The 41,401-nt window shown below is 74.8% G+C and carries 43 protein-coding genes and 2 pseudogenes; 15 read left to right on the forward strand and 30 right to left on the reverse strand.

Going from position 1 to position 41,401, the window contains the following annotated elements; all coding sequences use genetic code 11:
• On the forward strand, positions 1-943 hold a 943-nt coding region (locus E4P43_RS15055), incomplete at its 5' end, for a GAF domain-containing SpoIIE family protein phosphatase (protein ID WP_135146282.1).
• Here the strand turns inward: E4P43_RS15055 and E4P43_RS15060 are convergent.
• A complete protein-coding gene (locus E4P43_RS15060) occupies positions 940-1,653 on the reverse strand; it encodes a dienelactone hydrolase family protein (RefSeq protein ID WP_135146283.1) in 714 nt (237 codons plus the stop codon). The two genes, E4P43_RS15055 and E4P43_RS15060, sit on opposite strands and share 4 nt — an antisense overlap.
• 73 nt (positions 1,654-1,726) lie before the next feature.
• On the reverse strand, positions 1,727-2,167 hold the full coding sequence (locus tag E4P43_RS15065) for a flavodoxin family protein (protein ID WP_135146284.1): 441 nt from the start codon (positions 2,165-2,167) through the stop codon (positions 1,727-1,729).
• A gap of 18 nt (positions 2,168-2,185) precedes the next feature.
• Here E4P43_RS15065 and E4P43_RS15070 point away from each other — a divergent pair, with 18 nt between their 5' ends.
• A complete protein-coding gene (locus tag E4P43_RS15070) occupies positions 2,186-2,455 on the forward strand; it encodes a YciI-like protein (RefSeq protein WP_135146285.1) in 270 nt (89 codons plus the stop codon).
• A 54-nt stretch (positions 2,456-2,509) separates the two neighbouring features.
• On the opposite strand, the gene mug is transcribed toward E4P43_RS15070, so the two are convergent.
• From mug to E4P43_RS15085, 3 genes are read right to left on the reverse strand one after another with little or no spacing between them, the layout of a single operon-like run.
• Positions 2,510-2,953 carry a G/U mismatch-specific DNA glycosylase gene (mug, locus tag E4P43_RS15075; protein WP_245159152.1) on the reverse strand — a complete coding sequence of 148 codons (444 nt, stop codon included), beginning with the start codon at positions 2,951-2,953 and terminating at the stop codon, positions 2,510-2,512.
• 4 nt (positions 2,954-2,957) lie between these two features.
• Positions 2,958-3,608, reverse strand: a complete 651-nt coding sequence (locus E4P43_RS15080) for a histidine phosphatase family protein (protein WP_135146286.1) — start codon at positions 3,606-3,608, stop codon at positions 2,958-2,960.
• Positions 3,599-4,666, reverse strand: a complete 1,068-nt coding sequence (locus E4P43_RS15085) for a phosphotransferase family protein (RefSeq protein ID WP_135146287.1) — start codon at positions 4,664-4,666, stop codon at positions 3,599-3,601. Before E4P43_RS15085 ends, E4P43_RS15080 begins: the two co-directional genes overlap by 10 nt.
• A 284-nt stretch (positions 4,667-4,950) precedes the next feature.
• Here E4P43_RS15085 and E4P43_RS15090 point away from each other — a divergent pair, with 284 nt between their 5' ends.
• Positions 4,951-5,451 (forward strand): STAS domain-containing protein, encoded by a 501-nt coding sequence (locus tag E4P43_RS15090; protein ID WP_135146288.1) that lies wholly within the window; start codon positions 4,951-4,953, stop codon positions 5,449-5,451.
• Here E4P43_RS15090 and E4P43_RS15095 read toward each other — a convergent pair.
• From E4P43_RS15095 to E4P43_RS15105, 3 genes are all read right to left on the reverse strand, one after another.
• Positions 5,437-5,670, reverse strand: a complete 234-nt coding sequence (locus E4P43_RS15095; RefSeq protein WP_135146289.1) for a ketohydroxyglutarate aldolase — start codon at positions 5,668-5,670, stop codon at positions 5,437-5,439. The genes E4P43_RS15090 and E4P43_RS15095 overlap by 15 nt on opposite strands.
• 25 nt (positions 5,671-5,695) lie before the next feature.
• Complete coding sequence (locus tag E4P43_RS15100; RefSeq protein WP_245159153.1) at positions 5,696-7,036, reverse strand: S8 family serine peptidase; 1,341 nt, start codon at positions 7,034-7,036, stop codon at positions 5,696-5,698.
• A gap of 114 nt (positions 7,037-7,150) precedes the next feature.
• Positions 7,151-7,546, reverse strand: a complete 396-nt coding sequence (locus E4P43_RS15105; protein ID WP_245159158.1) for a VOC family protein — start codon at positions 7,544-7,546, stop codon at positions 7,151-7,153.
• 249 nt (positions 7,547-7,795) lie between these two features.
• Here E4P43_RS15105 and E4P43_RS20000 point away from each other — a divergent pair, with 249 nt between their 5' ends.
• Positions 7,796-7,939, forward strand: coding sequence for a hypothetical protein (locus E4P43_RS20000; RefSeq protein WP_167759203.1), 144 nt, complete (start codon positions 7,796-7,798; stop codon positions 7,937-7,939).
• Between the two features lie 71 nt (positions 7,940-8,010).
• A complete protein-coding gene (locus E4P43_RS15110; RefSeq protein WP_135146291.1) occupies positions 8,011-9,660 on the forward strand; it encodes a Na+/H+ antiporter in 1,650 nt (549 codons plus the stop codon).
• A gap of 4 nt (positions 9,661-9,664) precedes the next feature.
• Here the strand turns inward: E4P43_RS15110 and E4P43_RS15115 are convergent, their stop codons facing one another.
• Complete coding sequence (locus E4P43_RS15115; protein ID WP_135146292.1) at positions 9,665-10,516, reverse strand: formate/nitrite transporter family protein; 852 nt, start codon at positions 10,514-10,516, stop codon at positions 9,665-9,667.
• A 223-nt stretch (positions 10,517-10,739) separates the two neighbouring features.
• Between E4P43_RS15115 and E4P43_RS15120 the strand changes: the two genes are divergently transcribed.
• Together E4P43_RS15120 and E4P43_RS15125 are read left to right on the forward strand one after the other, a co-directional pair.
• Complete coding sequence (locus E4P43_RS15120; protein WP_135146293.1) at positions 10,740-11,948, forward strand: alcohol dehydrogenase catalytic domain-containing protein; 1,209 nt, start codon at positions 10,740-10,742, stop codon at positions 11,946-11,948.
• Positions 11,945-12,643, forward strand: a complete 699-nt coding sequence (locus E4P43_RS15125; RefSeq protein WP_245159154.1) for a DsbA family protein — start codon at positions 11,945-11,947, stop codon at positions 12,641-12,643. Before E4P43_RS15120 ends, E4P43_RS15125 begins: the two co-directional genes overlap by 4 nt.
• Before the next feature lie 30 nt (positions 12,644-12,673).
• Here the strand turns inward: E4P43_RS15125 and E4P43_RS15130 are convergent, their stop codons facing one another.
• From E4P43_RS15130 to E4P43_RS15160, 7 genes are all read right to left on the reverse strand, one after another.
• Positions 12,674-13,783, reverse strand: a complete 1,110-nt coding sequence (locus E4P43_RS15130) for a major royal jelly family protein (protein WP_245159155.1) — start codon at positions 13,781-13,783, stop codon at positions 12,674-12,676.
• Complete coding sequence (locus E4P43_RS15135) at positions 13,780-15,357, reverse strand: alpha/beta hydrolase fold domain-containing protein (RefSeq protein ID WP_135146294.1); 1,578 nt, start codon at positions 15,355-15,357, stop codon at positions 13,780-13,782. The genes E4P43_RS15130 and E4P43_RS15135 overlap by 4 nt, the downstream gene beginning before the upstream one ends.
• 109 nt (positions 15,358-15,466) lie before the next feature.
• Positions 15,467-16,336, reverse strand: coding sequence for an NAD(P)-dependent oxidoreductase (locus E4P43_RS15140; RefSeq protein WP_135146295.1), 870 nt, complete (start codon positions 16,334-16,336; stop codon positions 15,467-15,469).
• Between the two features lie 73 nt (positions 16,337-16,409).
• Positions 16,410-18,128 (reverse strand): protein kinase, encoded by a 1,719-nt coding sequence (locus E4P43_RS15145; RefSeq protein WP_245159156.1) that lies wholly within the window; start codon positions 18,126-18,128, stop codon positions 16,410-16,412.
• Positions 18,129-18,250: 122 nt separating this feature from the next.
• Positions 18,251-20,344: a xanthine dehydrogenase family protein molybdopterin-binding subunit gene (locus tag E4P43_RS15150; protein ID WP_135146296.1), complete on the reverse strand. Its 2,094-nt coding sequence runs from the start codon at positions 20,342-20,344 to the stop codon at positions 18,251-18,253.
• A gap of 1 nt (position 20,345) precedes the next feature.
• Positions 20,346-21,371: a xanthine dehydrogenase family protein subunit M gene (locus tag E4P43_RS15155; protein WP_135146297.1), complete on the reverse strand. Its 1,026-nt coding sequence runs from the start codon at positions 21,369-21,371 to the stop codon at positions 20,346-20,348.
• Positions 21,368-21,880 carry a 2Fe-2S iron-sulfur cluster-binding protein gene (locus E4P43_RS15160; RefSeq protein WP_135146298.1) on the reverse strand — a complete coding sequence of 171 codons (513 nt, stop codon included), beginning with the start codon at positions 21,878-21,880 and terminating at the stop codon, positions 21,368-21,370. Before E4P43_RS15160 ends, E4P43_RS15155 begins: the two co-directional genes overlap by 4 nt.
• A gap of 95 nt (positions 21,881-21,975) precedes the next feature.
• Between E4P43_RS15160 and E4P43_RS20005 the strand changes: the two genes are divergently transcribed.
• Complete coding sequence (locus E4P43_RS20005; protein ID WP_167759204.1) at positions 21,976-22,122, forward strand: hypothetical protein; 147 nt, start codon at positions 21,976-21,978, stop codon at positions 22,120-22,122.
• Between the two features lie 26 nt (positions 22,123-22,148).
• Here E4P43_RS20005 and E4P43_RS15165 read toward each other — a convergent pair whose 3' ends face one another.
• The 6 genes from E4P43_RS15165 to E4P43_RS15190 all read right to left on the reverse strand — a co-directional run bounded on the left by E4P43_RS15165 (position 22,149) and on the right by E4P43_RS15190 (position 29,849).
• On the reverse strand, positions 22,149-22,664 hold the full coding sequence (locus E4P43_RS15165; RefSeq protein WP_135146299.1) for a hypothetical protein: 516 nt from the start codon (positions 22,662-22,664) through the stop codon (positions 22,149-22,151).
• 21 nt (positions 22,665-22,685) lie between these two features.
• Positions 22,686-25,781, reverse strand: a complete 3,096-nt coding sequence (locus E4P43_RS15170) for an efflux RND transporter permease subunit (protein WP_135146300.1) — start codon at positions 25,779-25,781, stop codon at positions 22,686-22,688.
• A gap of 111 nt (positions 25,782-25,892) precedes the next feature.
• Entirely contained in the window at positions 25,893-26,756 is an 864-nt protein-coding gene (locus tag E4P43_RS15175; RefSeq protein WP_135146301.1) for a dioxygenase, read from the reverse strand.
• A gap of 75 nt (positions 26,757-26,831) precedes the next feature.
• Positions 26,832-27,803, reverse strand: coding sequence for a zinc-binding dehydrogenase (locus tag E4P43_RS15180; RefSeq protein ID WP_135146302.1), 972 nt, complete (start codon positions 27,801-27,803; stop codon positions 26,832-26,834).
• A gap of 10 nt (positions 27,804-27,813) precedes the next feature.
• Positions 27,814-28,638, reverse strand: a complete 825-nt coding sequence (locus E4P43_RS15185; protein WP_135146303.1) for a citryl-CoA lyase — start codon at positions 28,636-28,638, stop codon at positions 27,814-27,816.
• Positions 28,635-29,849 (reverse strand): CaiB/BaiF CoA-transferase family protein, encoded by a 1,215-nt coding sequence (locus E4P43_RS15190; protein ID WP_135146304.1) that lies wholly within the window; start codon positions 29,847-29,849, stop codon positions 28,635-28,637. Before E4P43_RS15190 ends, E4P43_RS15185 begins: the two co-directional genes overlap by 4 nt.
• 232 nt (positions 29,850-30,081) lie before the next feature.
• On the opposite strand from E4P43_RS15190, the gene E4P43_RS15195 reads away from it, so the two are divergent.
• From E4P43_RS15195 to pdxY, 3 genes are all read left to right on the forward strand, one after another.
• Positions 30,082-31,572 carry an amidohydrolase family protein gene (locus tag E4P43_RS15195; protein ID WP_135146305.1) on the forward strand — a complete coding sequence of 497 codons (1,491 nt, stop codon included), beginning with the start codon at positions 30,082-30,084 and terminating at the stop codon, positions 31,570-31,572.
• Between the two features lie 27 nt (positions 31,573-31,599).
• A complete protein-coding gene (locus E4P43_RS15200) occupies positions 31,600-32,427 on the forward strand; it encodes an IclR family transcriptional regulator C-terminal domain-containing protein (protein ID WP_135146306.1) in 828 nt (275 codons plus the stop codon).
• Positions 32,428-32,491: 64 nt separating this feature from the next.
• On the forward strand, positions 32,492-33,343 hold the full coding sequence (gene pdxY / locus E4P43_RS15205) for a pyridoxal kinase PdxY (protein WP_135146307.1): 852 nt from the start codon (positions 32,492-32,494) through the stop codon (positions 33,341-33,343).
• A gap of 12 nt (positions 33,344-33,355) precedes the next feature.
• Here the strand turns inward: pdxY and E4P43_RS15210 are convergent, their stop codons facing one another.
• The 3 genes from E4P43_RS15210 to E4P43_RS15220 all read right to left on the reverse strand — a co-directional run bounded on the left by E4P43_RS15210 (position 33,356) and on the right by E4P43_RS15220 (position 35,875).
• On the reverse strand, positions 33,356-33,541 hold the full coding sequence (locus E4P43_RS15210) for a hypothetical protein (protein ID WP_135146308.1): 186 nt from the start codon (positions 33,539-33,541) through the stop codon (positions 33,356-33,358).
• 64 nt (positions 33,542-33,605) lie between these two features.
• Positions 33,606-34,427 (reverse strand): hypothetical protein, encoded by an 822-nt coding sequence (locus E4P43_RS15215; protein ID WP_135146309.1) that lies wholly within the window; start codon positions 34,425-34,427, stop codon positions 33,606-33,608.
• A 23-nt stretch (positions 34,428-34,450) separates the two neighbouring features.
• Positions 34,451-35,875, reverse strand: a complete 1,425-nt coding sequence (locus tag E4P43_RS15220) for an NADP-dependent succinic semialdehyde dehydrogenase (RefSeq protein WP_135146310.1) — start codon at positions 35,873-35,875, stop codon at positions 34,451-34,453.
• A gap of 270 nt (positions 35,876-36,145) precedes the next feature.
• Between E4P43_RS15220 and E4P43_RS20950 the strand changes: the two are divergent.
• Positions 36,146-36,280, forward strand: a pseudogene (locus tag E4P43_RS20950) (sensor histidine kinase); the annotation flags it as partial.
• Between the two features lie 77 nt (positions 36,281-36,357).
• Entirely contained in the window at positions 36,358-37,035 is a 678-nt protein-coding gene (locus E4P43_RS15225) for an anti-sigma factor RsbA family regulatory protein (RefSeq protein WP_245159157.1), read from the forward strand.
• 6 nt (positions 37,036-37,041) lie between these two features.
• Here E4P43_RS15225 and E4P43_RS15230 read toward each other — a convergent pair whose 3' ends face one another.
• A complete protein-coding gene (locus E4P43_RS15230) occupies positions 37,042-37,383 on the reverse strand; it encodes a zf-TFIIB domain-containing protein (RefSeq protein ID WP_135146311.1) in 342 nt (113 codons plus the stop codon).
• A gap of 209 nt (positions 37,384-37,592) precedes the next feature.
• On the opposite strand from E4P43_RS15230, the gene E4P43_RS15235 reads away from it, so the two are divergent.
• Together E4P43_RS15235 and E4P43_RS15240 are read left to right on the forward strand one after the other, a co-directional pair.
• Positions 37,593-38,408 (forward strand): CoA transferase subunit A, encoded by an 816-nt coding sequence (locus E4P43_RS15235; RefSeq protein WP_135146312.1) that lies wholly within the window; start codon positions 37,593-37,595, stop codon positions 38,406-38,408.
• On the forward strand, positions 38,405-39,073 hold the full coding sequence (locus E4P43_RS15240; protein ID WP_135146313.1) for a CoA transferase subunit B: 669 nt from the start codon (positions 38,405-38,407) through the stop codon (positions 39,071-39,073). Before E4P43_RS15235 ends, E4P43_RS15240 begins: the two co-directional genes overlap by 4 nt.
• Before the next feature lie 32 nt (positions 39,074-39,105).
• Here E4P43_RS15240 and E4P43_RS15245 read toward each other — a convergent pair whose 3' ends face one another.
• The 4 genes and pseudogenes from E4P43_RS15245 to E4P43_RS20010 all read right to left on the reverse strand — a co-directional run.
• A complete protein-coding gene (locus E4P43_RS15245; RefSeq protein WP_135146314.1) occupies positions 39,106-39,942 on the reverse strand; it encodes an alpha/beta hydrolase in 837 nt (278 codons plus the stop codon).
• Positions 39,943-40,025: 83 nt separating this feature from the next.
• Complete coding sequence (gene pcaC / locus E4P43_RS15250; RefSeq protein ID WP_135146315.1) at positions 40,026-40,430, reverse strand: 4-carboxymuconolactone decarboxylase; 405 nt, start codon at positions 40,428-40,430, stop codon at positions 40,026-40,028.
• Positions 40,427-41,206: a 3-oxoadipate enol-lactonase gene (gene pcaD, locus E4P43_RS15255; protein ID WP_135146316.1), complete on the reverse strand. Its 780-nt coding sequence runs from the start codon at positions 41,204-41,206 to the stop codon at positions 40,427-40,429. Before pcaD ends, pcaC begins: the two co-directional genes overlap by 4 nt.
• A pseudogene (locus E4P43_RS20010) lies at positions 41,203-41,401 on the reverse strand (3-carboxy-cis,cis-muconate cycloisomerase); the annotation flags it as partial. The pseudogene E4P43_RS20010 and the gene pcaD, both read right to left, overlap by 4 nt.

Genomic DNA, 41,401 nt, shown 5'->3' on the forward strand with positions numbered 1-41,401 from the left:
CGCCGGCGGCACCGCCGGGCCGCCGCCCGCGGACGGGCTGGCCGCGTGGGCGGTGCTGCCGATGCGCACCGGCGAGCGCGTCCTCGGCTCGCTCGCCGTCGGCTGGCACCGGCCGCACCCCCTCGAGGACGACGACGTCCGGGTCCTGGAGGCCTTCGCCGCCCAGTGCGCCCAGGCCCTGGACCGGGTGGCCCGGCTGGAGCAGGAGCGCGAGCAGGCGGCGGCGACCCGCAGCCTCGCCGAGGCGCTGCAGCGCTCGATGCTCACCGAGCCCCCGCGGCCGCCGGGGCTGCGCATCGCCGTCCGGTACCGGCCCGCCGCGCGCGAGGCGGAGGTGGGTGGCGACTGGTACGACGCCTTCACCGCGCCGTCGGGCGCGACCACCATCGTGATCGGCGACGTCACCGGGCACGACCGGACCGCGGCCGCGGTGATGGGCCAGCTGCGCAACATGCTCCGGGGCGTGGCGCACGCGGTGGCCGGGGACCCGGCCGAGCTGCTCACCAGCCTCGACCGCGCCGTCGTCGACCTCGGGGTGAGCACGCTGGCCACCGCCGTGCTGGCGCACGTCGGGCCCGCCGCCGGCGGAGGCCGGGAGCTGCGCTGGGCGAACGCCGGGCACCCGCCGCCGCTGCTCGTCGGCCCCGACGGGGCGGTCGAGCTGCTCGAGCGGCCGCGCAACCTGCTGCTGGGCGTGGCCCCGGGCACCGCCCGGCACGCGCACGCCCGCACGCTGGCGCCCGGGTCGTCCGTCGTGCTGTACACCGACGGGCTGGTGGAGCGCCGGGACGCCGCGCTGGACGACGGCTTCCGGCGGCTGCTCGACGCGGCGCGCGACCTGCACGCGCTGACCGCCGAGGAGGCCTGCGACGCCCTGCTCGCCCGCCTGGCGCCGGACTACACCGACGACGTCGCACTGCTGGTGCTGCGGGTGGAGGGCTAGCTGCCGGACGCCCGCAGGTGGGTGTCGAAGAACCGGAGGATCCGCGCCCACGCGTCCTCGGCCGAGGGCTGGTGGTAGCTGAACCCGGTCACCCGCTCCACCACGGCGAACGGCCCGCTGGAGTGCCGGTTGAGGAACGAGTGCCCGGCGTCGGGGTACTCCACGACGTCGTTCGGCACCTCCAGCGCGTCCAGCGCGCCCCGCAGCCGGCCGGCGGCGCCGCGCAGCACCGGGTCGCGGCGGCCGTAGCTCGCCACCACCGGGCAGGCACCCTCGAGCACGCGCTCGGCGTCCTTCGGCACGAAGCCGTAGTTCGGCGAGGCGGCGTCGAAGCCGCGCGTGGCGGCCAGCAGCGCGAAGCCGCCGCCCATGCAGAAGCCGACGACGCCGACCCGCCCGGTGCAGTCCGGCTGCTCCGCGGTCCAGCGCCGGGCGGCCTCGATGTCACCGAAGGCGGGGCCGCTGCGCCGCAGCAGGGAGCGGAACGTGCCCTGCAGGCAGCGCAGCGCTCCCCCGGCGGTGAACAGGTCCGGCGCCACCGCGAGGTAGCCGGCGGCGGCCAGCCGGTCGGCCTGCTGGCGGATGTCGTCGGTGAGGCCGAACGCCTCGTGCAGCACCACCACGCCGGGCCAGGGCCCCTCGCCGACCGGGGGCCGGCTCACGTGGGCCCGCAGCTCGGGAGCGCTGGCGCCGCCGGGGATCGAGGTCATGGGCACGGGCTGGTCCTTCCGCCGGGGTCGGCCGAACGCTAGCGGCGGGAGCGCCGCCCCGCCCGGTCAGCGCTCACAGCCCGACGGCGACGGTGGCGGTCAGCTCGCGGACGGCCTCCATGTCCCCCGGCGCCGGCGCCCCGGTCAGCGACAGCGGCGCGGCCGCCCGCTTCCAGCCCAGCGCGGTCGTGATGCGCTCGACGCTGGCCAGCGCGCCGGCGGTGTCGTCGTTGCCGTGCACGTAGACGCCGTAGGGGAGCCCGCGCGTGGCGTCGAGGCACGGGTAGTAGACGGTGTCGAAGAAGTGCTTGAGCGCGCCGGACATGTAGCCGATGTTCGCCGGCGTCCCCAGCACCACGCCGTCGGCGGCGAGCAGGTCGGCCGGGCCGGCGGACAGCGCCGGGCGCAGCGCCAGCTCCACCTCCTCGACCAGCGCCGCGCCCTCCTTCACGGCCTCGAGCACCGCCTGCAGGGCGGGTGAGGGCGTGTGGTGGACGACGAGCAGGCGCGGCATGGGCGCATCATCCCCGACATGCACCTGCTCCTGGAGTACACGCTGGCCGACGACTACCTGCCCCGGCGGGCCGCGCTGCGCGAGGAGCACCTGGCTCTCGCGCGGGCGGCCCACGACCGCGGTGAGCTGCTGCTCGCCGGCGCGCTGCCCGACCCCTACGACCGGGCGGTCCTGGTGTGGACGGCGTCCCGCGAGGTGGTGGAGCGGTTCGTCGGCGCGGACCCCTACGTCCGCGAGGGCCTGGTGACCTCCTGGTCGGTCCGCCCGTGGAACGTCGTCATCGGCTGACCGGGCGGAGCCGGGCGTAGCTGCGGGCGAGGTCGGGCAGCTGCGCGTGCGCGTTCAGGCCGCTGGGTTCGGCACCACCCAGGTCTCCGCGCCGCCGAGGCGCTCCTCCTGGCGGCCGGCCGCGGCGCGCGGGCGTCCGAACGCCTGCCGCCAGGCGGTGATGCCCAGCACCGCCAGCACCGCGGGCCGGTAGGCCGACACCAGCCGCTCCAGCGCCACGGCGCCCTCGGCCAGCTCCTGCGCCGAGAGCTCCGCGGCGGTGCGGGTGGGCCGGTCGACCAGGTTCGTCACGCCCAGGCCGTAGCGCAGCAGCTCGCGGTCCTCCTCCGGGCGCAGCCGCCGCGGGGTGAGCCCGGCCAGGTGCAGCGCCGGCCAGAACCGGTTGCCCGGCCGGGCGAAGTGGTGCCCGCGCTCGGCCGAGGTCAGCGACGGGTTGATGCCGCAGAAGAGCACGTCGAGCCCGGGCGCGACGATGTCGGGCAAGGGCTTGTCGGCCACGGTGCTACCGGTAGCTGAGCAGGTGCCGCTGGGGGCCGGTGACGTGCGCGTGGTCGTTGAAGGCCAGCAGCGTCAGGCCGCTGCTCCCGGAGAGCAGGGAGGTGACGCCGACGTTCACCGCGGCCCGGTTGAGCGCCACGACGGCGTCCGCGGAGGCGCCCAGCAGGGAGGCGACCACCGCGGCGATCACGCCGCCGGAGCTGACCACCACCGCGTCGCGCCCCTTCTCGAGACCGGCGGCGAGGTCCCGGACGGCGGCGAGGGCGCCGCGGGAGAAGGCCGGCCAGCCGTCGGCGTCACCGGCCGCGATCCAGGACCGGAGGGCGCCGTCGAGCAGCTGCTGCACCTGGCGGTTCCCCGGCTGCCCGTCCGCGGCCTCGCCGGGGTAGCGCTGCAGCAGCTCGACGTGGTCGTACTCGTCCAGGCGCGGGTCCGGCCCGGCCGGCGCACCGAAGCCCGCCGCCTCCGCCAGCAGCGCCGCGGTGTCCCGCTGCCGCAGCAGCGTCCCGGACACGACCAGGGGGTCGCGCAGCTCGCGCCGCCGCAGCTCCTCCCCCACGCACGCGGCCTGCACGCGCCCCAGGTCGGACAGGACGTCGTAGTCGTCGGCCCCGAACGAGGCCTGGCCGTGGCGGACCAGGGAGATCAGCGGCATCCGGCCAGCCGCTCCGCGCGCTGGAGCAGGACGGCGGCGGCGATGCCGAAGTGGGCGAACCGCGGGTTGGTGGTGTGCCCGGAGCGGAACCGCGCCCAGATCTGCTGGATGATCACCGCGAGCCGGAACAGCCCGAACACCTCGTAGAAGGTCCAGTTCTCCGCCTGCAGGCCGGTGCGCGCCAGGTACCGCTCCACGACCTGCTCGCGGGTGGGCATCCCCGGCAGGGTGCTCGGCTGGGTGGAGACCAGGCCGAACTCCTCGTCGTCGTCGGCGGTCACCCAGTAGGCCAGCGAGGCGCCCAGGTCCATCAGCGGGTCCCCGACCGTCGCCATCTCCCAGTCGAGGACCCCGGTGATGCGGGGCGTCCCGGAGAGGTCCAGCACGAGGTTGTCCAGCTTCCAGTCCCCGTGCAGCAGGCTGGCCCGGACGTCTTGCGGCTGGTTGGCCGCCAGCCAGGCCATGAGCTCCTCGGCCGGGGGGACGTCGTCGGTGAGCGCGTCGCGGAAGCGCCGCGACCAGCCCTCCACCTGGCGGCGGACGTAGCCCGGGCCCTTGCCGAGGTCGGCCAGCCCGGCCTGCTCGACGTCGATGGAGTGCAGGTCGGCGAGGGTGTCGTAGGCGGTCTCGCCCAGCACCCTGGCCTGCTCGGGCGACAGCTCCACGCCCTCCGGGAGCTTCCGGCCCAGGACGACGCCGCGCAGCCGCTCCATGACGTAGAAGTCGCTGCCGATGACCGACGGGTCCTCGCAGAACCCGTGGATCTCGGCGACCACGTCCAGGTGCGGCCGCAGCCGCTGCTGCACCCGCACCTCCCGGCCCATGTCGTGCGCGGAGGCCGCCTTGTGCCCGTGCGGCGGGCGGCGGAGCACGAGGTCGAGGTCGCCGTAGTCGAGCAGGTAGGTCAGGTTGCTCGCCCCACCGGAGAACTGGCGCACCTGCGGCGCGGGGCGTCCGTCGAGCGCCGGCACGCGCGGCGCCAGCCACGCGTGGACGGCCTCGACGTCGAAGGCGTCCTCGGGGCGGACGTCGCGGAGTCGGGTCGCGTTCTCGCTCATCGGGCCCATCCCACCACGAGCCGCCCGGGCCTTCGCGGCGCGTGCCCCGTGGGCGGGCACCGGCCACCGGCAGCGGGCGGTACCTCGGTGTCAGGGAGCCACCGCGCCGCGTCCCGCCACCCCGCCGGCGTCGCCGGTTCCGGACCCGGCCGTTCCGGCACCCGCCGCGGGGGGCGTCGCCGGCGGTAGCGTCCGCCCCAGGTCGAGCACCCGGCCCACCGTCACGCACGCCGTGACCGGACCGGGCGGCCGCTGGACGACCCGGCCGAGGCAGGAGACAGGCCATGGCAGTACCAGCGAACCCCCCGGTCGAGCTCCCCGACGGGCGCCGCCCGGTGACCTTCCTCGTGTCGGTCGACCTCGGCACCGCCACCGTGACGGTCACCGGGGAGCTGGACCAGACGACCGCCCACCACGTCCTCGACGGGCTGGCCGCGCTGACCGGCACCGGGCACCGCCGGTGGTCGGTCGACATGGGCCAGGTGACCTTCTGCGACGCGGCCGGGCTCCGGTCGCTGGTCACCGGGCACCACCTCGCCCGCCGGCACGGCAGCGCGCTGGTCCTCGAGCGGCCGAGCCCCTGCGTGCACCGGCTGATGGTGCTGGTCGGGCTGGACCGGGTCCTCACGATGAGCACCGACCGGCCCTGCCCCCCACCGGCGGCGGGCGGTCAGCGACCGCTGCCGGCCGCCGGGCCGCTGCGCTCGGCCCGGCGGGTCCAGTCCCTCCCGGCGGGCATGGGCGGCCCGGGCGACCACGGCCGTCCGGCGCTACTGGACGGGTGACTCCGGCGCCGGGAGCTGGACGCCGAGCTGCTCGTCGACCGAGGCGACGCCCGCGACGCCGGTGAGCGCGCCCAGCGTGCCCGAGGGGACCGAGCCGGTGATGATGCCGAGGCCGTCGAGCACCTGGTCCACCTGCATGCCGCGCGCACGCAGGCCCTGCACGACGCCGTCCAGGGCCGCCAGGTGACCGTCGTCGACCGTGACGCTGACGTGGGTCATGCCGCGCACGCTACGCGGCACGGCCTCACTGCGGGGCGACCGCCAGCCCGCTGCCGGCGTCGACCGCCGGCTGGGGAATCCGCTCGCTCTCCTGCAGCAGCGTCGCCCACAGCTCCAGCCCGCGGCGGCCGGTGGCCTCGGCCCACAGCGCGGCGAGCCCGGCCACGTGCGGCGTGGCCATGCTCGTGCCGCTGATCGTGTTGTAGCGGGTGGGCATCGGCCAGGCGGAGTAGACCTCGAAGCCGGGGGCGGCGACGTCGACCTGGCCGCCGCGTGCGGGCAGGCTGCGGGCGGAGAACCAGGCCATCTCCAGAGCTTGGTCGAGCGCTCCCACGGCCATGATCTCGACGCTGTTGGCCGGGGCGCCGACGAACCCGAAGTCGCCCGCCCGCCGGTCGGCGTTGTTCCCCGCGGCGGCGATGACCAGCGAGCCCTGCTGGAGCGCCCGCCGCCCGGCCGCGGAGTAGGGCGGGTGCGCCTGCATCACGTCGGCGCCGAGGGACATGGAGATCACCGGGCACCGGCTGGTGACCGCCCAGTTGATGCCGGCGAGGATCCCGGCGTCGGTACCGCTGCCGTCGGTGCCGAGCACCTTGCCGGCGTAGATCTCGGCCTCGTGGGCGACGCCGTAGCGGGGGCCGGTCGACGGCGTGCGCGGGCCGCAGGCCGTACCGATGCAGTGCGTCCCGTGGCCGTGCCCGTCCTGCGCGTCCTCCCCCGCGACGAAGGAGCGCGCCGTGACCGCGCGCCCGGCGAAGTCCGGGTGGCCGGCGTCGAAGCCGGTGTCCAGCACCGCCACCCGGATGCCGCGTCCGGAGCGCCCGGAGGAGTCCGCGCGCACGGCCTGGACCCCCCACGTCGACTGCGCCGTGTCCTCGAACCGGGCCGGCGCGGCGGGCGGCGGCGCGGCACCCGCTCCTCCGCCGGCGAGCAGCCGGCCGGCCAGGTCGGCCACCCCGTCCCGGTAGCCGGCGGTGTAGCCGGTGGCGGAGCCGTCGGGGCGGCCGTCGTCGAGGCGGTCGAGCACGTGGTGCACCAGCTCGGGAGAGACCGAGAGGACCGGCCGGCCGGCCGCCTCGGCGGTCTGCAGGCGGCTCACCTGCCCCGGGTCGGCGGAGACCACGGCGATGCCCAGCGCGCTGAAGACCGTCGCCTCGGCGTCCTGCAGCGCCTCGGGCGGGACGTCCCCCTCGGCGAAGTCGCGGGAGTCGGCGACCTGGTGGACGCCCACCCGGCCCCAGTCCACGCGCGCGTCGTCGCCGGTGCCGGCGAGGACGACGACCTGCCTGCCCGTGGTGCGCGGCAGCGGGCCCACCGCACCGTGCCGGACCTCGCCCGGGATGCCCGGGCGCCTCGGATCGATCACTGCTCCCCCTCGGCTCGGGAACGCCGGACCAGCCAGCGTCCTCGGGTGCGGAGCGGGGCGCCAGCCGGCCCCGCGTGTCGCAGTGTGGAGGGCACCTACGACGAACCCGGGAGGTCAGCCCTGCGCGGCCGAGGGGTCCATCCACATGACCTCCCAGACGTGGCCGTCGGGGTCGGCGAAGCTCGAGCCGTACATGAAGCCGTGGTCCTGGGCGGGCATCCACGGCTTGCCGCCGGCAGCGACGGCGGCCGACACCAGCTGGTCGACCTCCTCGCGGGTGCCGGCCGACACGGCGACCAGGGACGACGTCGCCTGCGCCGGGTCGCCCACCTCGCCCGCCACGAAGTCGGCGAACCGCTCCCGGGTCAGGAGCATCACGTGGATGTTCTCCTCGACGACGTAGGAGACCGCCGAGGCGTCGGAGAACTGGTCGTTGCGCCGGAACCCGAGCGCCGCGTAGAAGGCGTCCGCGCGGGCGAGATCGGTCACGGGCAGGTTCAGGAAGACCATGCGCACTGGGGGCTCCTCGGGGTGCAGGGCGCCGAGCGCGGAGGCGTTCGGCGGGGTCAGGAGGGAGGACCGGGCACCGGGCGGGAACTCATCGGTGTCGCCGCGGCCGTCGCGTGGCGGGGGTCACGGGTGTGATCACCGCCATGCTGGGTTCACTTGACGAACCTTGTCCCGAGGAGCATGGTTCAAGGTGCGAACCCAGCATCCGGGGACGCGACCCGATCCGCTCCTCACCGTGGAGGACACCCCATGTCCAGCCTGCGCACCACCCTCGCCCGCCGTCACGCCGCGCGCGTCCAGCGCCGCCAGGAGCTGGCCCTCGCCCGCGCCTTCGCCGCCGCCCCGACCGTCGAGTCGGCCCACGAGATCGCCGTCCTCAGCACCCGCCGCTGACCGCCCGCCCCGGTCCCACCACCTGAGCGCTCCCCCGGCGCGGCACCGCCTCCCCGGGGGAGGATGCCCAGGTGGGTGTGGAGACCGTCCTGCTGCTCGTGCTGGCCTCCGTGGCGGTCATCGTCACCGTGCACGCCCTCGCCGAGCGGACGGGGCTGCCGGCCGCGGCGCTGCTGACCCTCGTCGGCCTCGGCTACGCGCTGCTGCCCGCCGACGAGATCGAGCTCGACCCCGAGCTGGTCCTCACGCTCGTCCTCCCGCCGCTGCTCTACAGCGCGGCCCTGGAGTCCTCCCTCGGCGCCATCCGGCGCAACCTGCGCACGGTCGTCAGCCTCTCGGTGCTGCTGGTCCTGGTCACGGCGCTGGTCATCGGCGCCGGGTTCGCCCTCCTCGTCACCGGCGCCACCCTCGCGGCCGGCATCGCGCTGGGCGCGGCCGTCGCCCCGCCCGACCCGGTCGCCGCGCTGGCGGTGGGGCGGAAGGTCGGCCTCCCCCCGCGACTGATCACCCTCATCCAGGGCGAGGGGCTGCTCAACGACGCCACCGCGCTCACCATCCTGACCGTGGCGGTCGCCGCGGCCCAGGGCGACGGCTTCTCCACCCCCGCCGCCGTGGGCCAGTTCCTGCTGGCCGCCGCCGGAGGCGTGCTCGCCGGGGTGGCCGTGGCGTTCGGTGTGCGGCCCCTGCGCCGGCTGCGCCGCGACCCGCTCACCTCCAACGCCATCAGCCTGGCCACGCCGTTCGTCGCCTACCTGCTCGGTGAGGCCGTGCACGTCTCCGGCGTCCTCGCCGTCGTCGTCGCCGGGCTGGTGATCGGGCACAACAACGCCAGCTGGGCGTCGGGGGCCAGCCGGCTGCAGACCAACGCCGTCTGGCGGCTGGTGAGCTTCCTCCTCGAGGGGTTCGTGTTCCTGCTGATCGGCCAGCAGCTCCCGGCCGTCATCCGCGGGCTGGGCGGGTACGACACCGGCACCGTCGTGACCGCGTCGCTGGTCACCCTCGGCGGCGTCCTGCTGGTGCGCCCGCTGTGGCTGCTGCTCACCGAGTCGCTGCCGCAGTCGCTGCACACCCGGCTCGGCGCGTCCGAGGACCCCGGCGACCGGCCCGCTGCCGTCCGGCGGCTGCGCGGTCGCGAGATCGTCGTCCTCAGCTGGGCCGGCACCCGTGGCGTGATCAGCCTGGCCGCGATCTTCACGCTGCCCGAGGTCACCACGACCGGGGAGCCGTTCCCCGACCGCTCCCTGCTGCTGTTCTGCGCCTTCCTCGCGGTGCTCGTGACCCTGGTCGGGCAGGGGGTCACCTTCGCCCCGCTGGTCCGCGCCCTCGGGCTGCGCGCCGACCAGGCCGACCAGGCGCGGCTGCGCAACCAGGCCCGCATCGCCTCGGTCGAGGCGGCGCTGCGCCGGCTGGACGACCTCGCCACCGACGACTGCGACCAGGTGGAGGCCGAGGCGCTGGACGTGCTCCGCTCCCAGCTGCGGACCCGGCTGTCGGGCTACCGCAAGCGGATGGACATGCTCGTCGGCGCCGAGCCGGGCGAGGTCCCGCTCGCGCCGCAGTACGAGGCGGCGCTGCGGTTCCGGCGGGCGGCCCTGGACGCGCAGCGCGAGGAGCTGCTGCGGTGGCGGGACGGCGGGCAGCTGCCCGACGAGGGGCTGCGCTCGCTCACCCGCGAGCTCGACCACGAGGAGGGCCGGCTCCCGGCCCGGGCGTTCCGCTGAGCGCTCAGCCGCGCTCGGCGGGCTCCGCGGCCGCCGCCTCCGCCGTCGTCCCCGGCTGGTCGCGGAGGAACAGGTACCAGTAGGACGTCGCCACGAAGACGACGGCGCCGACCAGGTTGCCCGCCGCGGCCAGCAGCCAGTTCACCAGCGTCTCGCTCCACCCGATGTCCGGCACCCCGGCGAAGATCGCCGCGGGCAGGAAGAACATGTTGGCGACGACGTGGTCGAAACCCATCGCGACGAACGCCATGATCGGGAAGAAGATCGCCAGCACCTTGCCGGAGACGTTGGTGGCCGCCAGCGACATCCAGACGCCGAGGCAGACCAGCCAGTTGCAGCCGACCCCGCGCAGGAAGGTCTGCCACGGCGACTCCCCCAGCGCCTTGCCCTCGGCGATCCCGGCCAGCCGCTCGTAGGTCAGCCCGGAGCTGCCGGTGGCGTCCGCGTCGCCGATGACCCCGGTCTGCACGGCCAGGAAGAACGCCACGAACAGCGCACCCAGCAGGTTGCCCAGGAGCACGAGCGTGAGGTTCCGGACGACGTCGCCGATCCCCAGCTTCCCGTTCATGGCGCCCAGTGGGACCAGCATCATGTTGCCGGTGGCCAGGTCCGAGCCCGCGATGAGGACGAGCACCAGGCCGAGGGTGAACGCCGCGCCCATGAACAGGGTCGGCAGCGTGCCCCAGGTGGCCGGGTCCAGCCCCGAGGAGACGGTGATCGCCACCAGGGCGCCGAAGGCGATGTAGGCCCCGGCCAGGAACGAGCTGACCAGCACCCGGTCCCAGCTCCGGTGGACCTTCTTCGCCCCCGTCGCGGCCGCCACCTGGGCCATCTCCTGCGGTTCGCGTGCCGACATGTCGTCTCCCCCGTGGATGGGCGTCTCCAGGGCAGCCTCCCGCCGGGCCGTCCGGGCGGCAACCGGGTGCGCCCGCGGACGGTGCGCCGGCCCCGACGCGTGACCACGGGACGAGGGGGTAGGTCGGCACCGGCGACGCGGACGCCGGTGAGCAGCGCCGGGCACCGTCCGCGCGCAGTGTCGTCACCCTCCCGCGGGAGGGGCCCGCAGAGGAGTGGACGAGATGAAGGCAGTGGTGTGGCATGGCGTCGGGGACATCCGGCTCGACGACGTGCCCGACCCGACCATCCAGGACCCGACCGACGCGATCGTCGAGATCACCGCGACGGGGATCTGCGGCACCGACCTGCATTTCGTGCGCGGCACGATGTCGGGCATGGTCGAGGGCACGATCCTCGGGCACGAGGCCGTGGGGATCGTGCGCGAGACCGGCCCGGGGGTGCGCAACCTGCGCGAGGGCGACCGCGTGGTCATCCCCTCCACGGTCGGGTGCGGCACCTGCTCGTACTGCCGGGCCGGGTACTACGCCCAGTGCGACAAGGCCAACCCCAACGGCCCCTCGGCCGGCACCTGCTTCTTCGGCGGGCCGCAGAGCACCGGCCCCGTCGACGGGCTGCAGGCCCAGTACGCGCGCATCCCGTTCGCCCACGTGGGACCGGTGTGGCTGCCGGAGCAGGTCACCGACGACCAGGCGATCCTGCTGTCGGACATCTACCCCACCGCCTGGTTCGGTGCCCGGCTCGCCGAGGTGGGCCAGGGCGACACCGTGCTCGTCCTCGGCGCCGGTCCGGTCGGCCAGTTCGCGATCACCAGCGCCTTCCAGCAGGGCGCCGGCCGGGTGCTGGTCGTCGACGGGGTCGGCAGCCGGCTCGCGCAGGCCCGCGGGCGCGGCGCCGAGGCGGTCGACTTCAACGCCGAGGACCCGGTGGCCGTCGTCCAGGAGCTCACCGGCGGCATCGGGGTGGACCGGGTCATCGACGCCGTCGGCGTCGACGCCCAGCGGCCGAGGTCCGGTCCGGCGGCCGGGGCGGCCGAGCAGCAGGCCGACGCGTTCGACCAGGAGCGCGCGCAGGTCGCGCCCGAGCAGAACCCGCAGGGCGACACCTGGGTGGCCGGCGACGCCCCGAGCCAGGCCGCGCAGTGGGCAGTCCAGGCCGTGGCCAAGGCGGGCACGATCGGGATCATCGGGGTGTACCCGCCGGACATGACGAGCTATCCGATCGGCGCGGCGATGAACAAGAACCTGACCGTGAAGATGGGCAACTGCAACCACCGCCGGTACATCCCGCGTCTGGTCGACCTGGTGCGCACCGGCGCCATCGACCCCTCCACGGTGCTCACCCAGGTCGAGGACATGCCCTCGGTGCTGGACGCCTACGAGACCTTCGACCGGCGGGAGAGCGGCTGGACCAAGGCCGTGGTCGCACCGTGAGCTCCGACGGCCCGGGGATCACCGTCGCCCCCGGCACGGTCGTCGTCTGGACCGATGTCGTGTGCGCCTGGTCCACCGTCGCGCTCCACCGCTTCTACGAGGCGCGGGGGCGGCTGGGCCTCGACGACGCGGTCCGCGTGGACCACCGCCTGTTCCTGCTGGAGGACGTCAACCGGTTCGCCATCCCCCAGCGGATGGTCGATGCCGAGATCCCCGTGGTCGGGCAGCTCGAGCCCTCCCTGGGCCTCTCGCCGTGGCAGGGCGAGCCGTCGGCCTGGCCGGTCACGGGGCTCCCGGCCGACGAGGCGGTGCACGCCGCCAAGCTGCAGTCCCCGGCCGCCGCCGAGCAGCTGGACATGGCGTTGCGGCTGGCGTTCTTCCGCGACAGCCGGTGCATCAGCATGCTGCACGAGGTGGTCGACGTCGCCCGGGGCGGCGACCTCGTCGACGCCGACGCCATCGCGGCGGCGCTCGACGACGGCCGGGCACGGGGGCCGATGATGGCCGGCTACCGCGCGCACCGCGAGGCCGTGCAGGGCAGCCCGCACTTCTTCCTCGCCGACGGCTCCGACGTGCACAACCCGGGCATCGAGATGCACCCGGACGAGGACGGCGGCTACCCGGTGGTCGACTCCGACGACCGGTCGGTCTACGAGGACCTCGTCCGCCGCGCTGCCGGCGCCGCCCAGGGGTGAGCGGCGCCGGCGGACGCTGGCCCGCGGACGTCAGCGCAGGCGGACCGGGCCCGCTCCGACGGGGGTCCGGAAGAGGACGTAGGGCTTGCGCCGCTGGTCCTCCCCGCCGCGGTACTTGTCCTGCCGGTACAGCTGGTTGGCCGTGACGTAGAGGTGGCCGTCCGCGGCGACCGACATGGTGTCCGGCCACAGCAGCCGCGGGTCGTGCACCACCGTCTCCCACGACCCGTCCGGCGACCGCCGGTGGATCGCGTCGTGCTCGCCGTCGGTGACGTACAGCCGCCCCTGGTCGTCGGTCTCCAGGCCGTCGCTGACGCAGCCCTTGTCGCCCTCGTCCCGCACGGTGGCGGCCACGGCGTCGTCGGGCTGCCCGCGGTCGACCAGGGCGTCGACCGACACGGAGTACCACCGCCGCCCGGCCAGCGGGCAGTAGTAGAGCCGGCTCCCGTCAGCGGCGATCGCGATGCCGTCGGCGCCCATGGTCACCGGCGTGACCTCGCCGTCGGACGAGCGCTCCACGAACTCCTGCCCCTCGACGACCATCCGGAGGTCCGGCGGGGTGGTCGCCTTGGTGCTGGGGTGCTCGTGCAGCCGCCGCCAGGACTCCCCGGAGGCCAGGTCGACCACGATGATCCCGTTGGCCCCCTGGTCGGAGGAGTCGGTGATGAACGCCGTCCCCTCCTGGCCCCGGCGCAGGTCGAACCGGACGTCGTTGAGGTAGGTCGTCGGCAGCGCCACGTCGGTCGGGAACAGGATGGTCCGCACGACCTGGTCGGTGGCCAGGTCGACGCAGACCAGCTTCGGGCCGCCGTGCTCGGTGGGCCGGAACATCGGGCTGCCGGTGTCCAGGACCCACAGCCGGTCGGCGGGGTCGACGACGACGCTCTGCACCGACACCAGCCGCTCCGGGTCCGCGTCGGACCGGTTGTCGTTGAGCTCCTGCGACGGGAAGGCTACGGCCTCCCCGTCCCGGATCTCCCCCACGGTGAACCCGACCTCGTCGCCCCACTTCGGGTAGCACACGAAGATCCGGCCACCGTGCGAGACCGTCACCCCCGTGGGCATGGCGTCGGAGAAGAGGTGCACGACCTCCAGCTCGCCGATGGTCTCCTCGGCGGCGACCTCCACCTCCGGTGTCACAGGGACCCGCGCCCCTGCTGCACGCCGCCGAATGCGCGCGTGAGGTGCGCGGCGGCCTCTTGCTGGGCCTGCTCGGCCTCGTCGAGCACCGCCGCGGCGCCGAAGAACTCGTGCATGACCCCGGCGTAGTGGCGGTGCGTGGTCGCGACGCCCGCCGCCTCGAGGTCGCGCGCGAACTGCTCGCCCTGGCTGCGGAGCACGTCGCGCTCGTCGGTGATGACGAGCGTCGGCGGCATCTGCGCCCGCTGCTCGGTCGTCCAGCCCAGGAGGTCGATGCGCGGGTCCTGCGCGGCGTCCGGCCTGCCCTCGAAGGCGTGCATGGCCATCCAGCTCAGCAGCGCGCGGTTGAGCGGGCGGCCGTCCGCGGCATCGACCATGGACTCCCCGAACTGCTCTCCGGTGGTGAGCGGGTAGACGCAGACCTGGGCCAGCGGCAGCGGCTGGCCGTTGGCAGCCAGCTGCAGGCAGGTCGCCGCGGCCATGTTCCCGCCCACCGACTCGCCGCCGATGGCCACGCGCGAGGCGTCACCACCGAAGGAGGCCGCGTTCTGCAGCACGTAGTGGTAGGCGGTGAGGACGTCGTCGTGCGATGCCGGGAAGACCGCCTCGGGCGCGCGCCGGTAGTCCGGCGTCACGACGATCGCACCCGTCTTGTTCGTCAGGCCGCGGCAGGAGGCGTCGTAGTGGTCGTCGATGTCGAACAGCACCCAGCCGCCGCCGTGGATCCACATGACCACCGGCAGGGGCGCGGTGCCCGCGTCGGCCGGCTTGTAGACCCGCAGCCGCTGCGTGCCGCCGGCGCCGTCGGGGATGTCCAGGTCCTCGACCGAGCCGACCGCCTCCGGTCCCTCGAGACCGCGCTCGGCCATGACCTTCTCCACCGCCTCCTTCGGCCCCGGCTGCTTGCGGGCCTGGTCGGGGGTGAGGATCTCGAACGACAGCGGCCCCAGCGAGGAGTGCGCGTCGACGATGGCCTGCGCCTGCGGGTTCAGCAGGCCGGACGCGTCGGTGGCTGCCTCCTTCTGCTTGCCCGAGAGCAGGTCGCGGACGTGGTCCAGCGGCTTGGCCAGCATGCCGGCGATCCGCTCGGCCAGGCCCTCGTCCGGGGCGCTCGGGTGCGGACGGGTCGGGGCCTGGCGCTTGGCGGCCAGGAACTCCTTGCCGAGCTGCGCCATCCGCTCCGGGCCGGCCTTGCGCCGGAACTCCGGCAGCTCCTCGGTCTCCTCGTCGTCCACGTGGTGGCGGACGAGGCCGATCAGCTCGGTCAGCGCCTGCTCGAACTCGTCCTGCCCCGGCTCGGTGCTCCCGAGCACGACGAGCAGCTCCTTGATCCGCTGGTGCTCGTGCTCGGCGTCGTCGTGCTCGTCCTGCATGCCGATCTCCGACCAGATCGGGTACAGCACCGTCTCCTCGGCGAAGGCGTGCAGCGCCAGCTCGAGCGAGATCTGGTCCACCAGCACGCGCCGGTTGCCGCGACCGGCCTCCAGGTGCTGGAACTGGCGCTCGACGATCGCGTGGTCGTCGGCGATGAGATGGTCGATGTCGCCGGGCAGGGTCGGGTAGTCCAGGGCCACGGAGCTGCTCCTCAGGGGTCGATCGAGGGTGTCGTCGACCGCCTCACCTCGACGATCGGTGGTGTGCGACCTACCCGGGGTATGCGCAGGTACACCCGCCCGTGGGGGCTCAGCCGCGCTCAGGCGCCAGCCCGGCGATCAGCGCGCTCAGGTCGACAGCACCGGGGTCGGGCAGCCGCTCCGCGGCGGCGTCCATGGTGGCGAGGACCGCGCTGTCGAGCCGGTCGGGGACGCCCGCCGTGCGCAGCGCCGAGCGGATGAGGCGGGCGTCCTTGGCCGCGCCGGTGAGCCCGAAGCTCACCGGGAACTCGCCCTCGAGCATCATCCCGCCCTTGAGGTGGGCGTACGGCGTGTCCATCGGGCCGCCCTCGATGGCGGCGAGGAAGTGCCGGGGGTCCAGGCCCAGCCCGCGGGCCAGGGCGATCGACTGCGCCACCCCGGCGGTGAGCATGAACAGCCACGCGTTGGCGGCCATCTTCAGTCGGCTGCCCGCACCGGCCTCCCCCACCCAGAGCGTCTTCCCGCCGATGGCGTCCAGGACCGGGGAGAGCCGCTCGCGGAGCTCCTCGGGACCGGACGCCAGCACCACGAGGGACCCCTGCTCGGCAGGCTCCTTCGTGCCCAGCACCGGGGAGTCCACCAGGACCAGCCCCAGCTCCCGGGCCAGGTCGGCGGTGCGGTCGGCGCCCTCCACGCCCACGGTGGAGGTCTGCAACCACACCGTCCCGGCCGCCGGGGCCGCCTTCCGGACCACGTCGACGACGGCGTCGGCGTCCAGCACCATCGTCAGCACGACGTCGGCGCCGTCCGCGGCCTCGGCCGGCGAGCCGCACGCCTGGTCCCCCGTACCGGTCAGCGCCTCGGCCTTGCTGCCGTCCCGGTTCCACATCCGGACCGTGATGCCGGCCCGGCGCAGCGAGCGCACCATGCCCGCCCCCATCGTGCCGGTGCCGAGGACCGCGACCACCTGGTTCGTCATGGCTCCATGCTGAGGGCCGTCACGGGGTCCGGCAGCACGGCGACGCGCACGGCCCGGCCGGCGCGGCGGCAGGTCAGCCGCTGCTCTCCTCCGCGGCTCCGGAAGGCTCGGGCCCCGGCGCCGTGCCGGCGTCCTGCTCCGGCTCGGCCGGTGGAGAGGTGGGCGCCGACGGCTCGTCGCTCGGCTGGGCCGACCCGTCGCCCGGGGGCGTCGTCGGTGTCGTGGTGCCGCCGTCCTCGGCCCCATCGCTCGCCGGCGGGGCCGGCTCCTGCGGTGCCGGGGTCGTCCCCTCGGAGGCCGGGGTCGTCTCCTCGGGTGCCGGGGTGGCGGAGGGCCGGGGCGCCGGGCCGGTGCCGCCGTCCGTCCCGGTGGGGGCGGCTGGGGCTCCCCTCGTGGCGCCCCCGGGCACCGGCGCGGGCGCCACCGCGCCCCCGTTCCCCGCCCCCGTCGTCGACGGCCGGTCCCGGTCGGCGTCGGCACCCGCACCGGAGGGCGCCGGCGGCGCCACGGAGACGTCGAGCCGGACGGTGTCGCCCGCCGCCAGAGGCGCGCCCGCGGGGTCGAGGCGCACGACGGTCCCGGGTGGCTGCTCGTCGGTGACCACCTCGATCCGCTCCTCCTCCAGCCCGAGCGCCGTCAGGTCGGCGGCCACCTCGTCGGCCGGGCGCCCGATGTGGTCGCCGGCGGCGAGGACGATCGACCCCTGCCCCGGCGGGGGCGCCGCGGCGGGGCCGGCCGGTGCGTCGTCCCCACCGGGGAGACCGAGCGTCACCCCGACGACGGCCGCACCGAGGAGCAGGAACAGCAGCGGGACGAGCACCACCCGACGACGGAACGGAGCCCGTCGCCGCCGGGCGGCCCGCCCGGGCCGCGGGGCGGCGGGGGCCGGCGCGGCCGGGATCGGAGCGGTGGTGACCGGAAGGGCCTCGGTCGACGGGGCCTGCGGGCTCCCCCCGTCCAGCGTCGCGTCGATGGCGGTCAGGAAGGCCTCGGCGTCGGGGAACCGGGCGTCGGGGTCCTTGACGAGTGCGCCGTCGATCAGGCTGCGCACCTCCTCCGGCACCGCGGCGGGCAGGGGCGCCGGCTCCTGCTGGACCTGCTTGAGCGCCAGGGTGACCGGGTTGTCCCCCTCGAAGGCGGCGTGGCCGCTGAGGGACTCGTAGCCGACCAGGCCGAGGGCGTACACGTCGCTGGCCGGGCGCGGGGCCTCCCCCACCGCCTGCTCCGGCGACATGTACTTCGGGGTGCCGATCACCTGGCCCGCCTCGGTCAGCGGCACGCTCGCCGCGGACCAGGCGATGCCGAAGTCGGTGAGCTTCACCTGGCCCTCGCGGTCGATGAGGATGTTGGCCGGCTTCACGTCCCGGTGCACCACACCGGCGCGGTGGGCCTCGGCCAGGGCGGCAGCTGCCTGCCGCAGCACCTGCAGCGCGGCGGCCGTGTCCAGCGGTCCGCCGTCGCCGAAGCGGGCGGAGAGCGGCTCTCCCTCCACCAGCTCCATCACGAGGTAGGCGACCCGCTCGCCGGTCGCCTCCGCCGTGGTCTCGCCGTAGTCGTGGACGGCGGCGATGTTGGGGTGGCTGAGGGACGCCGCGTGCGTGGCCTCGGCGCGGAAGCGGGCGACGAACCCGGGGTCGTCGGCGTACTCGCTGCGCAGGACCTTGACGGCGACGGCGCGGTCCAGCCGGACGTCGCGCCCCCGCCAGACCTCACCCATGCCGCCGCTGGCGATCAGGTGGTGGAGCTCGTAGCGACCGTCGAGGAGCTCGCGATCGTGTCCGACGATGGTCACCCCAGGCTCCGTCCCCCGCTGACGCGACCCCCGGCGAGGCAGCGTCCGATCCCCTCTCGGAATGCCCGCCACGGCCCCGGGCTACACCCCCGCCCGCGGAGCCGGCGGTCACCCGGCCGGGGTCAGGACAGCCCGGGCAGCACCTTGTCGAGGGTCACCGGGAGGTCGCGCACGCGGACGCCGGTGGCGCGGTGGACGGCGTTGACGACGGCGGCCGCCGTGCCGGTGATGCCGATCTCGCCGATGCCCTTGCTGCCCATCGCGTTGACGTAGGGGTCGTGCTCGTCCAGCCAGTGCGCCTGCACGTCACCCACGTCGGCGTTGACGGTGACGTGGTACTCGGCCAGGTCGTGGTTGGCGACCTGCCCGATCCGCGGGTCCCACACGCTGTTCTCGTGCAGCGCCATGGACAGGCCCATCGTCATGCCGCCGATGAGCTGGGAGCGCGCCGTCCGCGGGTTGATGATGCGGCCCGCGGCGAAGACGCCGTACAGGCGGGGCACGCGGAGCTCGCCGGTGTCGGCGTTGACCCGCACCTCGGCGAACTGGGCGCCGAACGCGTACGCGGCTCGGGTGTCGTCCATGGCGGCCTGGTCCACCGAGCCCGAGACCTCGTCGCCGTCGCCCGGGTCGCGGCCGAACTTCGCCCGGAACTCCCGGGCGGCCACCGTGATCGCCGAGCCCCAGGTGTTCGTGCCCGAGGAGCCGCCGGCCACCGAGGCCTCCGGCAGGCGGGTGTCACCGATCCGCACCTCGACGTCGTCGACGGGGACGTCCAGGGCGTCGGCGGCGATCTGCGGCAGCACCGTCCACGCGCCGGTGCCGAGGTCGGCGGCGCCGATCTCGACGACGTAGCGGCCGTTCTCGAACCGGACCACCGCCTCGGAGGTCGCCATGCGCATCGTCGGGTACACCGAGGACGCGACGCCGGTGCCCACGAACCAGTCGCCCTCGCGGTGGCGGGCCGGCGGCCGGTCGGCCCAGCCGAACCGCTCGGCCCCCTCGCGCAGGCACTCCACCAGGTGCCGGCTCGACCACGGCTTGCCGGTCTCCGGGTCGACGGCGGGCTCGTTGCGGATCCGCAGCTCCACCGGGTCGATGCCGAGGGCCTCGGCGAGCTCGTCGAGGGCCACCTCGGGCCCGAACATGCCGGGGCACTCCCCCGGCGCCCGCATCCAGGAGGGCACGGGGACGTCGAGGGGCGCGAGCCGGTGGGTGGTCCGGCGGCTCGGCGAGGCGTACATCATCCGGGTGGGGACGCCGGTCTGCTCCGCGAACTCCTTGATCCTCGACGTCTGCTCGACGACGTCGATCGCGATCGCCTGCAGCCGTCCGGTCCGGTCGGCGGCCAGCTGCATCCGCTGGATCGTCGGGGTCCGGTACCCGGCGAGGAAGAACATCTGCTGCCGGGTGAGGGCGAGCTTCACCGGCCGGCCGGGCACGGCGCGGGCGGCGAGCACCGCGAGCATCACGTTGGCGTGCGGGGTGCCCTTGGACCCGAACCCGCCGCCCACGTACGGGCAGATCACGCGCACCTGCTCCTGCCCCAGCCCGAACACCTCGCACACGGCGGCCCGGTCGGGGTGCACGCCCTGGGTGGAGTCCCACACGGTGAGCGGCACCTCGGCTGACGGGTCCCACAGGGCGGTCGTGGCGTGGGGCTCCAGCGGGTTGTTGTGGTACATCGCGGTGGAGTACGTCTGCTCGACCGTCGCGTGCGCCGTGGCCATGGCGGCGGCAACGTCGCCCTCGGCGGTGTCGGTCTCGAACGACGGGTTCACCTTCTCCGGCTTGTACAGCGCGGGGTGGTCGACGACGAGCTCGCTGTCGTGCTCCTCCACCGCGTACTCCACCCGCACCAGGTCGGCGGCCTGCCGCGCCAGCTCGGAGGTCCCGGCGACGACGACGCCGACGAGCTGGCCGCGGAAGGCGACCTCGGCCGACTGCAGGACGGCGAGCTCCTGGTCGTCGGTGGAGGCCAGCCGCTCGGCGTTCTCGTGGGTGAGCACCGCCAGCACGCCGTCCAGGGCCTCGGCCGCGCTGGTGTCCACCGCGGTGACCCGGCCGCGGGCGACCGTGGCCTGCACCGGGAAGGCGTAGGCCGGCCGTTCCACGGGCGTCTCGTAGGCGTAGGTCGCGGTGCCGCGGACCTTGGCCTCGCCGTCCCGGCGGACCAGTCCCCGGCCGATGGCCCGCGGCTCCAGCAGCTCGGTCATGTCAGGTCTCCCGGGTCAGGTCGCGCAGGGTGGCGACGACGGTGCGCGTGGCCAGCGGGATCTTGAAGCCGTTGCCGCCGTCGATGCCCGGCTGCGGCTGTGCGGTGGTCAGCTCGACCCCCATCGCGTGGCCGACGGCGTGCTCGGTGAGCGGGGTGCCGCGGAGCAGCTCCTCCGCGCGGGCCGCACGCCACGGCTTGTGCGCCACGCCGCCGAGCGCGATCCGCACCGTGCGCTCGGATGTGCTGTCGCCGGCGACGACGGCAGCCACGGAGACCAGCGCGAAGGCGTAGGACGCCCGGTCGCGCACCTTGCGGTAGGCCGACCGCGCACCGTCGGGCAGCGGCGGCAGGTCGATGGCGGTGACCAGCTCGCCGTGGCCGAGCACGGTGTCGCGGGACGGGTCGTCGCCCGGGAGCCGGTGCAGCTCGCCGAAGGGGATGGTGCGCTCCCCGGCCGGGCCGAGCACGTGCACGACGGCGTCGAGGGCGGCCAGCGCCACGGCCATGTCCGAGGGGTGCGTGGCGATGCACGTCTCGGGCGCCGTCGGGTCCGGCATGGCCGAGGGCACCCCGAGGACCGCGTGGTACCGGGTGTAGCCGTTCACGGCCGAGCAGCCGCTGCCCGGCTCGCGCTTGTTGCACGCCGTGGTGACGTCCTGGAAGTAGACGCAGCGGGTGCGCTGCAGCGGGTTGCCGCCGGTGGTGGCGAGGTTGCGCAGCTGGCCGGTGGCGCCGGCCAGCAGCGCCTGGGCGAGCACCGGGTAGCGCTCCCGCACGCGGCGGTCGGCGGCGACCTCGCTGTTGGTGGTGGCCGCGCCCAGCCGCAGGCCGCCGTCGGGCAGGTCGCTGATCTCGCGGGAGGTCAGCCTCCGGACGTCGACGACCAGCTCGGGCGTCGCCACCCCGAGTTTGAGGTGGTCGACCAGGTTCGTGCCCCCGCCGAGGAACACCGCACCCGGTTCGGCGGCCACCTGGCGGACGGCCTCGGCGACGCTGCCCGGCCGGGCGAACGCGAACGGCTTCACGCCTGCACCCCTCCGGCCTGCTGCACGGCCGGGACGATGTTGACGTAGGCGGCGCACCGGCACAGGTTGCCGCTCATGCGCTCGGCCACCTCGTCGTGGGACAGCTCCGGATCGGCCACGAGGTCGGGGCTGGCATGGCTGGGCCATCCCCGGTCCACCTCGGCGAGCACGCCGACGGCGGAGCAGATCTGGCCGGGCGTGCAGTAGCCGCACTGGAAGGCGTCGCGGTCGAGGAAGGCCTGCTGCACCGGGTGCAGCTCACCGCCGCGCGCGAGGCCGTCGGCGGTGGTGATCTCGGCACCGTCGTGGGCGACCGCCAGCGCCAGGCAGCTCAGCGCGCGCTCGCCGTCCAGGAGCACCGTGCACGCACCGCACTGCCCGTGGTCGCAGCCCTTCTTGGGGCTGCAGTTGCCCAGCCGTTCCCGGAGCGTGTCCAGCAGCGTCGTGCGGGTGTCCACGGTGAGGCGGCGTGCCACGCCGTCGACCGTCAGCGAGATCTCGGCGTCCACGCGTCCCCGGTTCCCGCCCCGAGCACGGCACAAACCCACCTCGCCGGGCCACGCCTCGCCGGGCGCGGCGGCCGTCGCCTGGCTAGCGTCGGTGCATGACGACTCCCGATCCCCAGCCGCCGGCGCCGGACCCCACCCCGGCCGACCCGGACACCCCCGGCGCCCCGGACCCCTCGGGCCTCCCGGACCCGACCGGCCCGGTCGCCCCGCCGCCGGACGGCGGCCCCGCGCCGATCGTCTGAGCGCCCGGACGGTGGCGGCGCCGGGATCAGCCCCGTCGCCGCCGCCCGGACGGACCACCCCGGGCCTGGTGCCCCCACTCGACGACCCACTCCTCGCCCGGCGAGAGCGCGGCCCATTTCGCCGCGGCGTCCCGCAGCGCGAGCGCGGCGGCGTCCAGCCGCGCGCGGGGAAGGCCGAGCACCTCGACCTCGCGGGGCAGGACCTCCCGCCCGGACGCGCAGCGGCCGACGACGTCGGCGAGGGCCTCCGCACGGTGGATCGCGACCGTCCGCTCGCGCTTCAGCCGGACCGAGCGCTCCTCGGAGCGCGGCGGCCGCCGTCCGGAGACGTGCCGCATGCTGCCCCAGACCACCCCGTCGGCGACGCAGCCCCAGATCCCGTCGCGCACGCCGAGCTCCTGCTCGACGAGAGCGTGCACGAGGTCGTGCGGCAGGTCGGCCCCGCCGCCGGCCCCGCGCATGGCGAAGACGACACCGTCGTCGCGCTCGACCAGGGTCTCCACCGGCCGGCGGTCGGCCATGCGCCGGAAGACGATCCGCATGCGCCCAGTGTCGAGGCCCGATCAACCGGTTTTCGCGGCTCCGGCGGCGCGCCTCTCCTGCCGGCGCTCGCGCCGGGTCTCCAGCGCGGTGTAGAGCACCGGCACGAGCAGCAGCGTGAGCAGCGTGGAGCTGACCAGCCCGCCGATCACCACCAGCGCCAGGGGCTGGGAGATGAACACCCCGCCACCGGTGAGCCCGAACGCCATGGGCGTCAGGGCCAGCACCGTCGCCGCCGCGGTCATCACGATCGGCCGCAGGCGCTTGCGGGCGCCCTCGGTGACCGCCTCGGCCAGCGGGCGGCCGCGCTCGCGGTACTGGTTGACCAGGTCGATCAGCACGATGGCGTTGGTGACGACGATGCCGATGAGCATCAGCACGCCGATGAGCGCCGGCACGCCCAGCGGCACCCCGGTGGCCAGCAGCATGAGCAGGGCGCCGGTCGCGGCGAAGGGCACCGAGACCAGCAGGATCAGCGGCTGGGCCAGGCTGCGGAAGGTCGCCACCATGACCAGGTAGACGATCACGATCGCGATCAGCAGCGCCAGGCCGAGGTCGGCGAAGGCCTCGCTCTGGTCCGACGCCACGCCGCCGATCGTCACGTCGACGCCGTCGGGCAGGTCGAGCTCGTCGACGGCCGCCGTCAGCGCGCTGGTCAGGCTGCCCAGGTCGGCGTCGGCCGGGGTCGCCGACACGGTCGCGGCCCGTGAGCCGTCGATCCGGCTGACCGAGCTGGGCACCTGGACCTGCTCCACCGTCGCCACCCGGGCCAGGGGCACCGGGCCGGTCGGCGCGGGCAGCACGACCGCGCCCAGCTGCTCCGGCGTCGTGGGGGCCTGCAGCGGCTGCAGGTACACCGGCGTCGCGACGTCGTCGACGTCGACCGAGCCGATCGGCACCGCCGCGGACAGGCCGGCCAGGGTGCGCGTCACCTGGGCCTCGGTGAGCCCCGCGCGCGCGGCCGCGACCGGGTCGACGACCACCCGGACGACGGGGAGCGCGCCGGTCAGGTCGTTGGTCACGTCGGTGGCGCCGGGGACGTCCTCGACCGCCTCCTGCACCTGCGCGGCCGCCTCGGCCAGGGCACCGGGGTCGGTCGACTGCACCAGGACGTCGACCGTCGAGGGCCCGAAACCGGAGCCGGCCGACGCCACCGTCACGTCGCCGACGTCGCCGAGGTCCTCGGCGGCCGAGCGGATGTCGTCACCCACTGCCTCGGGGTCGGCGTCCTCGGCCAGGGTCAGGGCGAACGTCGCCCGGGGCGTCCCGCCACCACCGGAGAACGCGGCGAGCCCGCCGGCCGAGCCCACCGTGCTCTGCACGGTGCCCACCCCGTCGAGGCCGCTGAGCGCCTCCTCGAGGGTGCGGGCCCGCTCGTCCTGCGCCGCCAGGCTGGTGCCGGCCGGGTAGGCGGCGGTGACCGTGACGGTGTTCTGGCCGGAGTCGCCGATGAAGTTGGTCTGCAGGAGCGGGGTGAGCGCCAGGGTGCCGACGAGGACCGCCAGTGCGCCGGCCAGCGTCCAGCGGCGGTGGGCCAGCACCCAGCGCAGCGCCGGCAGGTACAGCCGCTGCAGCCAGGTGCGCCGCTCGGCCTCCTCGGCCTCCTCCCGGCTGCGCGCGAGCTCGGCCTCGGTCCGGTCGGCGTCCGGCGCCCGGAGGAACACCGAGGCCAGCGCCGGGACGATGGTGAGCGAGACGACCAGGCTGGCCAGCATCGCGATGGCCACCGTGAGCGCGAAGGGCCGGAAGAGCTCGCCGACCAGCCCGCCCACGAGCGCGATCGGCAGGAAGACGGCGACCGTGGTGATGGTCGACGCGGTGACCGCGCCCGCCACCTCCCGGACCGCACCGACGATCGCCGTCGAGCGCGCCTCCCCGTAGGACAGGTGCCGCTTGATGTTCTCGATGACCACGATCGAGTCGTCGACCACGCGGCCGATGGCCACCGTCATCGCGCCCAGCGTGAGGATGTTCAGGGAGAACCCGGCGACCTCCAGCCCGATGAAGGTGACGCACAGCGAGACCGGGATGGACACCGCGGACACCAGCGTGGACCGCACCGAGGCCAGGAAGACCAGGATGACCAGCAGGGCGAAGACCAGGCCCAGCCCGCCCTCGGTCGCCAGGCCGGCGATCGACTCCTCGATGAACGGGCCCTGGTCGAAGACGACGGCGACGACGCTGCCCTCGCCCAGCGCCTCGCGCACCTCCGGCAGCAGGTCGGCCACCGCGTTCGAGATCTCCACGGTGTTGCCGTCGGGGGTCTGGGTGAGCCCGACGGCCAGCGCCGGCTCGCCGTCGACCCGTGAGAAGGAGGTCGGCGGGGCGGCGGCGAGCTCGACCCGGGCCACCTCGCCCAGCGTCGTCACCGTGCCCCGGGCACCGGTGAGCGGGACGGCCCGGAGGTCCTCGACCGAGGTGAGCCGCGTCCCGGCCTGGACGGGCAGCGTCTGCTCCCCCACCGTCAGCGAGCCGGCCGGCAGCACCACGCCGTTGTCCTGCAGCACGGTGGTCACCGCCGCGGGCGACACCCCGGCGGCGGCGAGGGCGGCCGGGTCGAGCGTCACCTGCACGCGCGCCTCGTCGGCACCGGTCACGGTCACGTCGCGGACGCCGTCGATGCCCTCGAACAGCGGCACGACGGCGGCGTCGATGCGCTCGGCGAGGGCGGCGGGGTCACCGGGGGCGGCGACGGCCAGCTGCACCACCGGCAGGTCGGCCAGCGAGCCGGTGAGCACCTGCGGCTCGACGTCGTCGGGGAGCTGGGCCTGCACCCGGCTCACCGCGGTCTGCAGGGCGCTGGCCGCCGCGTCGACGTCGGAGCCGTACTCGAGCTCGACGGTGACGGCGGCCAGGCCCGTGCTCGCCGTCGACGTCACCGCCACGACGTCGGGCACCGAGGAGATCGCCTGCTCCAGCGGCTCCACGACCTGCCGCTCGACGACCTCCGGGGAGGCGCCCGGCTGGGTGGCGACCACGGCCGCGGCCGGGATCTGCAGCGACGGGATGAGCTCCTGCTTCAGCGACGCGGCCGAGATGAGGCCGAAGACCACGACGGCCACGGTCACCAGGCCGATGAGCGCCCGGTTGCGCAGGGACAGGACGGCGAGACGCGACACGGACTTCCTCCAGGGCCCCGAGCGGCGCTCGGCCCGTCGACACAGGTTGCGTCCGTCAACCTAGTGGCGCCGAGCGCCCCCGCCCCGCAGGTCCGGGGCGGGGGCGCGCCCTCAGCCCTGGCGCTGCAGCACGAAGTCGTACCGCGACTCCAGCCACGGCACGTCGCTGTGCCCGCCGCCGGGCGTCGGCCCCGGCTCGCGCTGCTCGAACGTGGTGACCAGCTCCTGCTTGGTGCCGAAGACGACGTCGCTGTCGAGGTAGTCCGACCCCTCCTGGAACAGGTGGGTGATGAGCGGCTCGTAGCCGGGCACGTTGATCAGGAAGTGGATGTGGGCCGGGCGGAAGTAGCTGATCTCGGTCCGGCTGATCAGGTCGCCGACCGGCCCGTCCATCGGGATGGCGTAGCCCAGCGGCGCGATCGTCCGGACGCAGTACGTGCCGTCCTCGCGGGTCGTGTACTTCGCCCGGAGCCGTGCCTCGTCGATGTCGGGGATCTGCGACTCGTAGGCGCCCTCGGTGTCGGCCTGCCAGACGTCGAGCACGGCATTCGGGACCGGGTTGCCCTCCAGGTCCCGGAGCGTGCCGTGGAGGTACAGCGGCGTGCCGGGCAGCCCCTCGGACATGTCGGCCGCGTAGCCCAGCTCCGGCGACCCCTCGATGTGGAACGGGCCGAGCACCGTCGCCGGGGTGGCCCGCGGGTCCAGCCGGTGGTTCATCTGGACGACGAGCATCGACAGGCCCAGGACGTCGGAGGCGAGGATGAACTCCTCCCGCTTCTCGTTGCTGATCTGCCCCGTGGCGGTCAGCCACTGCATGGCCGCCATCCACTCGGCCTCGGTCAGCCGGACCTCGCGGGCGAAGTCGTGCAGGTGCCGGACCAGCGCCGTCATGAGCTCCGCCAGGCGCGGGTCGCCGGCCGTGGCCCACCGCTGCACGGCGAGCTCGGTGATGTTGTCCTCGGTGACCAGCTGCACGGGAGTTCCTCCTGCCGTCCGCGCGCCGGGGGCCGGTCGCGCTGCCTCCTCCGCGCCCACCGCGGAGGTCCAGTTCTAGGGGGTGAGCACCAGCCGCACGCCGGGGTCGCCGGTGGCCTGCCGCCGCCAGGCGCCGGCGGCGTCGCCGAGGGCGACCTTCTCGTGGGCCACCGCGAGCGCGCCCGCGGCGGCGTGCTCGGCGACGGTGGTGACGGCCGCGCGGCGCTGCTCCACGGTGAGCGCGTTGTTGGTGTAGCCGAGCATCGAGGCGCTGCGGGACCGCAGCACCGCGGAGGAGAACTCGGCGACGTCGCCCGAGGCGCCGCCGAGGTTGACCAGCCGGCCGCCGGGTGAGAGCACGCGGGACGCCGCGGTGGCGGCGGCCCCGAAGACGGGGTCGACGACGAGGTCCAGCCGGCCACCGGTCGCGCCGGCCAGCCGGTCGGCGAGCGTGGCCACGTCGGTGCCGGGGGCGAGCGCCTCGTCGGCGCCGGCCGCCAGGGCCCGGTCGCGGGAGGTCTCCGAGCGCGCGACCGCGACGACGCGGCCGGCCCCCAGGACCCTCGCCGCACCGACGGCGGCCTGACCGACCGCTCCCCCCGCGCCGAGCACGAGGACGTGCTCGCCCGGCTGCAGCCCCCCGCGCCAGGTGAGCGACATCCAGGCGGCCACCGCCGAGAGCCCGAGCGCGGCGAGCGCGGCGTCGGGCACGTCCGCGGTCACCGGGACGAGGTCGTCGTCGGCGACGGTGCACAGCTCGGCCAGGCTGCCGTCCCCCGGGGCCATCCCGGCGGAGGTGGCGAACCAGACGCGGGTGCCGGCGGGGAGCGTCGTGGAGCTCTCGACCACGCCGACGCCCTGGACGCCGGGGACGTAGGGCACGGCAGGGCTGCCGAAGTAGCTGGTGCCCGAGGCGCACAGCAGGTCCAGCGGCACGACCGGGGCCGCGCTCACCCGGACCACGCTGCGCCCGGGGGCGGGGCGTGGTGCCGGGTGGTCGGCGACGACCGGGGTCTCCCCCGGCGCCCGGACGACGACGGCGCGCATCGGCACCCCCTCAGGCGTCGCTGCGGGGCAGCGGGTCGGGGACGAACGGGTCGGGGTCGACCGGGCGGTTGTGCAGGTCGACGGAGAGGAAGACGTCGTTGGCCACCGGGTTCCGCAGCTCCTCGGCGAGCTGGCCGATCAGCCCGGCGGTGCGCGCCAGCAGCGCGAAGCCGCGCAGCAGCTGCATCGGCAGGCCCAGGTCGGCCAGCGCGGCGCCGCAGACGCCGGCGCCGTTGAGCGGCAGCTGCTTGCCGAGCACCTGGGCGTGCACCCGGCCGATGGCGGCGAACAGCGACAGGTGCGGGCCGTAGAGCCCCTCCTCGGTCGCGATCGCGAACAGCCGGGGCGTGCGCGGGTCGCCCTGCTTGTGCACGTGGTGGCCCAGCCCCGGCACGAAGCGCTTCGCGGCGCGCTGCGCGGTCACCGTCTCCAGGGCGAGGGCGTCCCAGCCGGCGTCGTCGGTGGGCAGCGGGCCCTCCACCGAGGCGAGCACCTCGTGGAGGAACCGCCCGCAGTCCTCGGTCACGCCCAGGAACCGGGAGCCACCTCCGAGCAGGCCGGCGGCCAGCGCGCCCTGGATGGAGTCCGGCGCCGACAGGTACGTGAGCCGGGTGACGATCGCCGTCGGGGTGAAGCCGTGGTCGGCGAGCGCGGCGAGCACCGCCTCGAACACCCGGGTCTCCCCCGGGCTGGGCCGGCGCTGGGTGGCCAGCCAGAAGGCCAGCTCGCCGAAGCCGACCTTCCCCATGACGTCCTCGGCGAGGTCGGTGCCGAGCAGGGTGATCCGCTCCAGGCTCGAGGCGCCCAGCGCGGTCGGGTACACGGGCTCGCTCACTGCTGTCCCTCCTCGGCCGGCGCGGCCAGCCAGCGGCGGATCTCGTCGCCGTGCTCGTCCACGGCCGGCGGCGGCAGCCGGTAGGAGGCCGCGGTGTCGGAGAACCGGATGGGGTGGCGCACCGACCGGACGGCGGCGGGCCCCTCCCCGACGGTCACGACCGGGTCGAGGCCGACCTCCTCGGCGAAGGCGACGCCCTGGTCGATGGTGTTGATCGGCCCGCAGGGCACCCCCGCGGCGATGATGTCGCGGAACCACTCCATCTTGGTCCGGGTGGCCAGGCGCTCCACGAGCAGCGGGCGCAGCTGCTCGCGGTTGGCCGTGCGGTCCTCGTTGCGCAGGAACCGGGGGTCCTCGGTGAGCTCCGGCAGGCCGAGCACCTCGCACAGCTTGCGGAACTGGCCGTCGTTCCCCGCGGTGATGATCAGGTCGCCGTCCGAGCACGGCAGCGGCTCGTACGGGAACAGGCTCGGGTGGCTGTTACCCATCCGGAAGGGGACGACGCCGCCGGCGACGAAGGCGCTGGTCTGGTTCACCAGCCCGGACATCGCCGAGGCGAGCAGGCTGACCTCGACGTGCTGGCCGCGGCCGGTCTCGTGCCGGTGGTTGAGCGCCGAGAGGACGCCGATCGTGGCGTGCAGGCCGGCCATGACGTCGAAGACGGCGACACCGGCCCGGTAGGGGTCGCCCTCGGGGTCCCCGGTGAGGCTCATCAGGCCCGAGATCGCCTGGACGATGAGGTCGTAGCCGGGCAGCGACCTGCCGCCGGGGCCGCTGCCGAAGCCGCTGATGGAGGCGTAGACGACCCGCGGGTTCGTGGCCGAGACGCTCGCGTAGTCCAGGCCGAAGCGGCCCAGGCCGCCGGGCTTGAAGTTCTCCACCAGCACGTCGGCGCGGCGCGCCAGCTCCTGGGCGGCGGCGAGGTCCCCGGGGTCCTTCAGGTCCAGCGCCACGGAGCGCTTGTTGCGGTTCACGCCCAGGTAGTAGGTGGAGACGTCCTGGCCCCCGACCTGTGCCACGGGGGGTGCCCAGGTGCGGGTGTCGTCACCGCCGGGCCCCTCGACCTTGACCACCTCGGCGCCGAGGTCGGCCAGCAGCATCGTGCTGTACGGGCCGGCCAGGATGCGCGAGAAGTCCGCGACGAGCAGCCCGGAGAGCGGCCCGGGACGGTCGGGCGCCGGCGGCGTGGGCACTGCTCCGGGATCGCTCATGGGGTGCTCAGCCACTCCTCGCCTCGGTGCGCGCGGACAGCCGTCCGCCGAACTGCCGCCGAGTCTCGGCCTGCCGTCGCGGTGCTGTCAACCGCAGGCGGGCGCGCGGTTCGTGACCGCGCCGGACCCGGTTGACAGGCGCGACCGCGGGCAGCATCGTGACGTGCATCGCATCGGCCGTCCGTCAAGCGGACAGGCGTCCGTATCGTCTTGGAAGCCCCTGGAGGAGACGATGACCCAGCCCGAGCCCACCCCGGTGACCGGCCGGCCGGTGGTCCTGCGCAACGGCACGGTCCTGACCATGGACGACGCGGGCACGATCCTGCCCGACGCCGACGTCCTGGTGGTCGACGACCGCATCGCCGCCGTGGGGCCGGCGCTGGAGGTGCCCGAGGGCACCCAGGAGATCGACGCCCGGGGCGGCATCGTCATGCCCGGCATGATCGACACCCACCGCCACATGTGGCAGACCGCCATGCGCGGCTACGGCGCCGACTGGACCCTCACGCAGTACTTCGTCTGGTACTACCTCGAGCACGGCCGGAAGTTCCGCCCCCAGGACGTCGCCGCCGGCAACCGGCTCTCGGCCCTGGAGTCGCTCGAGGCCGGCGTCACCACCACCGTCGACTGGTCGCACGGCCTCCAGTCGGTCGACCACGCCGAGGCCGCCGTCTCCGCGCTCCGCTCGGTGCCCGGCCGCTTCGTCCTCGCCTACGGCAACATCCAGGCCGCCCCGTGGGAGTGGACCGCCGACCCGGCCGTCCGCTCCTTCCTGGAGCGGCACCGCGACTCCGCCGACGGCATGCTCGGCCTCCAGCTGGCCTTCGACGTGACCGGCGACCCCAGCTTCCCCGAGAAGGCCGCCTTCGAGGTGGCACGGGACCTGGGCCTCCCGGTCACCACGCACGCCGGCGTCTGGGGAGCGACCAACGACGACGGCATCCGGCTGATGCACGAGCACGGCTTCATGGGCCCCGAGACCGTCTACGTGCACGCGGCCAGCCTGAGCCCCGACTCCTACCACCGGATCGCGGCGACCGGAGGCTCCATCTCGGTCTCCACCGAGTCCGAGCAGAGCGCCGGGCAGGGCTACCCGCCCACCTGGCAGGTGCGCCGGCACGGCATCCCGGTGTCGCTGTCGATGGACACCAGCGTATGGTGGAGCGGCGACCTGTTCTCGGCCATGCGCACGACCCTCGGCGCCGACCGCTCCCGCGAGCACTTCGAGGCGCACCTCAAGGGCGACACCGTCACCCAGCTGGAGCTGCGCGCCGAGGACGTCGTCCGCTGGGCCACCCGCGGCGGTGCGGCCACGCTCGGCCGCGACGACCTGGGCAGCCTCGAGGCGGGCAAGAAGGCCGACGTCGTCCTGATCAAGAACGACGCCTCCCCGGTCTCCTTCCCGGTGCTGAACCCCTACGGCCACGTGGCCTTCCAGGCGCAGCGGGGGGACGTGCACACGGTGCTCGTCGACGGCCGGGTCGTGAAGCACGCCCACGCGCTGGTCGACAGCGACCTGCCCGGCGTCCGACGCGAGATCGAGGACACCGTCGAGCACCTGCGCTCCGAGCTCGGCGAGGAGACCTGGGTGGCCGGCATGCACCCCGACCTGCCCGACCCGAAGCTGCTGGACAACCCTTACCAGTACACCGACTACAAGTCGGAGGGCACGCACGCCGCCCGGGAGCAGGTGTTCGAGGAGCACCTCGCGAACGAGCGCTGATCAGACGGACCGACGAGAGGTCACCACATGGCGGGACGCGGTACCGGGCCGGACTTCGTCGAGGCCCTCGCGCGGGGGCTGGACGTGCTGGCCTGCTTCGACGCCGGGCGCCGCAGCATGTCGCTCAGCGACGTCGCCACGGCGGCGTCGCTGGCCCGGCCCACGGCGCGGCGGCTGCTGCTCACCCTGGAGGAGCTGGGCTACGTCCGCTCCTCCGAGGGCGCCTTCTCGCTCACCCCCAAGGTGCTCGAGCTGGGCATGGCCTACGTGAGCTCGCTGGGGCTGTGGGACATCGCGCGGCCGCACATGGAGGCGCTGGTCGGGCGCACGGGCGAGTCGTCGTCGATGGCCCAGCTCGACGGCTCCGACATCGTCTACGTCGCGCGCGTGGCGGTGCCGAAGCTCATCGCCCTCCGGGTCGACATCGGCACGCGATTCCCCGCGGTCCAGACCTCGCAGGGCAAGGTGCTGCTCGCCGCCCTCTCCCCCGACGATCTCGCCGGAACGCTGGCCGAGCCGTCCCGGTCCGGGCTGCCCACCCCGCTGCGCCGGTCCCCCGCGCAGCTGCAGGACGAGCTGACCGAGGTGCGGGCGCGCGGCTGGGCCCTGGCCGACGAGGAGCTGGCACCGGGCGTCCGGTCGGTCGCCGTCCCGGTGCGCGACGGCGCCGGCGTCGTCCGGGCGGCCATGAACGTCACCGTCCACGCGGCCGAGACCTCCACCGAGCTGCTGCTCACCGAGCACCTGCCGCAGCTGATGCGGACCGCCGGGGACGTCAGCGCCGAGTGGGCGCTCTGGCAGTCCCGGCCGCAGGTCGAGGTGACCGGCCGCACGGGCACGTCGGCCACGGGGTGAGCCCCTCCCCCGCGCCGCGGGGGGACGCCGCTCCGCGCCGTCGGCGGTGTGCCAGGGTCTCCGCGTGACCGCTGTCCTCTCCATCCAGTCGCACGTCACCTACGGCCACGTGGGCAACAGCTCGGCGGTGTTCCCGCTGCAGCGGCTCGGCATCGAGGTGTGGCCGGTGCACACCGTCCAGTTCTCCAACCACACCGGCTACGGCCAGTGGACCGGCCGCGTCTACGACGGCCAGTCGATCGACGAGCTGGTGCAGGGGGTCGCCGACCGCGGCGTCCTCGGGTCCTGCGACGCCGTCCTGTCCGGCTACCTGGGCTCGGCCGACATCGGGCACGCCGTCGTGGGGGCCGTAGCGCGGGTCCGCGAGGCCAACCCGGCCGCCGTCTACTGCTGCGACCCGGTCATCGGCGACGTCGGCCGCGGGGTGTTCGTGCGGCCGGGCATCGAGGAGCTCATGCGCGAGGTCGCGGTCCCCGCCGCCGACATCGTGACGCCGAACCACTACGAGCTGGACCTGCTCTCCGGCCGGGAGACCCGTTCGCTGACCTCGGTCAAGGACGCGGTCGCCGCGGTCCAGGCGCTGGGGCCGCGGGTCGTGCTCACCACGTCGCTGGTCGCCGAGGACACCCCTGACGACTCGGTCGACCTGCTGGCCTCCGAGGGCGGCCGGCACTTCCGGGTGCGCACGCCGCGCCTCGGCGTCTCGGTCAACGGGGCCGGCGACGCGATCGCAGCCCTCTTCCTCGCCCACTGGCTGGACACCCGGTCGGCCGCCGAGGCGCTGGCGCGCGCGTCGGCGTCGGTGTTCGGGCTGCTCGCCCGCACCGAGGAGGCCGGCTCCCGGGAGATCCTGCTCGTGGCCGCCCAGGAGGAGTACGTCACCCCGTCGCGGACCTTCGCGGTCGAGGAGGTCTGAGCGCGCCCGGCGTCAGGTCTTGCTCTTCCCCCGCGCGCTGGAGTGCTCGTGCCGGTCGTCGCCGTGGGTGTGGTGCTCGATCTGCTTGGAGGCGCCGGTCGTGACGCCGGCGGCGCTCGGGGCGACGCCCTGGCGCTTCGCCTCGCGCACGGCGGCTCGCTGCTGACCCTGATCGGTGTTCTTCGACATGCCGGTCATGGCTACCCACCGCGGGGACCCCGGACACGTCCCCGCCGCCCCCGGTGACGGCCGGCGCTCCGGGTCAGCGGGCGGCGAGGGTGGCGGCGATCCGGCTGATCGTCGCCTCCTCCACCGGGAGGTGCGGCAGCACCGCGGTCACCTCGTCGGGCTCGAGGCCGTTGTCGCCCAGCGCGACCAGCAGCAGGTCGGCCTCCTCCGGGCGCACCGGCACGGTGCAGCCGGACTCCTCCAGCGCCGCCCGCGCGAGGAACAGCGCACCGGCCAGGCTGTCGTCGGGCACCGGGGCCGGCTCCGGGGCGGCGGCCGCCCGGGCGGTCGCCTCGGCCGCGCGCACCAGCGACAGCGGCAGCCCCTCGGCCTCCACCTCGATCAGCGGGACGGTGCCGAGCGCGGCGAGCACCAGGTGCTCGGCGTCGATGCGCAGCGGCGCCTCCCAGCCACCGGCCCGCACCACGTCCAGCAGGTCGCGCGGGTCCTCGCCGAGGTCGTCGGCCAGCTCTTCCCAGGCCGCTCGCCGGCTGGTCCGCGCCCGCTCGGCGGCCAGCCGGCAGGTGTCCGCGACGAAGGGCACCAGCACCTCGTCGTCGAACCGCTCGGCCTGCACCCGGCCGTCGGCGCCCAGCATGTTCAGCGCGTCCTGGAAGCTCCCGGGCCGGGCGTCGCCCAGCTCCAGGCGGCCGTCCTCCTCGCCGGCGAGCGGCCGCCCGTGCGCGGCGCGCTCGCCGACCGTCAGGCCGGTGGCCACCAGCCTGCCGGCCCGTCTCTCGTGGTGCGGCTGGTCGGAGAGCCCTACGGCCCACGCGCAGCTCTCGGCGATCAGCGCCGCCCCGCGCTCGCGGAGCACCTCCCGGGTCAGCAGGCCCATCCAGTCGACGTCGAACACGCCTCCACTGTGCCTCGCGACGGTCACTCGGCGGCGGCCCCGGCCGTGTTGCCCTCGCTCTGCTCGCTGCTGGGCGGTCCCACCCACACGGTCTTGGCGTTCATGAACTCGCGCATGCCGAGCTCGGTCAGCTCCCGGCCGTACCCGCTCTGCTTGACGCCGCCGAAGGGCAGCTCGGGGTAGCTGGCGGTCATGCCGTTGATGAACGCCATCCCGGACTGGATGTCGCGCACGAACTGCGTCCGCTCCTCCTCGTCCTCGCTCCAGAGGTTCGAGCCGAGCCCGTACACGTGCGAGTTCGCGATCCGGATCGCCTCCTCCAGGCTGTCGACGACGTACAGCGCGGCGACGGGACCGAAGACCTCCTCGCTGTGCACCCTCATCTCGGGCGTGACGTCGGCGATGAGCGTCGGCTCGTAGAACCAGCCCGGCCGGTCGACCCGCCTCCCGCCGACGACCACCGTCGCGCCCTTGCTCCGGGCGTCCTCGACGTACTCCTCGACGTCCTGGAGGCCGGACTCGGTCGCCAGCGGGCCGATCTGCGTGTCGGGGTCCATCGGGTCCCCGACGGTCAGCGCGCCGATCTTCTCCGCGAAGAGCCGGGTGAACTCCTCGGCGACGTCGCGGTGGACGAAGAACCGCTTGGCGGCGATGCAGCTCTGGCCGTTGTTCTGGTTCCGGGCGGTCGTCGCCACCTCGGCGGCCCGGTCCAGGTGGGCCGAGGGCATCACGATGAACGGGTCGGAGCCACCCAGCTCCAGCACCGTCTTCTTCAGCGCGTCACCGGCGATGGCGGCCACCGACTGCCCCGCCGGGCCGCTGCCGGTGAGCGTCGCGGCGACGACCCGGTCGTCGCGCAGCACCTGCTCGATGGTCGAGGACCCGACCAGCAGGGTCTGGAACACGTCGTCGGGGAAGCCGGCCTTGCGGAAGAGCTCCTCCAGGTAGAGCGCGGTCTGCGGCACGTTGCTCGCGTGCTTGAGCAGCCCGACGTTGCCCGCCATCAGCGCGGGGGCGGCGAAGCGCATGGCCTGCCAGAGCGGGAAGTTCCACGGCATGATCGCCAGCACCACGCCCAGGGGCTGGTAGGTGACGTAGGCCCGCTGCGCCTTCACCGCCTCGGCGTCCTTCTCGACCGGCTCCAGGTACGCCGGCCCGTGCTCGGCGTACCAGCGCAGCGCGGCGACGCACTTGGTCGCCTCCGCCTTCGCCGACGCCAGCGTCTTGCCCATCTCCGTCGTCATCAGCTCGGCGACGGAGCCGGTGTCGGCCTCCAGCGCGTCGGCGGCGGCGCGCAGCCAGCCGGCCCGCTGCTGGGCCGTCGTCAGCCGGTAGCCCTCGAAGGCCGCCGCGGCCCGGGCGAGCTTCTCCTCCAGCGCCTCGTCGGTGAGCGGCTCGTAGGTCTTGAGCGTCTCCCCGGTGGCCGGGTTGATGGTGGCGATCGCCATGGTGTGTCTCCCTCCGCAGCTGCGCCCGCACACCTGCCCGCGAGCGGTCCGGTGAAACCGGCATGCCGGCTTTCCGCGCCCGTGAGCTGCTCGGGCTGTCCGGTCGGCCGAGGTCGCCTACCGTGGAGGGGACGGGTCCGGAGAAGTCGGGCCCGGGACGTCGGGGGCACGGGTGAACTGGACTGCGACGGGCGGGGTGGACCATCCCTCGCCCGGGGCCTTCCGCACGACGCCCTGGTCTACGACTCCGTCGACGACCTCGTCGGCACGGTGGTCCCCTTCCTGCACGACGGGCTGGCCGCCGGCGACGCCGCCGTCGTCGCCGTCCGGTCCGACACCGCCGCGGTGCTCCGGGAGGCGCTGGGCGACGAGCCGCGCATCCTCGTCCTCGACGAGGGCACCGCCTACGGCCACCGCACGCCGGCGGCGATCACCAGCTTCCGCCGCCTGGCCCGGGACAACGCCCCGGCGGGCGGCACCGCGTGCGTGTCGTCGGCGAGATCGACTTCGGCCCGACCGAGCGCGACTGGCTCGAGTGGGAGCGCTACGAGGCGGTCATCAACGAGGCGCTCCTCGGCCTGGACCTGTGGGGGGTCTGCCTCTTCGACACCACCCGCCTGCCGGGCCCGGTGGTGGAGGCCGGGCGCCGGACGCACCGCCGGCTGGTGTCCCCGACCAGCCGCACGCCCAGCCCCTCGTTCACCGAGCCGGCGGACTACCTCCGCAGCCTGCCCGTCCCCGACGAGCCGCTGGAGCGCACGCCGCCGCGGTTCGCTGCGAGCGACGTCGCCGACTTCGTCGGGCTGCGGCACGCCGTCGCCACCGAGCTCGCTGCCCTCGTCGCGCCGCCGGACCTGGTCGAGGACTTCCTCCTCGCCGTCGACGAGATGAGCTCGAACGCGGTGCGGCACGGCCGGCCACCGGTGGACCTGCGGCTGTGGACCGCACCCGACCGGGTCGTCTGCACCATCACCGACGGCGGCCCCGGCTGGGACGACCCCTTCGCCGGGTACGGCCCGGCGCACGGGGACGACCTCTCCCGCGGCGGCATGGGGCTCTGGCTGGCCCGCCAGCTGTGCGACTACGTGGACATCCGGGGCGGCGATCACCACCCCGGCGAGGGCGGGATCAGCGTGCGGCTGACCGTCCGCCTCCCCTGAGCCGGGTCAGCCGAAGAGCTCGCTCATCAGCGACTTCTTCTTGTGCGGCTTCCCGTAGCCCGAGTGCGACGACGAGTGCCCGGACCCCTGCACCTGCCGCAGCACCTCGCTGACCACCCCGCCGAGGCCCGCGGCCGCCGGGGCGCCGTGCTGCTGGCCGGAGGGCCGGTGCGCCGCCTGGGGCTGCTGGGCGGCGCCACCGTGGTAGGCGTTCTCCGCGTCGATGAGACCGTCCAGCTCGCCGCGGTCCAGGAAGATCCCCCGGCAGTCCGAGCACTGGTCGACGTGCACGCCGTTGCGCTCGTAGGTCCGCATGGTCCCGTGACACTTCGGGCAGGTCAGCTCCATGCCCGCGCAACGGGCCCGGGGGCGACGGAGTTCCCGGGCTATGTGTGCAGCGCGCATTCCGTCCAGTGGGGTGCGCACGTCGAAACGGGCCCGCAGGGCGGCGATACTGGTCATCCCGCAGGCTGACCGATGGGAGCACTTGGTGGACCGGACGCGCACGCGCCACGGGTGGGCCGCGCCCACCGCCCTCCGCGAGCGGGAGGCCTGACGTGGACAAGGTCGTGGCCGGTGCCCGCGAGGCCGTCGCCGACATCGCGCCGGGCTCGGTGCTCGCCGTCGGCGGGTTCGGCCTCTGCGGAGTGCCGTTCGCGCTCATCGACGCCCTCCTCGAGCAGGGCACCGACGAGCTGACGACGATCTCCAACAACTGCGGCGTGGACGACCAGGCGCTCGGCGTGCTGCTCTACGCCGGCCGGATCCGCAAGACGATCAGCTCCTTCGTCGGCGGCAACAAGGAGCTCGCGCGGCTGTACCTCTCGGGGCAGCTGGAGGTCGAGCTCACCCCGCAGGGCACGCTGGCCGAGCGGCTGCGCGCCGGCGGCGCCGGCATCCCCGCCTTCTACACCCCGACCGGGGTCGGCACCCTCGTCGCCGACGGCGGCATCCCGATCCGGTACGACGCCGACGGCAACGTGGTCGAGACCAGCCGGCCCAAGGAGGTCCGCGAGTTCGACGGCCAGCAGTACGTGCTGGAGACCGCGCTGACCGCCGACTTCGGGCTGGTGCACGCGCTCAAGGGCGACCGGCACGGGAACCTCTACTTCCACGAGTCGGCGCGCAACTTCAACCCGCTGGCCGGCATGGCCGGTCGGGTCACGATCGCCGAGGTCGAGGAGCTCGTCGAGCCGGGCGACCTCCGCCCCGAGGACGTGCACCTCCCCGGGGTCTTCGTCGACCGCGTCGTGGTGGTGGGGTCCGAGCACAAGCCGATCGAGAAGCGCACCAGCCGCCCCCGTACCGACCGCTCCGACACCCCGGCCGCCGCCGGCGAGGAGGCCACCGCCGAGAGAGGACTCCCCCGATGAGCCTGACCCGTGAGCAGCTGGCCGCGCGCGTCGCCCTCGAGCTCGAGGACGGCCAGTACGTCAACCTCGGCATCGGCATGCCGACGCTCGTCCCGAACTACGTGCCCGAGGGCGTGCACGTCGTCCTCCACTCGGAGAACGGTGTGCTGGGTGTGGGCCCCTACCCCTTCGAGGGCGAGGAGGACCCGGACCTCATCAACGCCGGCAAGGAGACCGTGACGGTCCTGCCCGGAGCGAGCTTCTTCGACTCCGCGCTGTCGTTCGGGATGATCCGCGGCAAGCACCTCGACGTCGCCGTCCTGGGCGCGATGCAGGTCAACACCCGCGGCGACCTCGCCAACTGGCTCATCCCGGGCAAGATGGTCAACGGCATGGGCGGCGCGATGGACCTGGTCCACGGCGCCAAGCGCGTGGTCATCATGATGGAGCACGTCGCCCGCGACGGGTCGCCGAAGATCGTCCAGGAGTGCACCCTGCCGCTCACCGGCAAGGCCTGCGTCGACCGGATCGTCACCGAGCTCGCCGTCATCGACGTGACGCCCGGCGGTCTGGTGCTCCGCGAGACCGCGCCCGGCGTGACCGTGGACGAGGTGGTCGAGAAGACCGGCGCCCCGCTCGCGATCGCCGACGACGTCCGCGAGATGACGCTCCCCGCCTCCGTCTGACCCGTCGCACCACCCGGGTCGACGGAGCCGGGTCAGGTGCCGCCGGCGAAGGCCAGGACGTCCCGGGCGACCCGCTTGTCCGACCCCGTGCCCAGGTGGCCCTTCCCCTCGTACCGGACGACCCGGCAGTCCGGCACGAGGGCGGCGGTCTCCTCGACCACCGCCGGCGGGAAGAACCGGTCACGGCTGCCGGAGACGACCAGGACCGGCACCGTGACCGTCGGGAGCACCGACCGGGAGTCGAACGACGTCTCGGCGCGCAGCTCGGTGAGGACGTCACCCGGTGGGCACAGCTCCTCGGCGAACAGGGCCCGGCCGACCAGCGGCCCCAGCAGCCGCCGCGGCCACCGCATCGCGGACCCGGGCAGGAGGTACTCGGCGAACGCCGTCCCGGCGGCCGTGGCGTCCCCCCGCGCCAGCGCCGTGGCCAGGCGCGTGTCGACGTCCTTGCCCCACTCGCTGACCTCGCAGCCGGAGACCACGAGGACCAGGCGGCCGAGCCGCCCGGGGTGCCGGGCGGCCAGGTGCTGGGCCACCAGACCGTCGTACGACTCCCCGACGACGACGTCCACCTGGCCGCCGAGGTGCTCGGCGACGACCTGCGCGTAGTCGTCGGCCATGTCGGCGACGCCGTGGCCGGGGGGCATGCCCCGGCGGCGGGTGACGACCCAGACGGCGTACCCGGCGGCGACGTACGGGCGGGACTGGCCCACGACCATCCGCGCCATGGCCCCGGTGGGCAGGAAGCTTCCCGGGCCGCCCGGGATCGACAGCAGCGTGCGCGGGCCGTCCCCCCAGGTCAGGTACTCCATCCCGTTCGGGAAGGTGCCCCGGCGGGGCTGCTGCACCGTCGTCCGGACCTCGGCCATGGCCGACCATCCCACGCGTCGGGGACGCCGGGTACCCGTTTCGGTCTCCCTGTCGACATGTCCACCCGTCGACAGTTCGCCGGTCAGGCGGAGGTGCCGCGGAGCTCGTCGAGGATCGGGCCGGCCACCTTGTACGCGTGGTTGGCCGCGGGCACGCCGGCGTAGACGGCGGCGTGCTGGATGACCGCGCCGATCTCCTCGTCGGAGAGGCCGTTGTTCTTCGCCGCGCGCACGTGCAGGGCGAACTCCTCCCAGTGCCGCAGCGCGATCGTGATCGACAGCGTCATCAGGCTGCGGTCCCGGCGCGACAGCTCCGGCCGCTGCCAGACGTCGCCCCAGGCCACCCGGGTGATGAAGTCCTGGAAGCCCTCGGTGAAGGGGGTGGTGCCGGCGACGGCGCGGTCGACGTGCGCGTCGCCCAGCACCTCGCGGCGGGTCCGCATGCCGGCCTCGCGGCGGGCGGCGTCGGTGTCCGGCAGGTCGCTCATCGGGCGTTCCCATCAGCGTCGAAGTGGGCCAGCAGGGCGCCCGTGACCTCCAGCGTGCGCTCGAGGTTGGCCAGGTGCGCCCCCGGGCTGAGGCTGAGCAGCTCCGCCCCGGGGATGCCCGCGGCGATCGCCTCCTGGTGCGGTGGCGGCAGCGCCGGGTCGTCCGCGCCGGACATGACGAGGGTCGGGGCGGTGATGCGCCCGAGGTCCTCGCGCAGGTCGACGTTGCCGACCACCTCGCAGCAGGCGGCGTAGCCCTCGTCGTCGGCGCCGGCGATCATCGCCTCGAGCCGGGCGACGAGGTCGGGGTGGTCCGCGGCGTGGGCCGGGGTCAGCCAGCGCTGCACGACGGTCGGCGCGAACTGCGCGGTGCCCCCGGAGCGGGCCTGCGCCGCCCGGTCGAGGAAGCCCTGCGGGTCGACCTTCGCCGAGCTGAACATGACCGCGAGCCGGTGCACCCGCGCGGGCTCGCGGGCGGCCATCCGCATGCCGACCATCCCGCCGAGGGAGACCCCGGCGACGTGCGCGCGCTCGGCGCCGACCCGGTCCAGGACCAGGAGCACGTCGTCGACGAGGTCGTCGAGGGTGTACGGGCCGGCCGGGGCGGGCGACTCCCCGTGCCCCCGGCCGTCGTAGGTGACCACGCGGTACCGCTCGGCCAGCGCCGGCACCTGCGGGTCCCACATGGCCCGGGTCGCCCCGAGCGAGTTGGACAGGACGACGACCGGCGCGTCGGCCGCCCCGTCGACGGTGTACGAGACCTCGACCGCGCTCATCGCTCCCCCTCGGTCAGCCGGACGTGCTCGGCCAGGACCGCCTCCACCTGCTCGGCGGCCTCCCCGACGTCGGGGCCGCCGGCGAGCAGCTCGGTGACGTCGATGTCGTCGCGCGCGGCGACCACGTCGGCCAGCGGGCGCCCGGTCGCGGCGGCCTCGCGCACGGCGGCCGCGGCCTCGTCGTGCGCGGAGATC

Origin of the sequence: Blastococcus sp. TF02A-35, from assembly GCF_004571075.1 — a bacterium.
In the GTDB taxonomy this organism is placed as follows: domain Bacteria; phylum Actinomycetota; class Actinomycetes; order Mycobacteriales; family Geodermatophilaceae; genus Blastococcus.

What these genes read in the sequence shown, in the direction of transcription:
- E4P43_RS15060 (WP_135146283.1), bottom strand. Translation starts at nt 1,653, where the DNA reads ATGACCTCGATCCCCGGCGGCGCCAGCGCTCCCGAGCTGCGGGCCCAC.
- E4P43_RS15065 (WP_135146284.1), bottom strand. Translation starts at nt 2,167, where the DNA reads ATGCCGCGCCTGCTCGTCGTCCACCACACGCCCTCACCCGCCCTGCAG.
- E4P43_RS15070 (WP_135146285.1), top strand. Translation starts at nt 2,186, where the DNA reads ATGCACCTGCTCCTGGAGTACACGCTGGCCGACGACTACCTGCCCCGG.
- E4P43_RS15080 (WP_135146286.1), bottom strand. Translation starts at nt 3,608, where the DNA reads ATGCCGCTGATCTCCCTGGTCCGCCACGGCCAGGCCTCGTTCGGGGCC.
- E4P43_RS15085 (WP_135146287.1), bottom strand. Translation starts at nt 4,666, where the DNA reads ATGAGCGAGAACGCGACCCGACTCCGCGACGTCCGCCCCGAGGACGCC.
- E4P43_RS15090 (WP_135146288.1), top strand. Translation starts at nt 4,951, where the DNA reads ATGGCAGTACCAGCGAACCCCCCGGTCGAGCTCCCCGACGGGCGCCGC.
- E4P43_RS15095 (WP_135146289.1), bottom strand. Translation starts at nt 5,670, where the DNA reads ATGACCCACGTCAGCGTCACGGTCGACGACGGTCACCTGGCGGCCCTG.
- E4P43_RS15105 (WP_245159158.1), bottom strand. Translation starts at nt 7,546, where the DNA reads ATGGTCTTCCTGAACCTGCCCGTGACCGATCTCGCCCGCGCGGACGCC.
- E4P43_RS20000 (WP_167759203.1), top strand. Translation starts at nt 7,796, where the DNA reads ATGTCCAGCCTGCGCACCACCCTCGCCCGCCGTCACGCCGCGCGCGTC.
- E4P43_RS15115 (WP_135146292.1), bottom strand. Translation starts at nt 10,516, where the DNA reads ATGTCGGCACGCGAACCGCAGGAGATGGCCCAGGTGGCGGCCGCGACG.
- E4P43_RS15120 (WP_135146293.1), top strand. Translation starts at nt 10,740, where the DNA reads ATGAAGGCAGTGGTGTGGCATGGCGTCGGGGACATCCGGCTCGACGAC.
- E4P43_RS15140 (WP_135146295.1), bottom strand. Translation starts at nt 16,336, where the DNA reads ATGACGAACCAGGTGGTCGCGGTCCTCGGCACCGGCACGATGGGGGCG.
- E4P43_RS15150 (WP_135146296.1), bottom strand. Translation starts at nt 20,344, where the DNA reads ATGACCGAGCTGCTGGAGCCGCGGGCCATCGGCCGGGGACTGGTCCGC.
- E4P43_RS20005 (WP_167759204.1), top strand. Translation starts at nt 21,976, where the DNA reads ATGACGACTCCCGATCCCCAGCCGCCGGCGCCGGACCCCACCCCGGCC.
- E4P43_RS15165 (WP_135146299.1), bottom strand. Translation starts at nt 22,664, where the DNA reads ATGCGGATCGTCTTCCGGCGCATGGCCGACCGCCGGCCGGTGGAGACC.
- E4P43_RS15180 (WP_135146302.1), bottom strand. Translation starts at nt 27,803, where the DNA reads ATGCGCGCCGTCGTCGTCCGGGCGCCGGGGGAGACCCCGGTCGTCGCC.
- E4P43_RS15190 (WP_135146304.1), bottom strand. Translation starts at nt 29,849, where the DNA reads ATGAGCGATCCCGGAGCAGTGCCCACGCCGCCGGCGCCCGACCGTCCC.
- E4P43_RS15195 (WP_135146305.1), top strand. Translation starts at nt 30,082, where the DNA reads ATGACCCAGCCCGAGCCCACCCCGGTGACCGGCCGGCCGGTGGTCCTG.
- E4P43_RS15200 (WP_135146306.1), top strand. Translation starts at nt 31,600, where the DNA reads ATGGCGGGACGCGGTACCGGGCCGGACTTCGTCGAGGCCCTCGCGCGG.
- E4P43_RS15210 (WP_135146308.1), bottom strand. Translation starts at nt 33,541, where the DNA reads ATGACCGGCATGTCGAAGAACACCGATCAGGGTCAGCAGCGAGCCGCC.
- E4P43_RS15220 (WP_135146310.1), bottom strand. Translation starts at nt 35,875, where the DNA reads ATGGCGATCGCCACCATCAACCCGGCCACCGGGGAGACGCTCAAGACC.
- E4P43_RS15230 (WP_135146311.1), bottom strand. Translation starts at nt 37,383, where the DNA reads ATGGAGCTGACCTGCCCGAAGTGTCACGGGACCATGCGGACCTACGAG.
- E4P43_RS15240 (WP_135146313.1), top strand. Translation starts at nt 38,405, where the DNA reads ATGAGCCTGACCCGTGAGCAGCTGGCCGCGCGCGTCGCCCTCGAGCTC.
- E4P43_RS15245 (WP_135146314.1), bottom strand. Translation starts at nt 39,942, where the DNA reads ATGGCCGAGGTCCGGACGACGGTGCAGCAGCCCCGCCGGGGCACCTTC.
- pcaC (WP_135146315.1), bottom strand. Translation starts at nt 40,430, where the DNA reads ATGAGCGACCTGCCGGACACCGACGCCGCCCGCCGCGAGGCCGGCATG.
- pcaD (WP_135146316.1), bottom strand. Translation starts at nt 41,206, where the DNA reads ATGAGCGCGGTCGAGGTCTCGTACACCGTCGACGGGGCGGCCGACGCG.